Raw genomic sequence first — 55,838 nt, 5'->3', positions numbered from 1 at the left:
CGTCTACCTCGTGGCGATGCGCGAGCGCGCGCAGCTGGCGCGCAGCCGCGAGGCCAACCGCCGGCTCGAGGAGGGCAATGCGATCCGCACCGCGATCCTTCAGGCCGTCTCCCACGACCTGCGCACCCCGCTGGCCGGGATCAAGCTCAGCGTGAGCAGCCTGCGCCAGGCCGCCGTCGAGTTCACCCCGGAGGAGGAGGCCGAGCTCCTGGGCACCATCGAGGACTACACGGACCGCCTCTCCCACGTGGTCGGGAACCTGCTGGACATGTCGCGCATCTCCGCCGACACCGTCCGGCCGCTCCTGCGTCCCGTGTCGTGGCGCGAGGTGCTGCCCCGGGGCCTCGCCGGCCAGGACCGCGTGGCGGACCTCATCCCCGCCAACGCTCCGGCGGTCGACGCCGACCCGGTGCTGCTCGAGCGCGCCGTGGCCAACCTGGTCGAGAACGCCCTGCGGTACGCCCCGGGGGCCGCCGTCGAGCTCACCGCCCGCAGCGGCGCGCAGGACGAGCGGGGCCGGCCCTGCGGGGTGCTCCGGGTGGTGGACCACGGCGCCGGGATCCCTCCCGAGGACCTCCTGCTCGTGTTCCGGCCGTTCCAGCGCCTCGGCGACGTCGCGGCCCAGGGCGGGGTGGGGCTCGGTCTCGCCGTCGCCAAGGGCTTCGTCGAGGCGATGGGCGGGCGGATCGAGGCCGAGGAGACGCCCGGGGGAGGGCTCACCATGTCCGTGTCCCTCCCGCTCTCCCAGGGCGCGCCGGCGCTGGCGGCCCGGGAGGAGGCCGCATGAGCCAGGCAGCCCAGGCCCCGGTGCCCACCACGGTCCTCATTGTGGAGGACGAGGCGCGCTTCGCCCGGGCCCTGCAGATCAACCTGCGGGTCCACGGGTATGAGGCCGTCACCGCGCCCACCGGCGAGGACGCCCTCGAGATCGCCGCGGCGCGCAGCGTGGACATCGTGGTGCTCGACCTCGGCCTCCCCGGCATCGACGGGATCGAGGTGATCCGGCGGCTGCGGGCCTGGACCGACGTGCCCGTCATCGTCCTCTCCGCCCGGCACGGCTCCGAGGACAAGGTCGAGGCCCTCGATGCGGGGGCCGACGACTACGTGACCAAGCCGTTCGGACTCGAGGAGCTGCTCGCGCGGCTGCGCGCCGCGGCCCGGCGGGGGCCCAGGACGGGGGAGGCCCCCCGCCTGCAGGCCGGCGACCTCAGCGTCGACCTCGCCGCCCGGCGTGTGGCCGTCCGGGGCGCCGAGGTGCGCCTCACACCCACCGAGTGGAACATCCTCGCCCTCCTCGTGCGCCGCGCCGGCCAGCTCGTGACCCAGCGCGAGATCCTCACCCAGGTGTGGGGCCCGGCCTACGCCAAGGAGACCCAGTACCTTCGCGTGTACCTCGCCCAGCTCCGGCGCAAGCTCGAGGAGGACCCTGCCCGCCCGCGGCACCTCCACACCGAGGCCGGCATGGGCTACCGCTTCGACCCGTGAGGGGTCCCGCCGGTGGTGCCGCGGGTACGCTGGTGGCCATGAAGACCGCCCGCGTCGTCGCCGTCTGCCGCGTCCACCAGCTGCTCGCCGACGCCGGCACGGTGGGGGTGACCGCGATCGACAAGCGGCCCGTCGAGGGCCCCGTGCGGATCCGGCGCCTCGGCCTCCACGGCGACGTCCAGGCGGACCGCGCGAACCACGGCGGCGAGGACAAGGCGGTGTACGCCTACTCGGAGGACGACGCAGCCCTGTGGGCCCGCGAGCTCGGCCGCGAGATCCCGCCCGGGCTCTTCGGCGAGAACCTCCGCATCGACGGGATCACGGCGAGCAACGCCGTGATCGGCGAGCGGTGGCGCTTCTCTTCCGGCGCGGTGCTCGAAGTGACGATGCCGCGCATCCCGTGCGCGACCTTCGCCCGGCGCATGGGCGAGGACGGATGGGTCTCGTGGTTCACCCGGGCCGGGCTCTCCGGCGCCTACCTCCGCGTCATCACGCCGGGGGACATCGAGGCCGGCTCACAGTTCGGGATCGAGCACGTTCCCGACCACGGGGTGCGGGTGGGGGCGTGGCTTGCGGACCCGACGGCCGAGATGGCCGAGGCCCTCCTCGATGCCGAGGCCGACGACGGCCTCCGGCTGGCACCCGCCCTGCGGAAGTACGTCGTGGCAGCGGCCGGGCGCGGCCGGGAGTAGCCGCCGCCGGCCGCATGACTGTGCCTGACCTCACGGCCCCGGAACCGCCCGAGGGGAGGGGCGGCGTCGTGCGTCCTGTATGATGGATACATCCCCCACTTTCCGGAATTCCCTTCTCCTGCCCAATTCTTGAGGCAGGACTGGTGTGTGTTGGGGCCCGCGATGCGGGCAATCGCATAGGGGAGTCCGGCTGAAGCAAACGCTGTACGGGTGCATGTGGTGCCGAATGCAGCGTAGTAGCCCTGCCTGGGATTGAGAGAGCGCCGGGCCTGAGTAACTGACCGACGACGAGCCTCCCCCGGCTCCCCACCTGCGAGGACACACGCATGCCTGAAACCATCGAGAAGCCCGAGACCATCGAGAACTCCGAGGCCATCGAGACCCCCGAGACGACCACCCCCGCCGCCGAGGCCACCCCCGCTGACGCCGAGGTCACCCCCGCGGACGCTGCGGACGACGCCGCGCCCTCCACCGAGGACGACGGCACCCCCCGCTTCGCAGACCTCGGCATCGACGGCCGCGTCCTCGCGGCGCTCGCCGACGTCGGCTACGAGAAGCCGTCCCCCATCCAGGCGGCGACGATCCCGCTCCTGCTCGAGGGCCGCGACGTCGTGGGCCTGGCCCAGACCGGCACCGGCAAGACCGCCGCGTTCGCGGTCCCCGCACTCTCGCGCCTGGCCGAGCTCCACGACCTCAACGGCCCGTCCCGCGCCACCCAGGCGCTCGTGCTCGCCCCGACCCGCGAGCTCGCGCTCCAGGTGGCCGAGGCCTTCACCTCCTACGCCAAGCACCTCGACGACTTCACCGTCCTGCCGGTCTACGGCGGCTCCGCCTACGGCCCGCAGCTCGCCGGCCTCCGCCGCGGCGCCCAGGTCGTGGTCGGCACGCCCGGCCGCGTGATCGACCACATCGAGAAGGGGTCCCTGGACCTCTCCGAGCTGCAGTACCTCGTACTGGACGAGGCTGACGAGATGCTCCGGATGGGCTTCGCGGAGGACGTCGAGCGCATCTTCCAGGAGACCCCGGACGGCCGCCAGGTGGCGCTGTTCTCGGCGACCATGCCCTCGCAGATCCGCCGCCTGTCCAAGCAGTACCTCAACATGCCGGAAGAGGTCACGGTCAAGTCCCAGACCACGACCGGGAAGAACATCCGCCAGCGCTACCTCCAGGTCATGGGCGCGCACAAGCTGGATGCCCTCACCCGCATCCTCGAGGTCGAGGAGTTCGACGGCGTCATCGCGTTCGTGCGGACGAAGATGGCCACCGAGGACCTCGCCGAGAAGCTCAAGGCCCGGGGCTTCCAGGCCGCCGCAATCAACGGCGACATCGCCCAGGCCCAGCGTGAGCGCACCGTCGAGGCGCTGCGTGCCGGGAAGATCGACATCCTCGTCGCCACCGACGTCGCCGCCCGCGGCCTCGACGTCGAGCGCATCAGCCACGTCGTGAACTACGACATCCCGCACGACACCGAGGGCTACGTGCACCGGATCGGCCGCACGGGCCGCGCCGGCCGCAAGGGCGACGCGATCCTGTTCATGACCCCGCGCGAGAAGTACCTCCTGCGGGCGATCGAGAAGGCCACGCGCCAGCCGGTCGAGCAGATGCACCTGCCCACGGCCGAGACGGTCAACTCGCTGCGCATGAGCAAGTTCGCCGACCGGATCACCGAGACCCTCGAGTCCGAGGACGTCTCGATGTTCCGCGACCTCATCGCCTCCTACGAGAACGAGCACGAGGTGCCCGCGGCGGAGATCGCCGCGGCGCTCGCGGTCATGGTGCAGGGCGACACACCGCTCTTCGTCAAGGAGCTTCCCTCCACGCCGGAGTTCCAGAAGCGCGACCGCAACAAGGACGGCTTCGGCTCCCGCGGCCCGTCCCGGTCGGTGACCGAGGGCAACGCGACCTACCGCATCGCCGTGGGCCGTCGCCAGCGGGTCATGCCCGGCTCGATCGTGGGCGCGCTCGCGAACGAGGGCGGCTTCCACTCGAGCCAGATCGGCGGGATCGACATCCGCGCTGACCACTCCCTCGTGGAGCTGCCCGCGGAGCTGTCCTCCGACCAGTGGAAGGCCCTGTCCAAGACCCGGATCGGCGGCGAGCTGATCAAGCTCGAGCTCGACTCGGGCCGCCGCCCGAACCACGACGGCGAGCGCGGCGGCGAGCGTGGCGGTTTCCGCGGCCGCAGCGACCGCGGTGACCGTGGCGGCGACCGCGGGTTCGGCGGCCGTCCGGACCGCGGCGGCCGCAGCGGCGGACGCGACCGCGACGACCGCGGGTACGCCGGCGCCGGCCGGGGGAGCTTCGGCGACCGCAAGCCGCGCCACGGCAAGGACGGCGGCCGCAGCCGCGCCTGGTGATCCACAGCGCCTGACGGCGGGCCCGTCCCCGGAGATCCGGGGGCGGGCCCGCCGCGCTTTCCGGTCTGCGGTGCTGAGCGGCGGGCGCCCATTCGGCGGAGCCGGACGCGGCCCTGCCGATTTGGTGAGGCCGCCGCTCTTCCGGTAAAGTATCTGTCTGTTGCCCCCCTAGCTCAGTGGTAGAGCGCCATCTTGGTAAGATGGAGGTCACGGGATCGATTCCCGTGGGGGGCTCTCGCAAGGAGGGTCCGCGTCAACCGGTGTTGACCGGATGGCGCGGCCTTTTTCCTTGTTGTGGCGGTGTAGCTCAGCTGGTTAGAGCGCACGACTCATAATCGTGAGGTCCCGGGATCGAGTCCCGGCACCGCTACAGGCAGGACCCCCGGGAGACCGGGGGTCCTTTTCTGTGTCCGGGCCGTTCGCTTTCTGTGGCCCGGCCGCCCGGTCCCCGCACCCCGGTCTGATTCCTCCCGCGGCCCTCTGGGTAAGCTTGCTCAAAATGGTCCCAAGGCATCTCCGCTACACTCTCTCGGACCCGAACGAGAGGAAAGCATGACGGCAACAGCCACTGTCAGTCCAGCAGCGCCGACCCGGCCCCGCGCGGGGGGCCTGGGCCATGTCCCTGCGCTCGACGGCATTCGCGCCCTCGCCATCATCCTGGTCGTGGTCTACCACGCCGTCATGCCGGTTCACATCGGCGGCGCCGGCGGCGTGGACGTCTTCTTCGCCCTCTCCGGCTTCCTCATCACCACCCTGCTCCTGGAGGAGCACGACGCGCACGGAGGCATCTCGCTGCGCCGGTTCTACCTGCGGCGCGCCATCCGCCTGTACCCGCCGCTGCTGATCATGCTGGCCGTGGTGTTCGTGCCCATCGCCGTCCTCATGGGCACCGGCAACGCCACCTGGGGCTCACTCATGGCGCTCTTCTACCTCATGCCGGTCGGCGCCGAGACGGGCGCCGACAGCCTCTCCGCCTACGCCCACACGTGGACGCTCGGGCTCGAGGAATGGTTCTACTTCGTCTGGCCGATCGCGCTCGTGCTCCTCGTGAAGGGCGCCCGCACCGTCCAGGGGAGGCGCCGGCGGCGTGCCATCGCCGTCGCGGCGGCCGCGGCGGTCGGCCTCGGCGCCTGGGCCCTCGTGCTCGAGGCCACCACGGGCCACATGTCCTTCATCCTGCGCGCGAGCGGCCTGTTCGCCGGCTGCGCGCTGGCCCTGATCCTGCACGGCTCCCACCGCGCGGCGCGTCCTTGGCACGCCCTGCTCGGCGTGGCCCTCGTGGGCTTCTCCGTCGTGCACTCCTCGCTCGTTCCCCTCTCCACCGTCGATACCCTCGCGGCGGCGGCGGGCACGCTGCTGCTCATCGTCGCGATCGTGCGCGGCGGGGCCGGCCCCCTGCAGCGCGTCCTCTCGCTGCCGCCGCTGACCTACGTGGGCCGCATCAGCTACGAGATCTACCTCTGGCACTACCCGGTGCTGTGCCTGCTCGGCGTGCTGGCCCATTCGCAGTTCCTCGAGGTGGGGGCCATCGCCGGCCCGCTCTCGTTCGTGCTGGCTGCCGGCGCACACGCCGCGACCAAGCCCCTCGTCGCCTGGCTCAGGGCCCGGACGGCCACCTGGGCGCCCCGGGCCGCCGTTCCCGCCGCAGCGGCGGGCTGACGCCACCGGCCCCTTGCTGGCCCCTGGGGCGCCCCGCTAGGGCAGCTCGATTGCCAGGGCGCGGTCGGCCACGTCGTCGAGCGCCCGGCGCACCGCCCCGATGGCCACCGCGTCACCGCCCAGCGCGGACACCTCGACGCGGGGCGGGGTGTCCGTGAGGCGCGGGAGCTCCTGCCTGATCCCAGGCAGCAGCGCCGCTGCCGCGCCGGCCACGGCCCCGCCCAGGACCACGAGCTCCGGGTTGAGGAGCGTGCCCAGGACGGCGACGACGCGGCTCATGTGCTCCGCGAGGCGCGCGAGCACGCGCAGGGCGCCGGGATCGCCGTCGTGTGCGGCCCGGAAGACCGCCTCCGCGGTGACCTGGTTCGGCGCGAGGCCCGCGAGCCCGCCTTCGGCCGCCGCCTCGGCGCCCCAGGCGCGCGCGAGCTGGCCGATGCCGTGGGGGCCCGCGGCGCCTTCCACGAGGCGCAGGAAGGACAGTTCGCCCGCGCCGCCGTGGCGGCCGCGCAGGAGCCGTCCCGATTCGAGCAGCCCCGCGCCGAGGCGCTCGCCGGCGAGCACGACGGCGACGTCGTCCACCCCGCGCGCCGCTCCGCGCCACTGCTCGGCGAGGGCAGCGAGGTTGGCGTCGTTCTCGATGATCACGGGCCACCCGTGGCGCGCCCGCAGGCCCTCGGCGAGGCCCACGTCGAACTGCTCCCAGAAGTCCCGCGGGGTCGCGATGCGTCCGTCCCGGTCCACGGGCGCGGCCACGCCGGCCGCCACCGCGAGCACGCGCTCGGGCCTCGTGCCGGCCGCCGCGAGGGCCGCGAGGGCCGTCGCGCTCACCGTGTCGACGCGCCCGGCGGCGCCGGCCCCGGGGAAGGTGCCGGTGGCCGAGCCGAGCGGACGTCCGCGGAGGTCCGCCACGAGGGCGGTCGTCTTGCCGGCGCCCATGTCGAGGCCGAGGACCACCCCGGCGTCGGCGCGGAAGGCGAAGGTGCGCGGCGGCCGCCCGCGACCGGCCTCGGCCCGTTCGGGGTCCAGCCCGACCGCCCAGCCCCGGCGCACGAGGTCGTCGCCGACCGCGATCGCGGTCGCGCGGCTCAGGCCGGTGGCCTCCACGAGCTCGGTGGCGGTGAGCCCCGCGTCGGGGGCTTCCCGGAGCGTCCGCAGGACCGTCTCGGCGTTGGCGAGCCGCACCACATGCGGCCCCGCCGCAGGTCCTCTCCTCATTCGCTTGACCTCCCCCTCGCGCCGACCGAATAATGGACTCCGGCATTGATTTAGATTCTAAATATAAAGCGCGGGGACGTCATGCGCACCCGCGGCAGACCCACGGAACAGGAGGACCGGTGCCCACCACCGCCCACGAGCCCGACCGCACGAACCCGTCCGCCGACTGGTGGCGCCAGGCCGCCGTCTACCAGATCTACCCCCGCAGCTTCGCCGACTCCAACGCGGACGGCCTCGGGGACATCCCGGGCATCACCTCGCGCGTGCCCTATCTCGCGAAGCTCGGGATCGACGCCGTCTGGCTCAGCCCGTTCTACCCCTCGGCGCTCGCCGACGGCGGCTACGACGTGGACGACTACCGCAACGTGGACCCCCGCCTCGGCACCCTCGAGGACTTCGACGAGATGGTCTCCGCGCTGCACGGCGCCGGCATCAAGGTGATCGCGGACATCGTCCCCAACCACACCTCGGACCGCCATGCGTGGTTCCAGGAGGCGCTGGCCGCGGAGCCGGGTTCCCCGGCGCGCAACCGCTACATCTTCCGGGACGGCCGGGGCGAGCACGGCGAGCTGCCTCCGAACGAGTGGACGTCGATCTTCGGCGGAGGGGCGTGGGAGCGCGTCACCGAGCCGGACGGCACCCCGGGCCAGTGGTACTTCCACCTGTTCGCCAAGGAGCAGCCGGACCTCAACTGGGACAACCCCGAGGTGCACGAGGACTTCCTGACGACCCTTCGCTTCTGGTCCGACCGCGGCGTCGACGGCTTCCGCGTGGACGTGGCGCACGGCCTGAAGAAGGACATGGACGGCGCGCACGACGACCTCGCCACGATCCACCGCGCCGACCTCTTCGCCCTCGGGGAGCACCCGCTGTGGGACCGCGACGAGGTCCACTCGATCTACGCCGAATGGCGCAAGGTGTTCAACGAGTACAACCCCCCGCGCGCCGCCGTCGCCGAGGCCTGGGTCCATGCCGACCGCCGCGCCCGGTACGCCTCGCCCGAGGGTCTCGGACAGGCCTTCAACTTCGACCTCCTCCAGGCCGAATTCGACGCGGCCCAGTTCCGCGAGGTCATCACCAAGAACCTCGCCGAGGCCGCCGCCACCGGCGCCTCCTCGACGTGGGTGTTCTCGAACCACGACGTGGTGCGGCACGCGACCCGCTACGGCCTGCCCAAGGGCACCGGCCGCGGCGGCGCCGGCGCCGACGGCAAGGACTGGCTCCTCGACGGCGGCGATCCGGCCGAGGTCGACGCCGCGCTCGGGCTGCGCCGGGCCAAGGCCGCGACGCTGCTCATGCTCGCCCTGCCGGGGTCCGCCTACCTCTACCAGGGGGAGGAGCTCGGCCTGCAGGAGGTGGGCCGCATTCCGGAGAAGGACCGGCAGGACCCCACGTACTTCCGCAACCGCGGCGTGGAGATCGGCCGCGACGGCTGCCGCGTCCCGCTCCCGTGGGAGCCCACCGGCACCTCGTTCGGCTTCGGGGCCAACGGCTCGCACCTGCCGCAGCCGGCATGGTTCAGGGACTACGCGGTGAGTGTCGAGGAGGAGGATGCGGGCTCGACCCTGGCCTTCTACCGCCGCGCGCTGGCGCTGCGCCGCGAGCTCGCCGGCGAGGAGCGCCTCGAGTGGGCGGACGCCGCGGAGGAAGACGTGCTGCACTTCGCGCGCACCGCTCCCGACGGGGGCGCCTGGCACGTCGTGACGAATTTCGGCGCGGCCCCGACGGAACTGCCGGACGGTGAGCTCCTGCTCTCGAGCGTGGAGGTCGAAGGCGGCAAGCTGCCCGGCGACGCGACGGCCTGGGTGCGCACGCGGGCCTGAGGCAGCAGGGGGCGAAGGGCCCTTCCGCGCCTGCGCGCTCCATGGGAGCCTAGGGGAAGACCACCGACGGGGAGGGGCCATGGCCGACGTCAACGCGGACTTCCAGTACGGGCCGGGAGCCCGCCACGAGGACTACGAGCTGGACGCCGAGCAGTGCTGGTCACTGCTCGGCGCCTCAGGCGTGGGCCGGTTCGCGTTCGTCCATGAGGGCCGGGTTGCCGTCTACCCCGTCGGGTACCTCGTCTACGGCGGCGCCATCCACTTCCGCACCTCGCCGGACGGGAGCGTGGCCCACAGCCTGCCCCAGGACGGCGCCGCCCTGCAGGTGGACGCGATGCAGCCGGCCGTCCAGGCCGGATGGTCGGTGCTCGCGAGCGGCCGGGCCGAAATCGTCGAGGACGCGGGCGAGCTCACGGCCCTCTTCGGACAGATGGTGGACGAGCCGTGGGCTGGGGGAGTGCGGGACACCTTCGTCCGCGTGCGCCCCGACCGGCTCAGCGGCCGGCGCGTGTACCTCGCCCAGTAGCGGCAGGCGCCCGCTGTGGTCCGGAGGCCACGCCGAGCCTCGCCGTGCCATTAGTAAAGTCGCTTGACATATTGCCGCAGCAGGCGTGCACTTGATGCATCGAGGTTGGCTGGGGAGCCCGATTCTTCGACCGTTCGTCAGTCAGGAGAGTCCCATGGCCGAGCAGGAGACTGTCGCCAGCCCAACCCCCCACGAGGCGTCCCGTCCCGCCGAGAGGCGGCCCAAGGCGCCCGATCGCCGTCGCGCCGATTCCGTCCCCTCCTGCGTGCCCCGCCTCCCGGCGGGAATCCGCTGGTGGGAGGCCTGCGGCGGCTGGACGGCGGGCTACCAGCTGGGCGTCTTCTGAGCCGGTCCGGCCCTGCCCCTGAGGTGGGCCCTCCGATGTGCCAGCGGGGCCTCCGCGGCGCTACGGTGGACCCATGACCTCACCTGCTTCCGCCGATTCGACGCGCCCCGTGGACGCCTACCGCCCCGCCCGCCCCGCGCGCGACATCAGCCCGGAGATCGCCCGCTCCTGGCTGCTCGTCAACGCGATGCGCACGGAGCTGTTCGACGAGTCGGCAGGATCCCGGGCGGACGCCATCATCCTCGACATCGAGGACGCCGTGGACCCGTCGCACAAGGACGAGGCCCGCGAGAACGTCTCGCGCTGGCTGACCGCCGGCGGCCGCGCCTGGGTGCGCGTCAACGACGCCACGAGCCCGTTCTGGGCCGATGACCTCGCCGGGCTGCGCGGGACCCCCGGCCTGCTCGGCGTCATGCTCGCGAAGACCGAGTCTGCCGACCAGGTGACCGAGAGCTTCCACCGCATGGACGGGAAGACCCCGGTCATCCCGCTCGTGGAATCGGCGGTGGGCATCGAGGAGGCCAACCGCATCGCCAAGGCCCAGGGTGCCTTCCGCCTTGCCTTCGGATCGGGCGACTTCCGCCGCGACACCGGCATGGCCGCGACGCCCGAGGCCATGGCCTACCCGCGCGCGAAGCTCGTGGTCGCCTCCCGCGTGGGCAATCTCCCGGGCCCGATCGACGGACCCACGGTCGGCACGAACCACCCGATCCTGCGCGAGCAGAGCGCCATCACGGTGATGATGGGCATGACCGGGAAGCTGTGCCTCGCCATCGACCAGACCACCGTGATCAACGAGGTCATCTCCCCGACCCCGACCGACGTCGCGTGGGCCACCGACTTCATGCACGACTTCGAGGCCAACGGCCGCGTGATCCGCGACGGCTCCGACCTCCCGCGCCTGGGCCGCGCCGAGAAGATCATGAAGCTCGCCACGGCGTTCGGCGTCCAGCCGGCGGTCTAGGCGCCCAGGCCGCCGCGATGGAAGGCGGGCCCTGGCTCGTCCACGGCATCACCTGGGACGGCCCCGCCGAGCGGGGCGGGGCCCCGTCGCTCAGCGTGGCGGGCGCGGACGGGGCGCTGCGCGGCATCCCCCTCACGTCCGGGCTGCGCCTAGGCTGGCGGGTGCTGGACGCGCGCGTCCACTGCCTCGGCTTCACCACGGTGCACTCCGCCAGCGCACGCACCCGCGTCCCGTGCCCGGACCGGGCGCTAGCAGCCCACGGGGCCGCGTGCCCTGCCTGCGAGCAGCGCGACGACACCCGCCTGATCCATGCCTTCCACCGCAGCGGGAAGGTCCCCGAGGGGCTGCGGGACTACCTCATGCAGCCGCACTGGCTCTACCTCGCCGTGAGCGCCGCGGGGCAGCTCAAGGTCGGCACCGCGAGCTCGGCCCGCCGCTGGAACCGGCTCGCAGAGCAGGGCGCGGCCGCGGCCGTGTACGTCGCCGCAGCGGCCGACGGCCGCGTGGTCCGGGTCCTCGAGGACGCAGTGACCGCCGGCCTCGGCATCAGCCAGGCGATCAGCTCCGCGGCCAAGCTGGCCGCCTTCGCCCGCGCGCTCCCCGAACCTCGCCTCGCCCGGCTCCTCGACGCCCGGGCCGCCGAGGTGACCCGGCTGCTCGGAGAGGTGGGAGGCATCGGAGGGTTCGACGTCGTGCGCGAGAACTGGCAGCCGCCGGCCGCTGCGAGGGGGCTGCTGTCCGCGGCGCCGAGGAGCGCCTATCCCGCCGACCCCGGCGTGGGGGAGCACGCCCTCGCCCTCGCCTCGGTCCTCGGCCCGTTCGCCCTCGGCGCGGCGGGACCTGAGGCCGAGGCCTTCGTCGCCCACCTCGGCCGGCTGCGGGGCAGGAGGATCGAGCTAGGGCCGTTCGAGAGCACCCTCCCGGCCCGCCAGGCCCCGCTCTTCTGAACCGGCCGCCCGCCCGGCCGCTGCGTTCCACCGCGGGCTTTTCTGCCGCGGGCCACCGCGCGCCTAGACTGGACGCCGTGCCGAACGACTACTGGGAGACCGCCTCGCCGCTCTACAAGAAGGTCGTGTTCTCGGGCATGGCCTTCCTGGGGATCGGGATCGTGCTGAGCATCGTCGCGAACCTCGGCCACGTCACGTGGCTCCTGTACCCCTCGATCGCGGTCATCGGCGTCGGACTCGTCATCCACATGGTCGGGCTCGGGATCCGGGTCCGCGAGACGAAGCGGCGGCTCAGGAAGTAGCGCCGGCCAGCCGGGCCCGCCGCACGTGGCTCCGGGCGTGCTCGACGGCGTCGCCCAGCGAGTCGAACAGGTGCCGGTGGTGGCGCAGCTCCGCGATCACCCCGACCCGGCGCACCAGGTCGAGATGCTGGTCCTGGACCCCCTTGAGGAGCACGGTCACGCCGCGGGCCTCGAGCGTGCGGATCGCCTCGACGAGGGTCTGGGCCCCTGTCGCGTCGAGGTAGCGCAGCTGGGACAGGCGCAGGACGACGACCTCGATGCCGTCGGCCGATGAGGCGCGGGTGACCTCCTCGAGCACCCGCTCCGCCGCGCCGAAGAACATGAGGCCGTCGAGGCGGAAGACAGCGATGTGCTCGTCGCCGTCGTGCGCCGGCCCGGGGATCGGCTCGCGCCGGACGCTCCCGAGCTTCGCGAACTGGCGCAGCGTGAGCAGGGCCGCGGCGACGAGCCCGATCTGGATCGCGACGATCAGGTCGAAGGCGACGGTGATGACGGCGGTGAGCACGAACGCGACGGCGTCCTGCCGCGTCGAGCCGAGGATCCGGCGGGCGGTCCGCACAGAGACCATGCGCCCGGCCGTGACCATGAGGACGCCGGCGAGGGCCGCGAGCGGGATCTGGGCGACGAGCGGCGCCGCCAGATAGACGACGCCGAGCAGCACCAGGGCGTGGACGATCGCCGCGATCCGGGAGCGGCCGCCGGAGCGGACGTTCACTGCCGTCCGCGCGATCGCCCCGGTGGCGGGCAGGCCGCCGAAGAGCCCCGCAGCGAGCGAGGCCAGCCCCTGGCCCACGAGCTCGCGGTCCGGGTTGTACGGTCCGGTGGTCCGCCCGTCGGGCCCGGAGAGCCCGGAGGCGACCCGCGCCGAGAGGAGCGACTCGATCGCGGCCAGCGCTGCGACCGCCAGCGCCGGGCCGGCCAGCGAGGGCAGGTCCGAGAGCCCGAGGGCTGGCAGGGCCGGCGCCGGGAGCGAGGCCGGCAGCGCACCGATGCGCTCGACGTCGAGGCCCAGCAGCCCGGCCCCCAGGGACGCCACGACGACCGCGATGAGGCTGGCCGGCAGCGCCCGGTGGATCCGCGGCACCAGGAGGGTCACCGCGGCAACGAGCACGACCACGCAGACGCTCGCCGCCGCCCGGGGCCACGGCGCGGCGGCGACGGCCGCCGCCGCCGCGACCGCCGTGTTCTGGCCGGGGGCGACGTGCGCGGAGACGGCGAGGGGAACCTGCTGGAGGAAGATGATCACGCCGATCCCGAGCGTGAAGCCCTCCACGACCGGCCACGGGATGTAGGCGACCGCCCGCCCGAGCCGCGAGGCTCCCAGGGCCACAAGGACGGCCCCGGCCAGGACGGAGAGCAGTGCGACCGCGCCCGCCCCGTGCGAGGCCACGATCGGCGCGAGGACCACGACCATGGCGCCGGTGGGCCCGGAGACCTGCACGTGCGAGCCGCCGAAGACCGCGGCCACGAGGCCCGCCACGATCGCCGTCACCAGCCCGGCCTCGGCGCCGACCCCCGAGCTCACCCCGAACGCGAGCGCGAGGGGGAGGGCCACGATGCCGACCGTGAGGCCGGCGACGAGGTCGCCGCGCCAGGTGCGGCGCGTTCCCGCGTAGTCGGAGGCCTGGGGGAGGAGGGCCCGGAGCGCGCCGAGACTTCCGGGCTCCAGGCCCCGCCCCGCGGGCCGGGATCCGGCGGCGTTCATCGGGCCGCGCCGTGGTGCGCGGCGACCGCGGGCAGGGCCGAGGCGGCCTCGAGCTGCTCGCGGGTCTCGGAGAGCGTGTCGAGGAGGAAGGTGCGGGCGATCGCGAGGAGCTCGGCGACCGTGGGGTGCGCGAGCGAGTACGTCACCGAATTGGCCGTGCGGACACTCGTCACGACGCGGTGGCGGCGCAGCGTCGCCAGATGCTGCGAGAGGTGGGAGGCCTCGAGCCCCGTGCCCTCGAGCAGCTCGCTCACCGGGCAGGACTGGCCGGGCGAGGCCGCGAGGATCTCGAGGATGCGGATCCGGGCGGGGTGGGCGAGGCCCTTGAACAGGTTCGCCTTGATCTCGTAGAGCGGCGCCTCGCGGTCGCTGAACATGCTGCCTCCAGATGATGGCTTGATGAATCCATCATATCGGCATCCACGAGGGATGTCAGTGCCAGCGGCTAGGCTTTCCCCATGGCCATCAACCCCGACCTCGCCGGTCGCGTCTACCCGCCCGCCGAGGTGTACGACGTGGCCCGCGAGAAGATCCGCGAGTTCGCCCGCGCCGTCAAGGCGGGGCACCCCGCCCACTACGAGGTCGACGCCGCGCGCGCCCTCGGCCACGCCGACCTCGTGGCCCCGCCCACGTTCGCGATCATCGTGGCCCAGCGTGCCGACGCGCAGCTCATTGCGGACCCCGAGTCGGGCATCGACTTCTCCCGCGTGGTCCACGCCGAGCAGCGCTTCACGCACCACCGCCCGATCGTCGCCGGGGACCGGCTCACGGCCGAGCTCCACGTCGACACCGTGCGCGCCATGGGCGGCGGGGCCATGATCACCACCCGCGCCGAGATCCGCGCGCTGGGCTCCGGGGACGCCGAGGGCGAGAGCGTCGCCACGACCGTCTCGTCGATTCTCGTGAGGGGAGAGGGCCAGTGAGCACCGAGGACAGCGTCCAGCCCGCCAGCGCCGTGATGCCCGTGTTCGACCAGCTCGAGAAGGGCCTCGAGATCGGCCGCCGCGAGGTCGCCGTGACCCGCGCGGACCTCGTCCGGTACGCCGGGGCCTCGGGGGACTTCAACCCGATCCACTGGAACAACGACTTCGCCGTCGCCGTCGAGCTGCCGGGCGTGATCGCGCACGGCATGTTCACGATGGGCGCCGCCGTCCAGCTCGTCGTGGACTGGGCCGGGGACCCGGGCGCCGTGCTGGACTACCAGACGCGCTTCACCAAGCCCGTCCCCGTCCAGGACACGACCGGTACTGAGGAGCCCGGCGCGGTCCTCGAGGTCGTCGGAACCGTCGGGGCCCTGGACCCCGAGGCGCGCACGGCGCGGATCGACCTCGCCGTCACCAGCGCAGGCCAGCGGGTGCTGACCAAGGCGCAGGCGCTCGTCCGGCTGGCCTAGCGGGCCATGGCCTGGCTGTCAGCGCCGCGGACGCCAGCGGCGCCCGTGCCCGCCGAGGTCCGGCGCTGGCACCTCGCGGTCATCGTCGCCTACGGCGCGAGCGGCGTCGCCTTCTCGAGCTGGGTCTCCCGGGTCCCCGCGCTGCGCAGCGACCTCGGCCTGAGCCCGGGCGGCGTCGGCCTGCTCCTGCTGTGCATGACCCTGGCCTCCTTCGCCTCGGTCTCGGCGTCGGGGCTCGTGGTCATCCGGCTCGGCTCGGCCCGCACCATCCAGGCCGGCTCGATCCTGGTGGGCGCCGGCCTCCTGGCGCTCGGCCTCGGGGCGTCGGTGGCCCGCTCGCCGGTGGCCGCGGCCGTGGGGTTCGCGGTGATCGGCCTCGGGACCGCGAGCTGGAACACCGCGTCCAACGTCGAGGGAGCCGCCGTGGAGCGCGCCCTGCGCCGGTTCATCATGCCCAGGCTGCACGGCGCCTTCAGCCTCGGCACGGTCCTCGGCGCGGTGGTCGGCACCTGGGCCGCGGCCGCCGCCGTGCCCCTCGCGTGGCATCTTGGCGCCGCCGGGATTGTGGTCGCCGGGGCCGTCGCGGTCGCCGGGACCTTCCTGCGCGCCGACCGCGCTGCCGGCACCGCGCACGACGGCGCCGTCCCCGCCGCCGGGGAGCACCCGCCGTCGTCCGTGCTCGCCCCCCCGCGGCGAGGCCGAGGGTGCCGCCCCCACCGGAACCGTCTCCGAGGGCCCGGGCGGCCGGGCGCAGGTCGCGGCGGCCTGGCGTGACCGCCGCACCGTCCTGCTGGGCGTGATGGTCCTCGGGCTCGCGCTGGCCGAGGGCGCGGCGGGCGACTGGGTCGCGCTCGCGCTCGCGGACGGCTACGGAGTCTCCCAGGCCGTGGGCGCGGTGGGCTACAGCGTGTTCGTGTGCGCGATGGCCGCGGGCCGGTTCCTCGGCACGCCGGTGCTCAACCGGCATGGCCGCGTGACCGCGCTGCGGGCCTGCGGGGTGCTCGCGCTGCTCGGGCTCGCCGTGTTCGTGCTCGCGCCCGCGCTGTGGCTCGCGTTCGCCGGGCTCGTGGTCTGGGGGCTCGGGGCCTCGCTCGGCTTCCCGGTCGGGATGTCCGCCGCCGCGGACGATCCGCTCCATGCCGCCGCCCGCGTCTCGGTGGTCTCCACGATCGGCTACGGCGCGTTCCTGTGCGGGCCGCCGCTGCTGGGCTTCGTGGCCGAGTTCACCGGAGTGCGCTACTCGCTGCTGACCGTCCTGCTCTTCGTGGTGGTCAGCGTGGTGCTCGCCGGGCAGGCGGCCCGCCGGCCCGTGCCGGCCGTGTGACTAAGCTGGACGGGTGAGCCAGACCCTCCTGTCCTCCCTGACCACCTCTGCCGTGGGCGGCCCGGCCGCGCGCTTCGAGGAAGCCCACAGCGAGGCCGAGATCATCGACGCCGTGCGCACGGCCGACTCCGCGGGGGAGCCCCTGCTCATCATCGCCGGCGGCTCGAACCTCCTCGTCTCCGACGACGGCTACCCCGGGACCGTGCTGAAGATCGCCTCCGAGGGCCTCGAGGTCAACTCCGCGGACACGTGCGGGGGAGTGTCCGTCAGGGTCCAGGCGGGGCACTCGTGGGACGCGCTCGTGGACCACGCGGTGCACCAAGCGTGGAGCGGGATCGAGGCACTCTCCGGCATCCCGGGCTCCACCGGCGCCACTCCCGTGCAGAACGTGGGGGCGTACGGGCAGGACGTCTCGCAGACCGTCTGGCAGGTGCGCACGTGGGACCGCGAGGCGAGCGCCGTGAAGACCTTCGTCCCGTCGGAGCTGGCCTTCGGCTACCGCGACTCGGTCCTCAAGCGGACCACCGCCAATGGCTCGCCCCGGTACGTGGTCCTCACGGTCGAGTTCCAGCTGGCACTCGGACGCATGGGGGCACCCGTGCGGTACGCCGAGCTCGCCCGGGCCCTCGGCGTCGAGCCGGGACAGCGCGCCTACGCGACGGACGTCCGGCGCGAGGTCCTGCGCCTGCGCGGCTCCAAGGGCATGGTCCTGGACCCGGCGGACCGCGACACCTATTCGACCGGCTCCTTCTTCACCAACCCCGTGCTCGCCGAGGCGGAGGCCGCGTCCCTGCCCGAGGGCGCCCCGCGGTACCCGGCCGGCGCGGGACTCGTGAAGACGTCCGCGGCCTGGCTCATCGAGCACGCGGGCTTCCCCAAGGGCTACGGCCTGGACGCGGACAGCGTCACCGGCGGCCGGGCCTCGCTGTCGACAAAGCACACACTCGCCCTGACCAACCGTGGGGACGCGACCGCCAAGGACCTCCTGGCCCTCGCCCGCGAGGTGCGCGACGGGGTCCGGGCCCGCTTCGGGATCGAGCTGCACAACGAGCCCCTCCTCATCGGGCTCGAGCTGTGAGCGATGCAGCCGGCCGGCGCCTCGACGTCGCGGCGGCCGCCGTGCGGCTCTACGCCGAGCACGGCTACGAGGCCACGAGCGCGGACCAGATCGCCGCCGCCGCGGGCCTGTCCCGGAGCACGTTCTTCCGCCAGTTCCGCTCCAAGGAGGACGTGGTCTTCGCCGACCACGACACGCTCCTCGAGCAGGCCGAGGCCTTCCTCGCCGGGCCCCACCGCGACCCCTGGGAGGCCGTGTGCCGCGCCGCGGGGCTCGTGTTCGAGCACTTCGCGGCGCTCGGCGATCTGGCACAGCTGCGCTACCGGGTGGTCAACCGCGAGCCGGGCCTGCGCGACAAGGAGCTCGTGACCACGTTCCGCTACGAGCGGCTCTTCCAGCGCTACCTCCGCGGTGCCGTCCCGGGCATCGCGCCCCTCGACGCGGTCCGCTTCGCCTCGACCGTCATCGCCACCCACAACTACTGCCTGCGCCAGCTCATGCGCGGCGAGCCCGGATTCGACGCCGCGCGCCTGCGGACCGAGCTGGACGCCGTGCGCCGCCTCTACGGCGTCGCCCCGGCCGAGACCCGGGCGGGCGACGCGGGCCCCGCGCCCGCCGCCGGCCCGTCCGCCGGCCCTCCGTCCGCCGGCGCCCCGGACGACGTCGTGGTCGCCGTCTTCCCGCGCTCGGCGCCGCCCGCGGACGTCGCCCGGAGGATCCGCGAGGCCCTCGGGGGACCCCCGAACGCCTGACACTCGGTTTCAGTTGACCTGACACTGAGTTTCACGGTTTCATGGTGGTGTGTCCCACACCGCCGCCGCCTCCGCAGCCCCCGCAGGATCCGCTCGCCCCGCAGCATCCCCCGTCCCCCGCCCGGTGCGCTCGATCGGCGTGATCGGGGCGGGCCTCATGGCGAGCCAGCTCGCCACGCTGTTCGCGCAGCAGCTGCGCGTGCCCGTGACCATGAGCGACCTGTCCGCCGACCGCGTCGAGGCCGCCCGGGCCGGCATCCGCGCCCGCCTCGACCGCGCCGAGGCCAGGGGACGCCTCGCAGCCGGAGAGGCCGCCGAGATCGCCGCCCTCATCACCGGCACCACCGACCCCGCAGACTTCGCCGGCTGCGATGCGGTCATCGAGGCCGTGTTCGAGGAACTCGACGTCAAGCGCGCCGTGTTCTCCGCCGCCGAGTCCGCCCTCGCCCCGGACTCGCTCCTGCTCACCAACACCTCCTCGCTCTCGGTCGAGGCGATGGCCGAGGGCCTCGAGCATCCCGAGCGCGTCATCGGCTTCCACTTCTTCAACCCCGTCGCGGTCCTGCCCCTCCTCGAGCTCGTCCGCACCCCGGTCGCCTCCGATGCCGCGATGGCCGACGCCGCGCGCCTCGCGGCCGCCCTCGGCAAGACCGCCGTCCCGGTCGCGGACGCCCCGGGCTTCGTCGTCAACCGCCTCCTCACCCGGCTCTTCGGGGAGGTCCTGGCCGAGGCCGAGGCGGCGGCCGCCGCGGGAGGCGACCCGCTCGCCGTCGACCTCGCCCTCGCCCTCTGGGGCCTGCCGATGACCCCGCTCACGCTGATCGACTACATCGGCACGGCCGTCCAGCAGCACATCTGTGCCACCATGCACCGCGCCTACCCGGACCGGTTCCCGCTCTCGCCGTGGCTCGCCGCCGCGGCCGAGGCCGGCGTGCGACGCCTGCTCGCGGACGACGGCGGGCTCGCACCGGAGGCGGCCGCCCTCCTTCCGGCGCGGGCCGGCACCGGCACGGGGGAGCGCGTGGACCAGGCGCGCGTCCTCGAGCGTGTGCGCGCAGCCCTCGCCGAGGAGGTCGGCATCATGCTCGCCGAGGGCATCGTCGCCTCGGCCGAAGACCTCGACCGGTGCATGGTGCTCGGCGCCAACTACCCGGCCGGCGGCCTCACCCCGCTCCTCGCAGCCCAGTCCTGAACCCTCACTCCCTCGAAGGATCCCCATGCCCGACTACGACGTCTCCGCCGCCCTCGACACCGACTACTACGCGGCGTTCGAGGACCTGCCCGCCGAGGACCGCGCCCACTGGGACCGCGCCCGCGCGTTCAGCGACGAGGCCCTGCCCCGGATGAACGAGTACTGGGACCGCGCCGAGTACCCGCTGCACCTCGTCAAGCGGATGGGGGAGCTGAACCTCCTCGCCGACGGGATCGGGGTCCCCGGCCTCGAGCCCATGAGCCCCCTCGCCGCGGGCCTCGTGAACATGGAGATCTCCCGCTGCGACGGCTCCCTCGGCACCGTCGTGGCCGTGCAGGGCGGCCTCGCCCTCCGCTCCATCGCCTTCCACGGCTCCGAGGAGCAGAAGGAGCGCTGGCTCGGGCCGCTCGCCCGGGGAGAGGAGCTCGGCTCGTTCGCCCTCACGGAGCCGGACCACGGCTCGGACTCGGTCTCGCTCGAGACCACCGCACGCCGCGACGGGGACGAGTGGGTCCTCGACGGCGAGAAGAAGTGGATCGGCAACGGCGCCTCCGGCGGCATCACGGTGGTGTGGGCCCGCGACGAGGAGGGCAGCGTGCGCGGCTTCCTCGTCCCGCAGGACACTCCCGGCTACGAGGCCGAGGTGATCGAGGGCAAGGGCTCGCTCCGCGCGATCCACCAGGCCCGCATCCGCCTGCAGGGTGCGCGCATCCCGGCCGAGAACGTCCTCCCGGGGGCCAAGACGTTCAAGGACACCTCCAAGGTGCTCGTGGCGACCCGTCTCGGCGTGGCCTGGTCCGCGCTGGGGCACGCGACGGCCGCCTACGAGGCCGCCGTGACCTACGCCGGGCAGCGCGTCCAGTTCGGCAAGCCGCTCGCGAAGTTCCAGCTCGTCCAGGACCGCCTCTCCCAGATGCTCGCCGAGCTGACGAGCATGCAGCTGCACTGCGTCCACCTCGCACGCCTCGACGCCGAGGGCCGGATGCGGCCCACGCAGGCGTCCATGGCCAAGTACCACAACACCCGCAAGGCCCGCTTCATCGCATCGACAGCCCGCGACCTCCTCGGCGGCAACGGCATCCTCCTCGAGAACCACGTGGTGCGCCATATGATGGACATCGAGTCGATCCACACCTACGAGGGCACCGAGAGCGTCCAGGCCCTCCTGATCGGGCGCGACGTGACCGGCGTGGGCGCGTTCGCCTGAGCGGCGGAGGACACCCGATGCAGGCCAACTACTCGGCGCTGAGCCCCCTGCGGTTCCTCGAGCGCTCCGCAGCAGTCTTCCCCGGCAGGACCGCGATCGAGCACGGGCCCCGCCGCTACACCTACGCCGAGTTCGGCGCCGAGGCCCAGCGCCTCGCCAAGGCCCTCGCGGCCCGGATCCAGCCTGGCGACCGCGTCGCGTTCATTGCCCCGAACGTCCCCGAGCTGCTCATCGCGCACTTCGCCGTGCCGCTGGCCGGAGGGGTGCTCGTGGCCCTCAACACGCGCCTCGCGGCCCACGAGGTCAAGTACATCCTCGAGCACTCCGAGGCCGCCCTCCTCTTCGCGGACGCGGAACTGCTCGCGACGGTCGACGGGGTCGCGGACCTGGGCGGACCGGCCGCCCGGGTGCCGGTCGTCGTCGTCCCCGACAGCGAGGCCGGCGCCCCGGCGACGGGCCCCCGCGAGGAGGCGGCCGGCGTCGTGCGCGAGCTGTACGCGGACTTCCTCGCGGGCGCCCCGGACGGGCCGGACCTGCCGTGGGGCGTCGACGACGAGCAGGCGCCGATCACCCTCAACTACACCTCGGGCACCACGGGCAGGCCCAAGGGAGTGCTGTACTCCCACCGGGGCGCCTACCTCAACGCCCTGGGCGAGGCCCACCACCAGGGCTTCGACGGGGACACGCGGTACCTGTGGACCCTGCCGATGTTCCACTGCAACGGCTGGTGCACGCCGTGGGCCGTCACCGCCGCGGCCGGGACCCACGTGTGCCTGCGGGCGGTCCGGCCAGAGCCCGTCTGGGCCGCGCTCGACGACGGCATGACCCACCTGTGCGGGGCGCCCACCGTGTGCTCGATCATCGCCGACGCCGAGCAGGCGCACGCGCTCGCGGCCCGCGGCGCCGGCCCGCTGCGGATCACGACGGCGGGGGCGCCGCCCTCGCCCACGATCATCCGCCGGCTCTCGGATCTGGGCGTGCAGGTGGTGCACGTGTACGGGCTCACCGAGGTCTACGGGCCCTACACGATCTGCGAGTACCAGGAGGCGTGGGACGGCCTCCCCGCGGACGAGCGCGCCGCGAAGCTGTCCCGCCAGGGCGTGGGGATGGTCCAGGCCGAGACGGCCCGGGTCGTGGAGGTCGGCACGGCCGGCGGGCTCCGGGATGTCCCCGCCGACGGCGAGACCCTCGGCGAGATCGTGCTGCGCGGCAACAACGTCATGCTCGGCTACTACAAGGACCCCGAGGCGACCGAGCGCGCGTTCGCCGGCGGCTGGTTCCACACCGGCGACCTCGGTGTCATGCACCCCGACGGCTACATCCAGCTCAAGGACCGGGCGAAGGACATCGTCATCTCCGGCGGCGAGAACATCTCGACGATCGAGGTCGAGCAGGCCATCGTCTCGCACCCCGAGGTGCTCGACGTCGCCGTGATCGGCATGCCGGATCCCCGGTGGGGCGAGCGCCCCGTGGCGTTCGTGGTCCGCGCGGGCACGTCGCAGCTCACCGCGGACGCCCTGTCCGGGCACGTCCGGGGGGTCCTCGCCGGGTTCAAGGTCCCGCGCGAGATCCACTTCACCGACCAGCTGCCCAAGACCTCCACGGGCAAGACCCTCAAGCACGAACTGCGCGCCCTGGCGGCCGCGGAAGGAGCACGATGAGCACCCCCGAGACCCAGAATGCAGGCGCCGCCGCGCAGGGACATGACCCCTCAACGCAGGGACATGACCCCTCAACGGTGAGGGGTCATGTCCCTGCGCCGGGCGCCCCCGAGGACGTGGTGATCGTCGGCGCGGCCCGCACCCCGCAGGGCAAGCTGCTCGGCCGGCTCTCCTCGCTGTCCGCGGTGGAGCTCGGCGCGGCCGCCATCGCCGGGGCCCTGGGGCGCGCCGGGGTTGCGGCCGGCGACGTCGATGCCGTGGTGATGGGCCAGGTCCTGCAGGCCGGTGCGGGCCAGAACCCCGCCCGGCAGTCCGCGGCCGCGGCCGGGATCCCGCTCACCGCGCCCGCGGCCACCGTCAACAAGGTGTGCCTCTCCGGCCTGTCCGCCGTCATCGAGGCCGCGCGCATGCTGCGCCTCGGCGACGCGCGCATCGTCGTGGCCGGCGGCCAGGAGTCCATGAGCCAGGCGCCGCGCCTGCTGGCCGGGACGCGCGCCGGGACCGCCTACGGCCCGATGGAGCTCCTCGACGCCACCGCCCACGACGGCCTCACGGACGCGTTCGACCACGAGGCCATGGGGCTCGCCACCGACCGCGCCAACGCGGAACTCGGGCTCACGCGGGAGGAGGCGGACGCCGTCGCTGCGGCCTCCCACGTGCGCGCCGGCGCCGCGGCCGCCGCCGGGGTCTGGGCGGCCGAGATCGTCCCCGTCAAGGTCCCGCAGCGCAAGGGCGCCGTGCTCGAGGTCGCCGAGGACGAGGGCATCCGGCCCGACTCGACCCCCGAGACCCTGGCGAAGCTGCGGCCCGCCTTCTCCCCGGACGGGACCGTCACCGCGGGGAACGCCTCGCCCATCTCCGACGGGGCCTCGGCGCTCGTGCTGACGACCCGCGCGGAAGCCGAGCGGCGCGCGTTGGAGGTGCTCGCCGTCGTGCGCGCGCACGGCCAGATCGCCGGACCGGACACGACGCTCCCGGACAAGCCGGCCAAGGCCATCTCAGCGGCGCTCGGGCGCGAGGGCTGGTCTGCGGACGATCTGGACCTCGTCGAGGTCAACGAGGCCTTCGCGTCCGTGGCCGCGCATTCCGCGGCGCTGCTCGGCGTGCCGATGGACCGCGTGAACGTCAACGGCGGGGCGATCGCGATCGGGCACCCGATCGGCGCCTCCGGCGCGCGCGTGGTCGTCACGGCCGTGCACGAGCTGCTGCGCCGTGGCTCCGGACGCGCCGCCGTGGCGCTGTGCGGCGGCGGCGGGCAGGGCGATGCGCTGCTCCTCGAGCGCTGACCGCCCGCCCGACACCCAGCCCCCTGGGCGCGTCTGAAAGTCACCTTCTGAGAGTCAGCTTCTGCGGGTCACGTCCTGGGGGTCAGCTTCTGGGGGTCAGCTTCTGCGGGTCACCTGATGTGACTCCCAGAACCTGACTCTCAGACTTTCCCGGGCGGATCAGGACGAGTCCTGTCCGCATCCCGGGGCACCATGGACGCATGGAGTCTTCGGAGAGGCAGCGAGGGCTGCGCACGACGACGGTGGCGCGCCTCAGGCTCGCCGCGCAGGGGCTGCTTCCGGTCGCCCCCGCGGGGGACCAGGTGGGGCCTGCGCCTGACCCGGTCTCCGCGGTGCGCCGCATGGGAGCGCTGCAGAGCCAGGACCTCCAGTCGGGTCTCCTCGCGGTCGGACTCAGGACGCGGGCGGCCACCGCCTCCGGCGTGGCGGCTGCGCTGGCGCGCGGCGCGATCGTGCGCACGTGGACCATGCGGGGCACGCTGTTCACCGTGGCGGCCGAGGACGTGCGGATGTTCGTGGGGCTCGCGCACGAGCGGGTGATGCGCTCGGCCGCGGCTCGCCACCGGGACCTCGCGATCAGCGAGGAGGACGTCGCGGTGGTCCGCAAGGCCGCTGAGAGCAGGCTCTCGGGCGGGGCCGGGCTGACCCGCGCCGAACTCTTCGAGGCGTTCGAGGCCGCCGGGCAGCCCACTGCGGCCCAGCGCGGCATCCACCTGATCTCGATCCTGAGCCACCGCCTGGTGCTCGTGCAGGGGCCATTGCGGGGGCGGCAGCAGGAGTTCCGGCTCGCGGACGAGTGGCTGCCGGCCGCCGCCGGCCTCACAGGGGACGACGCCCTCGAGCACCTCGCCGAGCGGTACATCTCCTCACATGGGCCGGTCGACGAGCGGGACTTCGCCTGGTGGCTCGGCCAGCCGCTCGGCGCGGTGCGCGGACCCTTCGCAGCCGCGGCGGCGCGGGCCGAGCAGGTGGCCTGGCAGGGGCGCGTCCTCGCCTGTGCGCCCGAGATCGCCGCGCTCGCGGACTCGCGGGCCGGAGCCCGCGCGGTGGTCGCGGTGCCCGGCTTCGACGAGCTGGCCATCGGCTATCCGGACCGCTCCGTGGCGATCCCGGAGCCCTACCTCCAGAGGCTGATCCCCGGACTCAACGGGACGTTCAAGGCGATGGTCACCGTAGGCGGCCGTGCGGTGGGCACGTGGACCAAGGGCGGCCGGCCCGGTGGGCCGCGCGTGGAGCCGGAGCTCTTCGAGGACCTCGGCCCGGCCGCCTCGGCGGCGCTGGACAGAGCGGTAGCCCGGATCGAGTCCTACTGGGCGCGGTAGGGCCCGCGATTCCTCAGCCGGGGCACAATCGGTGCTGTCCCGTATGATCGGTGCTGCCCAGCACCGATCGTGGCCCGAGGACCGATCGTGGGCTCGAGGACCGCTTGGGCGCCCGGGAACGATTGCGGGACGTCGTGGCGCGGAGGCGGTCCGCGTGGAGGCGGGAGAACGCGCTGGCCGCGGCCGGCTGGGTTGTCGTCCGCGTCTGCTGGGCGGATCTCCGTACGCCGGGCACGATCGCGGCGAAGGTCCGTGCCGGGTTCGCCCGGGCTGCAGAGCTCGCCAGCTGATGCGCAGCACACACGAACGGCCCCCGACCGCACGACCGGTGCAGGTCAGCACCGTCCATGCGGTCGAGGGCCGTCTGTATCGCAGGACCTCAGCCGTCGGAGGGAGTCCTCAGAGCGTCCCGGTGGCGATCTTGAGCATGCGGCGCAGGGGCTCGGCCGCACCCCACAGGAGCTGGTCGCCCACGGTGAACGCCGAGATGTACTCCGGCCCCATTTCGAGCTTGCGGATGCGGCCCACGGGGATGTCGAGGGTGCCGGACGCGGCGACGGGGGTGAGCTGGTCCATCGAGGCCTGCTTCTCGTTGGGCACCACGTGGGCCCACTCGTTGTCGGCGTCGATGATCCGCTCGATCTCGTCCACCGAGAGGTCCTCGCGCAGCTTCAGCGTGAGGGCCTGCGAATGCGAGCGCATGGCCCCGATCCGCACGCAGAGGCCGTCCATGATCACCGGCTCGATCGGCGCGCCCGCGCCGGTTCCGAGGATCTTGTTGGTCTCGACGCCGGCCTTCCACTCCTCCTTGGACTGGCCGTTGCCGAGGTCGGCATCGATCCACGGGATGAGGGAGCCGGCGAGGGGGACGCCGAACTGGGTCGCGTCGACGCCGCCGCGCTGGGCCGCGAGCACCTTCCGGTCGATCTCGAGGATGGCCGACGCCGGGTCGGACAGTTCCGCGGCCACCGCGCCGTTGAGCGTGCCGAACTGGGTGAGGAGCTCGCGCATGTGCCGCGCGCCGCCGCCGGAGGCGGCCTGGTACGTCATGGACGTGCCCCATTCCACGAGGTTGTTGCGGAACAGCCCGCCGAGCCCCATCAGCATGCAGGAGACGGTGCAGTTGCCGCCCACGAAGTCCTTCACGCCGGAGGCGAGGGCCTCGTCGATGACCTTCCGGTTCACGGGGTCGAGGACGATGATCGAGTCCTCGTTCATGCGCAGCGTCGACGCCGCATCGATCCAGAGCCCGTCCCACCCGGCGGCGCGCAGCTGCGGGTGGACCTGCTTGGTGTAGTCGCCGCCCTGCGCGGTGACGATGATCGGCAGCTTCTTCAGCGCGTCGAGGTCGTACGCGTCCTGGAGGGCTCCGGCGCCCTCGGCGAACGCGGGGGCCGTGCCGCCCGCGTTGGACGTCGAGAAGAACACGGGATCGATCGAGGCGAAGTCGCCCTCATCCTGCATGCGCTCCATCAGGACGGAACCGACCATGCCACGCCAGCCGACGAAGCCTACCGAAGAAGTCATGCCCTCCATTCTACGGGGGCACCGGGAGGGCCGCCTGTGGGATGCATCTCACCCGTAGCTCGGTCCGCGGAGGACGCCGGCCGCCGCGGTCCGCGGTTGCGGAACCACCGGGCGGGGCGGGATCAGGAGCCTGGCCCGGCGGAGGGCACACGGCGAACAGGACTCCCGCGATGACCGCGAGCGCCACGCCCCCGCGGCGGGTGCGGACCATGGTGGCCGATCCGCCGCGGCGGGAGCCGAGCTCATCGCGCCCTAGGACGGGTCGCCCCTCACGCCCCGGAGGGTCACCAGCAGGTCGGCGTCGTCCGCGGGGTACTCGGTGGGTTCCCCGCTGCCGGGCACCTTCTGCCCCAGCAGCCACCCGCCGTCGTCCGAACGCCGGACGGTGAGGGCGACGCCCTGCCCTTCCACGTGGCGTTCGACGATCACCCGGCCAGCGGAGTGCTCGGCGAGGTGGCCGCGCACGAGGCTGAGCGTGGCCTCGGCTCCGGAGACGTCGGCGGGCTGGGGGAGCGCCCACCACGTCCCGTAGGCGCGGGGCCGGAGGAGGATCGAGACCTCCGGCGCTTCGAGCAGGACGATCCTGTCGGTCCACTCCGAGCCCTCGAGGGTGAGGAGCATGCGCCGCTCAGCCGCCCCCAGGGCGACGGCGATGCCGGCCACGACTCCCTCGACCGTCAGTTCGCCCCGCGCATCGACGAGGGCGTAGCTGCGCGCCACGAGAGACGAGGCCCCGGCGGCGATGAGGTCCTCGACGTTCGCGTAATGGTCGACGCCGAGGAGAGCAGCGGTGGCCGGCACGGAGTCGCCGCCGTGGAACGCGAGCAGGGTGAGGACCTCGGCGAACCCCAGGCCGATCTGCTCGGGCGCGGCAACCGATGAGGCTCCCGACAAGGGGCCGTCCGAAGAGGGGCGGTGGGTCGGCGTCGTCATGGCTCCAGCTAACTACATCGCGGGGGCACCGGCGCGGAAGGGCTCACTCGACGGGGCGAGGAAGCCCACGCCGCGCCCGGAGGCGTGCGGCCCGGAGTTCAGTCAGGAAGCTCGACCATGCAGCCCAGGCGACGAACGCGACGACCAGGTACACCCACCAGGACGCGGCGATCACGTTGGCTTGATCCGTGACGACCATGTAGACCGTGGCTACGACGGCGACGACAACGCCGATCGTGGCCAGCAGGGTCAGGAACGCGAGCCCGAGCACGGAGGTGATGGGGGCGATGAAGCCGCCGCCCGAGTCCTTCCGGACGCCGTACTCGGCGGGTGAGTAGTCGACGTAGGTGCCGTCTTCGGCGAGGCGCCTCAGGCGTCGTGGCTGATCAGCAGGCTCGGGGCCGCTCGTCTCCTCAGGCATGCATGCCCTCGATCCAGGCGACGAGATCCTCGAACCCCAGATCCTCGGACTGGGCGACGCGATCGTGCTCGAGGTCCGGGACGCCGACGGTCCAGCGTTCCCCGTCGGGGCGCACGAGGAGGCGGCGCTCGTCGCCGAGCGTCCTGATGGCGAGGGACGCCGATCCGCCCTCGGTCTCCACCGCATGCTCGCGCACGATCTCCGCCGTCACCCGGCCGGGCGACTTCGCCGGATCTTGGGCGAACACGAACCAGGTGGCCAGCAGGCGCGGCTGGAACAGGAGCCGCGTGGACGGGGACTCCACCTGGATCACGCTGTCCATGGATTCGCGGGTCATGAGCGTGATCTCGGTCCAGTGCGTGGCCTCGCCGAGGCAGGCCGCCACTGCGGCGGCTACCCCGGAGACGCCCAGATCCTCGCCCTCCAGCTCGGCGTACCCCCGGGCCAGCAGCGAGGAGGCCCCGGCGGAGAGCAGCGCCTGGTCCGACACCGCGTCCCCGGCCCGGAACACCTCGACGGACTTGTCGCTCGCAGGCCCGTTGAACACATTCAGCAGGTAGGCGAATTCGCCAGCCCCGAACCCGACCACATCAATGCCCAGACGAGGCTCGTCGATCTCTGCTCCTACGCTCATGAGTCCCCCTAGAACCCGAAGAAGTGTGCCACTGACTTCGCACCGTCGGCGATGGCGCCCCCGACCTTCTCGGCGCCGTCTGTGACGGCGCCGGCGACGGCCTCCGCGCCGTCCGCGACCGCGCCCGCCACCGCCTTGGTCCCGTTCCAGATGGCTTCGCGGTTCTCGTACAGCGCGATCCCGACCGAGGCCACCTGGCACACGGTACCAGCGGGGGGAGGCAGGAAGCAGCCCACGCCCAGGGCGGCCTTGCCCAAGCCGGCCATGCCCCCCATCGCGTCCCCATGGGCGAAGCCCTGGTACGCGTCGTACGCGCTGAACCCCACGCCGGCCCATCCCAGGGTCCGCCCGAGACCGGACTTCCCGAGCCATTCGAGCTTGGTGCCGGCCCCGATCCACGGCTTCTCGGCGAGGAACTTGGAGGCCCAGGTGCCCTCGAGGCCAGTGAGCTTGTCGAGGTTCTTCAGGGATGTGGCATCGGAGATCTTGGTCAGCGCGCCCGTGAGGCCGCCGGACTTGCCCGATTGGCTCAGGAGCTCGTCGAGGGGGCCATTGGCGCCGAACCTGCCGAGCCGGAGGCCTGGGCCGCCGACGCGGTGGAAGCCCTGCTGGAACGAGCGGATGAAAGCTGCGCGCTCGTTCTTCAGGACCCACCCGTACTGCGCGCCGTGCTTGAGGAGCGTGAACGGGGCCTTGACGAGCTTCTGCACGCCCAAGAAGCTGCGCAGGCCACCGAGGGCAAACGCTCCCGCCCCGAGCACCGCACTCGAGAGGTCGATCCCGGACGCGCTCCCGCCGCCGCCAGCGCCCCCGCGGGAGGCGCCGTCCAGCTCGGCGCTCGTGCGCTCCTGCGCGTCAGCGTTGGCCACGAGCGTCGTGGCGCCCCCGTTGAGCGTCGCGGCGAGCTGGGCGAACGCAGGCCGGTGGACCTGCGCCCACCGCCGCGCGAAATCCTCGGCGTCTCCGCCCGCCCAGACCTGCGGCAGGCGCGCTGTGAGCTGGTCGATTGAACGCTGGGCGTTCCTGATCGACGTCGACCGAAGGGCGAACTGCTTCCCGAGTGCCCGGAGCTCGTCCGGGTTCGCCCCCTGCTGGATCGCCACGTCTGCCTCCCCCTAGAAGTCTCTGCAGTTCACGCTATCCGGGACACGTCGCGCGGCGCGATGGGGACGACTCCCCATCGCGCCCTAGTGGTCCCGGTTCCGGCGGAACTCGACGATGCGGTAGGGGACGCCCGTGGCAGAGGTGAGCCATCCGCCGTCGTCCGGAAGGACCGAGCCGAGCTGCCAGCCGGCGCCCAGATCGGGTGCGAACGTGTCGCCGTCGACGTCCAGATCGAGGATGGTGACGACCGCGAGGTCGGCGAGGGGCAGGGCCTGCTCGAACAGCTCGCCGCCGCCGATCACCCACACGCGCTCGGCGCCCTCGGCCTCCCCGGCGGCGCGCAGCCCCTCCTCGAGCGAATGCACGACGACGGCCCCGCCCGCCTCCCAGCCCGGCTGGCGGGTGACCACGATGTTGGTGCGGCCGGAGAACGGCCGGAAGCGTTCGGGGATCGAGTCCCACGTGCGCCGGCCCATGACCACGGGATGGCCGGTGGTGGTCGCGGCGAAGTGCTTCATGTCCTCGGGGACGTGCCACGGCATGGTCCCGTCCCTGCCGATGACGCCGCCCTGCTGCGTCTGGGCCCAGATGAGCCCGATCCGGCCGCCGGCGTCGTGCTGCTGGGTGCTCATACGGCGATGGGGGCCTTGATCGTGGGATGGTGCCGGTAGCCGAGCACCTCGAAGTCCTCGTACTGGTAGTCGAAGATGCTCGCCGGAGTGCGCGTGATGGCCAGCCGGGGGGCCGGGTACGCCTCGCGGGTGAGCTGCTCGCGGACCTGGTCGAGGTGGTTGTCGTAGATGTGGCAGTCCCCGCCGGTCCAGACGAACTCGCCTACGCCCAGGCCGAGCTGGTCGGCCACGAGGTGGGTCAGGAGCGCGTAGGAGGCGATGTTGAACGGGACGCCCAGGAACAGGTCGGCGCTGCGCTGGTAGAGCTGGCATGAGAGCCGTCCCGGCGCGCCGTCCGCGCCGGGCTCGACGTAGAACTGGAACAGCGCGTGGCAGGGCGGCAGCGCCATCTGGTCCACCTCGGCGGGGTTCCAGGCGGTGACGATGTGCCGGCGCGAGTCCGGGTTGGTGCGCAGCGAGTCCATGACCTTGGCGATCTGGTCGATGTGGTCGCCGTCCGGCGTGGGCCACGAGCGCCACTGGACGCCGTAGACGGGACCGAGCTCGCCGGCGTCGTCCGCCCACTCGTCCCAGATGGTCACCCCGCGCTCCTGCAGCCAGCGCACGTTGGAGTCGCCGCGGAGGAACCACAGCAGTTCGAGCGCGACCGACTTGAAGTGCACCCGCTTGGTCGTCACGAGCGGGAACCCCTCGGCGAGGTCGAAGCGCATCTGCCGACCGAACACGCTGCGGGTGCCCGTCCCGGTGCGGTCGCCCTTGTGGGCGCCGTGGGCGAGCACGTCCCGCAAGAGGTCCTCATAGGGGGTGGGGATCATGCGTCCCAGCCTAGTCGCATCAGTCGGGTCCGATCAGTCGTCGTACGGCTTGACCTGCTCGACCGCCACGACGTCCCGCCGGCCGTCGGCCGGCACGTGGAACACGATCAGCTCGCCGGGGGTCAGGTAGGGGTCGGAGGTGGGCAGCTTCGCCGAGAGCGCGGGGTCCAGGTGGGCGCGGAACTCGTCCAGGAGGACCGGCAGGACCGGGCGGTGGGTGCACAGTACGGCCGGCTTGCCCTTGTCGAAGAGGCGTCCGACGGCGGCGGCGGCCTTCCGCGGCTTCCTCGACGCGCGGTGCTCGGTCAGGTCGTCCACGAGGCGCATCTTGACCTTGGTGGGGGAGGCGCGCACGTAGGGGAGCACGGTGTCGACGCAGCGGGTCCATGGGCTGGTCACCACGCGGACCGGCTTCCACACCGTCAGGAGCCGCCCCACGGCCTGGGCCTGGCGGAGTCCGCTGGCCGCGAGGGTCCGGTCTCCCTCGGCCTTGGTCCAGGAGCTGCGGGGCTTCGCCTTCGCGTGCCGCAGGAGGATGAGCGGGACCGTGGCGAGGGCGCCCTGCTCGTGGGCGCGGACGAGGGCCCGGAGCGGTTCGACGTCCGACTGGTTGCTCAGGAGCAGCTCGGCCTCCTCCGGGGTGCACCAGTGCACCTGGTCCACTTCGTCCCCGTCCGGGCGCACCGGCACGGACTTCTCGAGCCGAAGGGCCCAATAGTGGACGGACTTGAGGCCGGCCGCCACCCGGTAGTGGGCCGTGGGCAGGGGGATGCCGAGGCGCGCGTCGACGCCGATCTCCTCGCGGACCTCGCGGGCGGCGCACTCCGGCAGCGTCTCCCCGGCGTCGAGCTTGCCCTTGGGCCAGGACCAGTCGTCGTAGCGGGGCCGGTGGATCAGCAGGACCTTGAGTGCCTCGCCGTTGGCCCGCCAAGGGATGGCCCCGGCAGCCCGGACGGCGACCTGCTCGCCCGGGTGCTCGGCCTGGTCGATGACAGGGGCGTCGGACATCAGCGCAGGCTCACTGCCCGTGGACGGGTGCGCGAGGCGAGGAGCCAGGACTGGATGTCCTCGAGCGGGCGGCCGGTCTCGTCGACGTGGTGCCGGGTCCAGTGCCCCTCGCGGTCCAGGTGCCAGGAGGCGGTGGTGGGCGCCATGTAGCGGTCGAGCAGCGCGATGAGGTCCGCGATGTCCTCGCGGTTGCGCAGCTGGACGAGGGCCTCCACGCGGCGGTCCAGGTTCCGGTGCATCATGTCCGCCGAGCCGATGTAGACGACGGGGTTGCCGCCGTTGGCGAAGGCGAAGACCCGGGAGTGCTCGAGGAAGCGCCCCAGGATCGAGCGGACCGTGATGTTCTCGCTCAGTCCGGGCACGCCCGGCCGCAGCGCGCAGATGCCGCGGACAATGATGTCCACCCTCACGCCCGCCTGGGAGGCGCGGTAGAGCGCATCGATGATCGCCTCGTCGACCATCGAGTTGACCTTGATGACCACCCGCGCGCGCAGGCCGGCCCTGGCGTTGCGGATCTCGGTCTCGATGCGGTCGATCAGGCCCGAGCGGACCGAGCGGGGGGCCACGAGGAGGCGCTTGAACGTGGACTTCGGCGCGTAGCCGGAGAGCTGGTTGAAGAGCTTGGACAGGTCCTCGCCCACCTGCTCGTCGCACGTGAGGAGGCCGAGGTCCTCGTAGTACCGGGCGGTGCGGGGGTGGTAGTTGCCCGTGCCGATGTGGCAGTAGCGGCGCAGGCCGTCGTTCTCCTGGCGGACCACGAGGGAGAGCTTGCAGTGCGTCTTGAGGCCCACGATCCCGTACACCACGTGCACGCCCGCCTGCTCGAGCTTGCGCGCCCAGGAGATGTTGGCCTGCTCGTCGAAGCGTGCCTTGATCTCCACGAGGGCCAGGACCTGCTTGCCCGCCTCGGCGGCGTCGATGAGCGCGTCCACGATGGGGGAGTCGCCCGAGGTGCGGTACAGGGTCTGCTTGATCGCCTGGACCTTCGGGTCCGCCGCGGCCTGCTCGAGGAAGGCCTGCACGGAGGTGGAGAACGAGTCGTAGGGGTGGTGCAGGAGGATGTCGCGGCGGCGCATCGCCGCGAACACGTTCGCGGCCTTGGCGGTCTCGGACTCGTTCAGGAACCGGGACGTGTGGGCGAGCTGCTTCGGGTAGTGCAGCTCGGGCCGGTCGACCCGGGCGATCACCGAGAGCCCGCGCAGGTCGAGCGGCGCGGGGAGGGAGTAGACCTCCGGCTCCTCGACGCCGAGCTCGCGGACCAGGAGCGCGAGGACGTTCGGGCTGATGTCCGTGGTGACCTCGAGGCGCACGGGCGGGCCGAAGCGGCGCCGCAGGAGCTCCTTCTCGAGCGCCTGGAGGAGGTTCTCGGCGTCGTCCTCCTCCACCTCGAGGTCCTCGTTGCGGGTGACCCGGAACGTGTGGTGCTCGAGCACCTCCATGCCGGGGAAGAGCTGGTCGAGGTGGACGGCGATGAGCTCCTCGAGGGGGATGAAGCGGGCGCTGCGGCGGCTCCCGGCGCGCGGGCCGTCCACCGAGATGAGGCGGGGGAGCTGGTCGGGGACCTTGAGCCTGGCGAAGAGCTCCTTCTCGCTCACCGGGTTGCGCACGATCACCGCAAGGTTGAGGGACAGGCCGGAGATGTACGGGAAGGGGTGGGCGGGGTCCACGGCGAGCGGGGTCAGGATGGGGAAGACCTGCTCGGAGAACATCGCGCTGAGCTGCTCGTGCTCGGCCTCGCCGAGGTCGCCCCAGGACACCAGGCGGATGCCCGCCTCCTCGAGGGCCGGGCGGATCTGCTCGGCGAAGACGCGGGTGTGGCGCTCCTGGAGCACGTGCGCCGCCTCGGAGATCTGGTCGAGCACCTCGTGCGGGCTGAGCCCGGCCGGAGAGGGCACGGCGAGTCCGGTCGCGATGCGCCGCTTGAGCCCGGCCACGCGCACCATGAAGAACTCGTCGAGGTTGGAGGCGAAGATGGACAGGAAGTTGACCCGCTCGAGCAGGAACAGGTCGGGGTCCTCGGCGAGCTCGAGCACGCGGGCGTTGAACGCGAGCCAGCTCAGCTCGCGGTCGAGGAAGCGGTCCGGGCCGTGCTCGCCCTCGGGGACCAGGCTCGGCTCGGCCTCCGGAATGTAGATGCGGTCCTCGGTGGCCCGGGCCGCGGGCACCTCCGAGGAGCCGAAGACGGGGGTGGGGCGGGCCGCCGTCGTGCCCGCTGCGGGCGAGGGCGCGGCGGCGGGGCTGCTGCTCTGGGCGGCTTCAGTCATGGGTTCTCCCGGGAGCGCAAGGGGCGGTCTGGTGCTGATCCAACCCTACTAGGGCAGGGCCTAGTGGGCCGGTGTGGCGCGCGCTTCCCCCTCGGCCGGGGCGGTGCTGTAGAGGATGTCCCGGTCCCACACCGTGAACCCGAGGCGCCGGTACATGGCCACGGCGGGGATGTTGTCTGCGTCGGTGTAGAGCATGACGGTGGCGAGACCCAGCCCGTGGAGGTAGTCGATGCCCTGGAGGGTCAGGACGCGCCCGAGGCCGCGGCCCTGTGCCTCGGGGACCACGCCGACCGCGTACACCTCGCCCAGCGCGCGGTGCTCGCCGTGGGCGGGGTGCACCTTGGTCCAGTGGAATCCGAGGATGCGGTCCTCGCCGTCGACCGCGAGGAAGAAGCCCTGCGGGTCGAACCATTCCTCGGCCATCCGCGCCTCCAGGTCGCTGCGCCGCAGCTGGCCCTGCTCGGGGTGGTGCGCGAACGCCGCGCGGTTCGCCGCGAGCCAGGCGTCCTCGTCCAGGCCGGGCTCGAAGGCACGGATCTGGACGCCTTCCGGCAGGGGCGGCGTCGACTCGTGCGGCCGGCGGACCAGGACCATCTTCCACAGTTCCCGCTCGGGGACGAACCCGTAGGCGGTGGCCAGCTCCGCGGCGGCCTCGTGGTTGCCATGGGACCAGGCCTTGAGGCCCGCGAGCCCGGTGGCGCCGCGCAGCTCCTTGATGGCCTCCACGAGCCGGACGCCCACGCCCTGGTTGCGGTAGTTCGGGTGGACGGCCAGCTCGACCACGCCGACGCCGTCCGCGCCGAAGGCGATGCCGGCGATCCCCGCGAGGTCCTCGGGCGCCGAGGATCCCGAGGTGTCGTCCAAGGCGTGCACGGCGACGGTCAGGATCTCCTCCGACCGGGTCTCCGGCGACTTCATCAGCACGGTGGTCTGCTCCGAGAGGGAGGGGTTGCCGTCGGCATCCTCGGCGGCCTCCAGCAGGGCCCGGGCCTCGGCCCACAGTGCCTGGGGGATGCGGCCCTCGACCACGGTGACTGGCCAATCCTGCGGGTATGCGCTGGTCATGGGAGCAAGGCTAGCGAACGGGCGGGTGAATCCGTACGGTTTGCCGGGCCCCGGGGCGTGCGGTAGAGTCATCGTCTGCCGCCGGGAAGCCGACGGGCAGGGGGGATCCACCAGTGGGGTGGCTTCGATACGTTCGACCCGTATGTCCTCCACCATGACGAAGGCCCCGCACACCAGTGCGGGGCCTTCGCCGTGCCGGTGACCTGGGCGGGCGCCGGAGCGTCAGGCTTCGCTCAGCTCGTCCTCGGCCAGGCGGGTGAGCGTGAGCCGATAGCCGACGTTCCGCACGGTGCCGATCAGGCCCTCGTGGTCGGTGCCCAGCTTCGCCCGGAGCCGCCGCACATGCACATCCACCGTCCGGGTCCCGCCGTAGTAGTCGTAGCCCCACACCTCGGTGAGGAGCTGCTGGCGGGTGAAGACCCGGCCGGGGTGCTGGGCGAGGTACTTGAGGAGCTCGAACTCCTTGAACGTCAGGTTGAGCGCCTCGCCGTTCACCTTGGCGGTGTAGCTCGCCTCATCGATCACGACGCCGGCCGCCCGGATCTCCGTCTCGGGCTCCTCCACCGCTGTGGCGCGGGAGGTGGCGAGGCGGATCCTGGCCTCGACCTCGGCGGGGCCGGCGGAGTCGAGCACGATGTCGTCGACGCTCCATGCCGGGGAGACGGCGGCCATCCCGCCCTCGGTGAGGACGAGGATGAGCGGTGCGCTGAGGCCGGTGGCCCGGAGCAGCTGCGTCAGCGAACGGGAGCCCACGAGGTCCTTGCGCGCATCCAGGAAGATGACGTCCGAGGGGTCCGCGTCCAAGAGGGCCGTCGGCTCGGCCGGGAGGATGTGCACCCGGTGGTTGAGCAGCTCGAGGGCGGGGAGGATGTCGACTGACGAGCCGGTGGCGTTCGTCAGGAGCAGGATGTGCGACATGGTTCCTCCGTAAGGATCTGTCTGCACTGCGTCGGGCAGCGGCCTATCTCGCCGATGAGCCGATTATAGGGCGCGCGGCCGCACCACCCACTGAGCACGTGTCACATTCGCACCCGACGTGAGGCAGGATGGCAGGGTGACTAGCGCAGACCAGAGGGCGGCCCGATGAGGGCGTGGACCCGCTCCGCGGCGGGCGGTGCCGTCGCGATCGCCGGCATCGCGGTCGCCGTCGGCACGGGCCTCGGAGGCACCGCGGCACAGTTCGCGGGCGTCGCCGCCGTGTCCGTCGTCGTCGGCTTCGGCTGGCCCCACTTCCTGGGCATCCCGGCGAAGAAGACGAACGGCGCGGTCATCTCCCTGGCCGGTATGGCCTCGGCCGCCGCGACGGCGTTCGTGCCCGGGCCGCAGTACCTCGCGTGGACGCCTCTGGCGATCGCCGTGGGCGTCATGGCCGTGGTGGTGGTCCAGCTCCTCCGGGGGACAGGCCAGAGCCATCGCCTCGAGTCCGCGTTCGGGGCGAGCGCCGGGGTGCTGCTGTGCGGCCTGGGCGCGGGGTGGATCGCGACCGCCCGTCTCACCGGCGCCGGGTCGATGCTCCTCGTCGCGGCCATCAGCACCGTGGTCGCGCTGCTGCTGGGCATGATCCGCTGGCCGGACACCATCATCGCGCCGGCCACCGTGGTCTTCGCCGGCCTCGCCGCCCCGCTCGCCGGACTCGTCCTGACCGACGTCGCAGTCCTCCCGGCGACGATCGCGGGCGTGGTGATCGGCGCGGTGCTCGCGGCCTTCCGCGCCCTCAACAGCGCCCGCCCGGACCGCCTGGCCGCCGCGGGCTTCGTCGCGATGGGCCTCGCGCCGGCGTTCGCCGTGGGTGCGATCGCCTATTTCCTGGACCGGATGCTGGTGGTCTGAGCCGCCCGGGGGCCGCGGCCGCTGTGGCGCCTCTCACGCTCGGGGGCCCTCCGCGAGGCGCTACGATGGCAGCTATGAGCGTTGCTGCCTTCGAGATCTTCTTCCTCGTCCTCCTTGCCGTCGCGTCCGTCTCCATGGCCTGGTTCGCCGGCCTCGTCGTGTGGAAGCTGTTCAAGGGCCAGCGCTGAGCTAGAGCCCCCTCCGTCCGCGGACAAGGAGCCAGTACGTGCCCATTGAGATCCCGTCCGGCCTCACCCCCGAGCTCGTCCCGCTGTCGTGGCTCATCGGGGAGTGGGAGGGCCGCGGCCGGCTCGGTGCGGGCGAGGGGGACGACGAGCACTTCGTCCAGCACGTCGAGTTCGCCCACAGCGGTTTCCCCTATTTGAAGTACACCGCGGAGAGCTGGCTCGCGGACGAGGACGGCAAGCGCATCCGGCCCCTCGCCACCGAGGCGGGGTACTGGCAGCTGGACCGTCCGGTCCAGGACGCCGACGGCGGCCCTGGGCTCAGGCCGCCGGACATCGTCCCGGCCTACACCTCCGCGGACGAGGTCGAGTCCCTGCGCAACAGCAGCGACGGCTTCGACATCACCGTGACGATCGTGCACCCGGGGAGCATCGCCGAGCTGTACTACGGCCAGATCCGTGGCCCCCAGATCCAGCTGAGCACCGACGCCGTGCTGCGGGGTGCCCACGCCCGGGACTACAAGGCGGCCACGCGCATCTTCGGGCTCGTCAACTCGGACCTCTTCTGGCGTTGGGATGTCGCCGCGGGCGGCGAGCCCCTCGCGCCGCACGCCTCCGCGATCCTCCACCGCGTCTCCCGGCCCGAATCCGGCCGCGCCCCCGCCGAGTAGCCGTCCCCTGCGGACGGCGGACTGCCGCGGCGGGAGTGAAATCGCCCCCGATCTCGTTGGAACGGATATGACCCAGGCTTCCCCCCTTATGGCACGACCCGGCGCGGTGGCCGCGCATGGCCCCGACGAGGGCGTCGCCGCCCACTACGGAGACCCGGTGCGGGAGCAGCGCGAGCTCGCCGGCGGCCGCGCGGCCGTGGACCTCTCCTACCGCGGCGTCGTCACGGTGGCGGGCCCCGACCGGCTCTCCTGGCTGACCACCCTCTCCTCGCAGCAGGTCTCCGGCCTGCTGCCGGGCCAGTCCAGCGAGCTGCTCCTGCTCAGCGTCCAGGGCCGCATCGAGTTCGATGCGCGTGTGCTGGACGACGGCGAGCGGGCGTGGCTCCTCGTCGAGGCCGGCGAGGCGCAGGGCCTCGCGGCGTGGCTCGAGTCCATGAAGTTCATGCTCCGCGTCGAGGTCGAGGATGTCTCGGCGCGCTGGGGCGTGCTGGGCGCGACGCGCCGCCTCGAGCTGCTCGCGCCGTTCGCCCCCGGCGGTCGCGGCCTGACGTGGGAGGACCCGTGGCCGCACGTCGCGGCCGGCGGCTTCAGCTACACCACGGTCGACGAGGCCCACCACCCCGGGCTCGAGCGTCCCTGGTTCGAGCACGTGGTGGAGCGCGCGCGCCTCGCCGAGGCGGCCGCCGCACTCGAGTCCGACGGCGTGGGGCTCGCCGGCACCATGGCCTCCGAGGCGCTGCGCATCGCCGCCTGGCGTCCCCGCTGGGGCCTCGAGACCGACGAGCGGACCATCCCGCACGAGCTCGACCTCCTCCGGACCGCCGTGCACCTCGCGAAGGGCTGCTACAAGGGCCAGGAGACGGTGGCCCGCGTGCACAACCTCGGGCACCCGCCGCGGCGGCTCACCCTTTTGCAGCTCGACGGGTCCGCACACACCCTCCCGGCGCCTGGCAGCGCCGTCGTCCCCGCGGGCGCGGACACCGGGGCGCGGCCGGTCGGCACTGTGACCTCGGCGGCCCTCCACCACGAGATGGGCCCGATAGCGCTCGCTGTGCTCAAGCGTTCCGTGGACCCCGGCGCCGCCCTCGTGGTGCGCGGCGAGGCCGACGGAGAGGAGTACGCGGCCGCCCAGGAAGTCATCGTCGCCCCCGACGCCGGCCAGGTCGTCGGCAGGCCCACTGGACTGCTCAGGAGGAACGCATGAGCGAGGACGCGCAGATCCCGGAGGACGTCGTCGCCCTCGCCGGGAAGCTCTTCGACGCCGCCCGCGCCGGGGACGGCCCCGTGCTGCGCGCCTACCTCGAGGCCGGCGCCCCGGCGACCCTCGTCAACCAGGCGGGGGACACGCTCGTCATGCTCGCCGCCTACCACGGCCACGCCGAGACGGTCCGCCTCCTGGGCGCGCACGGGGCGGACGTCGGGATGGCCAACGACCGCGGCCAGACCCCCCTCGCGGGCGCCGTGTTCAAGGGATACGCCGACGTGGTGGACGCCCTCCTCGACCTCGGCGCGGACCCCGACGCGGGCAGCCCCACCGCCCGGCAGGCGGCCCACATGTTCGGCCGAACGGACCTCATCGACAGGTTCGGCACCGCCGGCTGATCCCGCGAGGTCGCCCCGCGGCAGCGCGAGGTCCCCCCGTGGGTGGCCTCAGGCCCCGGCATGGGGAGTTCTCCCCGCGCCCTCGGCAGCGCGGGCGGCCCTTTGGTAACCTCGGGGTGCCGCCTGCCCTCTCGGGGAGGGCTGCGGCATCTGAACCGCAGGGGACCGGGCCGCCGATGATGCTGCCCGCGGGTGCGGCGAATCGACGGGAGAAGGCCAGTGCGACGAGCCGGGGGGCTGCGCCATCGGGCGACAAGGCTCGTTGTATCCACATCGATGGCCGTGGCCGCGGCCCTGCTCGCCGCCGCGGCGATCCTGTACCCGGGGTTCACCTCGGTGTCCGCCGACCTGAATGACGGCGGAGTCTGGGTGACCAACGGCTCCGTGAACATGGTGGGCCACCTCAACTTCTCCTCGAAGGTCCTCGACGGCGGCGTGTCCGCCCGCTCGGGCAGCTTCGACGTTGTCCAGCAGGGCCGCTCAGTCGCCGTCCAGGACAAGGGCGTCGCGACGCTGAGCCCCGTCGACGTCGCCGAGGTGCGCCTGGCCGGCGACCTCCCGTTCGCCGGCACGGGCAGCTCCGCGTTCGGCACGACGACGGCCGCCCTCGCCGACCCCGGCACCGGCCGGGTCTGGGCCCTCCCGCTTGACCGGCTCAGCGGCTTCACCCCCCAGAACACCGAGCCGACCGTCCAGGACCTCCCCGGCGCCGTGGCCACCGTGTCCGCCGAGAACGAGGTGATCGCGGTCTCGGCGGCGCGCACCGAGATCGTCCGCGTGCCGGAGAACGGCGATCCCACCTTCACCAAGCTCGACGGGCTCGCCACCTCCGCCAAGGTGCAGGTCGCCGCGGTGGGCGGAGACGTCGTCGTGCTCGACACCGGTGCGGGCACCCTGTTCCTCCCCAACGGCCAGCGCGTCACCCGCGACGACTTCCGCAACGCCCAGCTGCAGGACACCGGCCCCGCCGCCGACGCGGTTGCCGTGAGCACCGCAAAGGCCCTCGTCACCGTCCCGCTCGGCGGCGGTGACCCGCGGGTGCTCGAGGCAGCCGGGGGCCGCGCGGGGCTCCCCGCCCGACCCGTCCAGCAGGGCGGCTGCATCCACTCCGCCTGGGCCGGAACCGGCATCTACCTGCGCCAGTGCGGCGGCGGCCAGCCGGACCTCAAGGACATCCCCTCGGCGCGCCCCGACTCCGAGCTCGTGTTCCGGACCAATCGGGACCTCGTGGTCCTGAACGACGTCCACGGCGGCAACGTCTGGCTCGTCACCGAGCAGATGCAGCTCGTCAACAACTGGCAGGAGATCGTCCCCCAGAAGACGGTCAAGAACGGGGACAAGGAGGACTCCGCCGAGATCATGCTCCAGAAGGAGCTGCCCAAGCGGGACGAGGAGAACAAGCCGCCCACCGCCATGCCGGACGACTTCGGCGTGCGGCCCGGTCGGACCGTGATCCTGCCCGTGCTCCTCAACGACTCCGATCCGGACGGCGACGTCCTCACCGTGCGGCCCACGGGCCCGGCGGCCCACATCGGCGCGGTCCAGCCGATCTTCAACGGCGCGGCCCTGCAGATCGTCGTCGCGGCCGACGCGAAGGGCAACGACGCCTTCGAGTACGAGGTCTCCGACGGCCGCGGCGGCACCGCCACGGCCAAGGTCACACTCTCGGTCCGGGACAACGCGACGAACACGCCACCCCGGCAGATGCGGGCGAACACGATCGCGGTCGAGCAGGGCACCTCGGTCTCACAGAACATCCTGGGCGACTTCGTGGACCCCGACGGCGACGAGATGTTCCTCGCGGGCGCCACCACGTCCGGCACCGGCGACTCGGTGCGCTTCCAGCCCGACGGGACCATCACCTTCACCGACGGCGGCACCTCGCTCGGCAAGAAGGAGATCACCCTCAAGGTCTCCGACGGGCGAGACGTCACGGAGGCGACGATCACGGCGGACGTCCGCTCGCGCGGCTCCCTGCCGCCGCAGACCACCCCGGACCATGTCCGCACGGGCGTGGACGAGCCCATCGTCGTCTCGCCCCTCGCCAACGACATCGACCCCTCGGGGACCGGGCTGCGCCTGCTCAAGGTCGAGCCCGTCCCGGGACTCGACGTCGTCATGAACTCCGAGGACGGGACGTTCTCCGCGAAGGCCGCCGAGCCGAAGGTGTACTACGCGGTGTACCTCGCCTCGAACGGGTCGGCCACCGCCCAGGGGCTCGTCCGGATCGACGTCGAGGCGAAGTCGGCCGACGACGGCGCCCCCGTCGCCGTGCGCGACGTTGCCCTCCTCCCGTCCGGCGGGAACGTCCTGGTGGACCCGCTCGCGAACGACACCGATCCGGGCGGCGGCGTGCTCGTCGTGCAGTCGATCTCGCTGCCGCAGGACGCCCCGGTCACCGTCTCCGTCATCGACCACGCGATCCTGCGGATCACGGACACGCGGGGACTCAAGGAGCCGCTCTCCTTCGGCTACGTGGTCTCCAACGGCGACAAGACGGCCAGCTCGACCGTGACCGTGACCCCGGTGCCGCCGCCTGCCAAGCTCGACCCACCGGTCGCGAAGCCGGACTCGGTGGTGGTCCGGGCAGGCGACACCGTGACGATCCCCGTGCTCGCCAACGACTCGCACCCCAACGGGGCGCCCATCACGCTCGACCCCAAGCTCGTCGAGGTCCCGGACCCGGCCTCGGGCCACCTCTTCGTCGACCAGGACAAGCTGCGCTTCTCGGCCGGGCCGAACCCCGGGACCGTGTACGGCATCTACCAGGTCGTCGATCCGGCCGGGCAGAAGGACTCCGCGAAGGTCACCATCACCATCCGGCCGGCGGACCCCGCCCAGAACGGCATGCCCGTCCCCAAGAACCTCACCGCCCGCGTGCTCGCCGGCCATGCCGCGAAGGTCCCCGTCCCGCTCGACGGCGTCGATCCCGACGGGGATTCCGTGACCATCACCGGCATCGAGAAGCCCCCGGCGCTGGGCACCGCGATCGTCAAGGACGGGTACATCGAGTACACGGCGGCCAATGACGCCAGTGGCAAGGACACCTTCACCTACGTGGTCGACGACCGGTATGGCGGCCGCGGAGTCGCGACCGTCCTCGTCGGCGTCGCCGCCGTCCCGAACACCAACCAGAAGCCCATCCCGGGCGACGACAAGGTCTCCGTGCGTCCCGGGCGCCCGGTCTCCGTCGACGCGCTCGCGAACGACACCGACCCCGACGGCGACACCGTTCGTCTCGTCGCCGACGGATTCGAGCTCCCGCAGGGGACCACCGCGAGGGTGGACGAGGGACGCGTCGTCGTCACGCCGCCGTCTGCCCCCGGCACCGTCACCGCCCGCTACACGGTCGACGACGGCCGCGGCGGCCGGGCCGTCGGCAACATCATCGTCACGGTGGATCCGAACGCCCCGCTCAAGGCCCCGGTCGCCCGCGACGACCGGGTCAACCCCATGGACGTGGCCGGCAAGAAGACCTTCGCCGTGGACGTCCTCAAGAACGACGAGGATCCCGACGGCGTCGCGAGCGACCTCAAGGTGGCCATCCCGCCGAGCGCCGCGGCTCCGGGCACCACCGTGGACGGCGGGAGGGTGAACGTCGCGCTCACCGAGGCTCCCCAGGCCATCCCCTACACCGTCACCGACATGGACGGCCTTCAGGCCACCGCGATCATCTGGGTGCCGGGCCTGCGCGACCAGCGGCCGGTGCTCAAGACCCTCGATCCCGCGCACGCCAAGGCCGGGCAGCCGCTCGAGCTCAGGCTCGCCGACTACGTCACCGTGCGTCCGGGCAGGAGCGCGCGGATCACGGGGGAGAACGCCGTCTCCGCGGTCGCCGCCGACGGTTCCGGCCTCGTCAAGGACGCCGGCACCCTCCGCTACACCCCGCGGAAGGACTACGGGGGCCGTGCCTCCATCACGTTCGAGGCCACGGACGGCTCCGGCCCGGACGACTCCGACGGGCTCAAGAGCATCCTGACCGTCCCGATCGACGTCGAGCCGACCGCAGACAAGCCCAACACCGCGCCCACCTTCGCCACCAGCATCCTCGAGGCGGCCCAGGGCGAGGACGCCGGGCAGCTTGACCTCCGCGCAGCCACGACCGACCCGGACCCTGGCGACATCGACCGCGCCTCCTACAGGATCACCGGGGCGGCGCCCGAAGGCGTGGACGTTTCCCTCGACGGCTCGGTGCTCAAGGCCAAGGTCACCTCCGCCCAGCGCGGTACCTCCGGAAGGGTCGGCATCCAGGTCGACGACGGGCGCGGCGGGAAGGCCGACGGCACCGTCGAGGTGCGGGTAGTACGCTCGACCCGGCCGCTCGCCGTCGCCAATCCCGACGCGGTACCCGACGCCCAGGCGGGCAAGCCCGTCGACATCCCGGTCCTGGCCAATGACGCCAACCCGTTCCCCGGCAAGCCGCTCACAGTGGTCCGCGCGGGCGTCGGCAGCGGCGGCGGCGATGCCGGAGTCGAAGGCGACCACGTCGTCGTGACCCCCGCGGCGGGATTCCACGGCCAGCTGACGGGCACCTACCGTGTCGGAGACGCGACCGCGGACACCGAGCGCGAGGTCGAGGGCACGTTCACCGTGACGGTCCGCGACAAGCCGGACGCGCCGAGCGCCCCTGTCGTCGACGGCATGTCGAGCCGACAAGTGGTGCTGCATTGGGCCCCGCCGTCGAACAACGGCGCAGAGATCAGTGCGTACCGGGTCAACTACGCGGGCGGCAGCCAGGCCTGCCCCACGACCACCTGCACCGTCACTGGGCTCACCAACGGCACCAACTACACCTTCACTGTCGTCGCGACGAACGCCGTCGGCGATTCCGCACCGAGCCCCGCCTCGGCCCCCATCACTCCCGACGCCAAGCCGTCCCAGCCCGGACCTCCCGTGCTGTCCCGTGGCGACAAGAGCATCTCGATGACCTGGACCGCGCCCGCCAACGAGGGCACCCCGATCCAGAGCTACACGATCGAGCTCTCCTCCGAAGAGGGCGTCCAGCGCCGCACGGTCGGAGCGGTCACCCAGCTGAGCTGGACCGGCCTCACCAACGGCGTCGAGTACCGGGCGCGGATCCAGGCCAAGAACGGCGCCAAGGACCCGTCCGACTGGTCCGCGCTCTCGCCTGCCGCCAAGCCGGCAGGCGCCCCGCTCGCGCCCGCGGCACCGACGGCGACCCGCTCGACGTCGGCCGTCAACGGCGGCGTCGTCGACGTGGTGTGGGCCTCGGAACCCCTCAAGGACAACGGAGAGCCGGTGACGTCCTACGACGTGCTCGTCTACCGCGGCGGATCCGTCGCGAAGACGGTGACCGGAGTGGCCGGAACGCGCCAGCAGGTCACGGGCCTCGACAACTCCTCGACCTACACGTTCGCGCTCGTGGCCCACAACAATGTGGGCGCCTCGCCGCAGGGTGCCCGCAGCAACCCGGTGACGCCGTACGGGCGTCCGGGCGCGGTCACCAACCTGAGTGCGACGCCGGCGAATACCACGGGCAGCGGCAACCAGGTCCAGCTCGCCTTCAGCCCCGCCGCATCCAACGGTGACCCGATCTCCGGCTACCAGTACTCGGTCGACGGAGGCAGCAGCTGGAGCGGGCTGGCCTCGAACAAGATCGTCGGCGGCCTGCAGAATGGCACGGGGTACTCGTTCCTGGTGCGCGCGGTGAACTCCGCCGGCCCCGGGCCCAACAGCAACGCCGCGTCCGCCAACCCGTACGGCCAGCCGAAGACCCCGGTGGCCAACGCCGCGACCAACGGCATCCACGTGGACATGACCTGGAACACCGGCGGGTACAACAACGGCCGGCCCAGCACCGTCACCGTGACGATCGACGGCAGCGCCGCGGCCAACGACGGCGCCGCCACCGTGGGCAACGGGCCCGACGAGGCGCACTCGATCACCGTCAGGGCCTGCGTCCAGGGCGAGCCGACGAACTGCTCGAGCACGTCAGACTCCGCGCGCACTGCCTCGCCGAGCGCGACCCTCGCGCAGGGCCCGCGTGCGAATGATCCGCAGTGCACGTCCAACGCGTGCTACTACTTCGACGTCACGGGCAGGAACTTCCACCCCAATACCCGGGTGAGCGTCCAGTGCTGGATCGACAACCCCACGCACGTGTTCGCGTCCTACACCCACGTCACCGACGCCAACGGGTATTTCCGGGACAACCAGCACTGCTTCCTCGGCAAGAACAACATCAATCCGTGGAGCAAGGGCTGGGCGACCCTCGACGACGGCAGGGGCGGAACAGCCACGACCAACGACGCCACCTGGTAGCAGTGATGCCCGCCGCACCGGCCTGCCCGCCGAGGTCGCCCCGCGGACAGGGTCAATCGTGCGGGAGCGAGACTGCCGCGTACCGGCCCTGTGCCTGGATCCCGAGGGAGTCGGCCAGGCGCAGGCCGGCGAGTGCGTGGGACGGGACGGCGGCCTGCACGATGAGGCCGTCCGCCAGTGCCTCGTGCGCCGCGACTGAGGCGGCAAGCAGCCCCAGGCCGCGGCCCCGCAGCGAGGGGGCGACGAGCACCCCGAGGTCGGCGAGCAGGCCGTCCTGCACGGAGTAGGCGGCGCAGGCGCCGGGTCCCTCCGGGAGCATGATCGTGAACCGGTGGTCGCGGTCGGTGAGGCCAGCGGACGTGACATCGTCGGGCGGGCAGCGCATCTCGAGCTCGATCGCCTCGGGCGCCCCGCGTGAGACCTGCGGCTCGGTGTCCGGCTGCTCGAGCGGCAGGTCGTCGGCGAAGCCGAGCACCGCGGTGCGCAGCCCGTGGGCGCGCGGGCCGGCGGCCCGCAGGAGCGCGCCACCTTCGAGGAGCTCCTCGGCGTCGAGTTCGGCCGCCGCCTCCACGAGCCCGGTGGGGCCCACCAGGGCGAGCTGGCCGAAAAGGACGACGGCGACCAGCTCGGAAGCGCCGTCGTGGCGCCCGAGGAGGGTGCCGCCGTCGTCCGCGAAGCTCAGGTCGGGGAGGCCGAGCCGGCGCGCCCAGGCCAGCCGGACGATGCCCCGGCTGCCGGCGTAGAACGTCTGAGACACCACAGTGCGTCCGTCCGTCAGCCGAACAGGACGGCGGCCTCGTCGTAGCGGTGCTGGGGCACGACCTTGAGCCGGCCGAGGGCCTCCTCGAAGCCCACGTGCGCGATCTCGGTGCCGTGCAGGGAGACCATGGTGCCCCAGCGGCCCTCCACGACGGAGTCGATGGCGGCCATGCCGAGGCGGGTGGCCAGGACGCGGTCGAACGCGGTGGGGACGCCGCCGCGCTGGATGTGGCCGAGGATCGTGGCACGGGTCTCGATGCCGGTGCGCGCCTCGATCTCCGGCGCGAGCTGCTCGGCGATGCCGCCCAGGCGCGGGCGGCCGAACGTGTCGAGGCCGCGCTCCGAGTGCGGGGCGTCCATGCCCTCGAGCACGAACCCCTCGGCGACGACGACGAGCGGGGCGCGGCCGCGGTCGCGGGCTAGCTTCACCCACGTGGCGATCTGGTCCATGGTGACCTTGTGCTCGGGGATGAGGATCGCGTGGGCGCCGGAGGCCATCCCGGAGTGCAGGGCGATCCAGCCGACGTGGCGGCCCATGACCTCGGCGATCATGCAGCGGTGGTGGGATTCGCCGGTGGTGCGGAGGCGGTCGATCGCTTCGGTGGCGATCTCCACGGCGGTGTCGAAGCCGAAGGTGTAGTCGGTGGCGTCGAGGTCGTTGTCGACGGTCTTGGGCACGCCGACGATCTTTAGGCCCGCGTCCGTGAGGCGCCGCGCGGCCGCGAGGGTGCCCTCGCCGCCGATCGCGATGATGGCGTCGATCCCGAGGCGCTCCATGTGGGCCTTGATGACGTCGGGGCCGCCGTTGTTCTCGAAGGGGTTGGTGCGCGAGGTCCCGAGGATGGTGCCGCCCTGCTTGGCGATGCCGCGGACCGAGGTGCGCGGCAGGTCGATGACGTCGCCCTCGACCACCCCGCGCCAGCCGTCCCGATAGCCCACGAACTCCTGGCCGTGCACGGCGATGCCCTTGAGCACCGCCCCGCGGATGACGGCGTTGAGGCCGGGGCAGTCGCCGCCGGAGGTGAGGATGCCGATCTTCATGCAGGGGCCTTCCCGTCGGGTGCGGCCGGGCCATGGGGCGGCGGGCCGTCGGTGGTGTGCTTGAGGCGCCCCGTTGAGCCCACGCCGATTGTAGCCGCGGCCTGTTGGTGATGCACGCCACAGAAAGCGGCGGCCGCTCCGTGACGGAGCGGCCGCCGCTGCGGGCCGGTTCACGCAGTCAGGTCATGCGGTCAGGTCACGCGGCCGGGCCGCCGGCACCGGGTCCCACTGGCCCGCCGCCGGGGCCGCCGGGGCCGACGCTCTTGGGCCGGAGCCACTCTTCGAGGATGATCCTGCCGCCCTGGTCGGGGATCACGATCCACGCCGCAAGGTAGACGAGCACCGCGGGCCCGGGGAGGAGGCAGAGGATCACGAAGACGATCCGCACGAAGGCGGGGTCCACGTTGAGCCTGTCGGCGATGCCGCCGAGCACGCCGCCGACGATGCGCCGCGGGCCGCGCCTGAGGCCCATCGAGCGGAGTGAGTCGAAGAACTTGTCCATGGTCTCTCCCTGGGGTGTGAAGGGTTGATGTGATGCTGCTCGGTCTTCAGTGGTGCAGGCGGTCATGCGGTCCTGTGTCCTCAGTCTGTCGGTCCCTGGCCTTCGCCGCGAGGGCCGAGGGTCTCATACGGGCTCGGGCCGGGTCCGGCCGCCGGCTGGGAGGTGCCCGCGTCGGACGGGGTGCCCGCCGCGTCGTCGTCCGGGAGGGCCCGGCGCCGCCGGGCGGCGAGCACGCCGCCGACCACGAGGCCGAGCCCGGCGAGGAGCAGGACGCCCGCCGCCGCGTACCCGGGGTCGATGGTCAGCCAGCCGAGGCGGTTGGCGAACATGAGCGCTCCCATGACGATCACCACTGCTCCCCACACGATGGTTCCGACGGCCGGACCGGAGACTTCTGGCCGGCTCTGCTGCTGGGTGCTCATGTCAGTGCTCCTCGTTGATGGTGACCGAGCTGAGGGTCGCGTCGAGTTCGACGACGAGCGCGGGCCCGGTCGTGCCGGAGTTGTACGTGGTGGTGTCGTGCCGGCTGATGCCGGTGAAGCTCTGGCCGTTGGCGGTGACGTCCGCGAGCGTCGTGGACGTGCGCACCTCGACGGGGACGTCCTTGGGGACGGTGATCGTCAGGTCGCTCATCGTCGCCTTGACCGGGACCACGGCCTGCGACGCGAGCGGGCGCGGGCTGTCGAGGGCGGAGAGGTCCAGACTGCCCCTCGACATGGCGATGTCGTAGCCCTTCGCGGCCTCCTGGAGGCTCGTGGGGGAGGAGGCGATCGGGCGGGAGTGCACGCTCGCGAGGCGGTCGGCCCCCTGCGAGACGGCGCTGCCCACGAGGGCGACGATGGCGAACACGGTCAGGATCCCGGCCCGGCGCCCGCGGAGGCCGGAGACGAGGATGCCGACGCCGAGGACCACCACGACGGCCGTCCAGACCGCCCCGGCCGAGAGCGGCAGCACGCCCGTGGCGATGAGGGCGCCGAGGGTGCCGGCCGCGAGCGCCGCCGCGCCGAGCACCACGAGCACGTACGGGGCGGAGGGACGGGGGCGCCGCGGCGGGCGCGCCACGGTCCGGACCGGAGCGTAGGGGCCGGCGTAGTAGGGGCCGCCGTAGTGGGGGCCACCGTAGGACGCTGCGCCGTAGTACGGCGGGGCGGGCTGCGCCGGGGCCGCCTGCGGTGCCCCGTAGTAGGGCACGCCGTCGGCGGCGGGGAAGCCGCCGGAAGTGTGGGCGTCGCCGTACGACGGCGGGGTCCCCGGCTTGGCATAGGCGGCGTCGCCGGCGCTCGGCACGCCCGCAGCGAAAAGGCCGTCCTGGCCGGCTTCGGCCGGCTGTGGCGACGGCGACGGCGACGGTGTGGGCGGCGTCGTCGGCGGAACCATGGCGCCGGGGCCGTGCGCCTCGGCCTCCCGGTATGCGGTGCGCCGCCGGCTCCCGCGCACGACGCTGAAGATCGCGAAGCCCACCACGGCGATCCAGAACAGGCCCCAGAAGGCTCCGCCGATCCCGCGGTCGCCGAACCAGAACCCCGCGCGGGCACCGCCGAGGCCGATGACCGTGACGATGATGCCGCCGGTCATGCCCGCCGTCCAGCGGCCGTGGCCGGCCTCCTGGGCGTGGATGCGGCCGTCGGGCTCGGGCAGGAGGAGCCAGAGGAGGCCGTAGGCGAGGACGCCCACGCCGAGGAAGATCGCGGCGACGATGAAGAGGCCGCGGACCAGGATGGGGTCGACGCCCCAGCGGTGGGCCAGGCCGCTCGCGACTCCGCCCATCCAGCGGTCGCTGCCGCGGACGATCCCGAGGCCGCGGATCCAGCCGAAGAAGTCGCCCCCGCGCGGCGGGAGCGGACGGGGTGCAGGGCCCTGGCCGCCCGTGGGGCGCGCCTCGGGGCCGGGCTGCGGAAGGGGGTCCGGCTGCTCGCCGGGGGACTGTTCGGTGCTCATGCCTCCATCCTTCCGCCGGGACCCGCGCGCACCCATGGGGGGAGACCCTGAACGAACCCTGAACGGACCCCGGGAACGCGGCCGCGGGCCCCCTGAGGGCAGGCAACAGTGCTTGGATGGAACCATGAACGCCGTGCCCGTCCGCCCTCCCCTCGTGCGGGGAGACGACCGCCTCATCGCAGGGGTCTGCTCAGGGCTCGCGCGGCACCTCGGGATGCGCACCGACGTGGTGCGCTGGATCATGGCCGGCGCCGCGTTCCTCGGCGGGGCCGGGATCGTCCTCTACGGCTGGCTGTGGGTCATGGTGCCGACGGCGGCCGAGGCACAGCGCCGTGCCGCCCGCCGGCCCGCGTCGCCCATCGCGCCTGCGGTGTCCGAGCCGGTCATCGCCCCGGCCGCGCCCAGGGCCCCGCACGTGCCGCGGTACGCGCGCGAGGTGCTGCTCGGCGTCGTCCTCCTCCTCGGTGCGGTGGCGCTGGGCGGGTCCCTCATCGGGGTGCAGGTGCCGCTGGACACGATCGTGCCGGTGGCCGCCATCCTCGGCGGGGCGGCGCTGGCGTGGATGCAGCTGGACGAGGCGCGGCGCGAGCGGCTCGTCCGCGGTGCCGGGGGCGAGCGCTGGACGGGCTGGCTGCGACTGGGGGCCGGGCTCGCGCTCGTCGTGGCCGGGGTGACCCTGGCGGTGTCGGGGAGCCAGTGGAACGTCCTGGGGATGGCACTGCTGGCCTCCTTCGCGGTGCTCGCCGGGGTCGCCCTCGTGCTGCTGCCCTGGGGCGTGAAGTTCTGGCGCGAGCTGGGCGTGGAGCGGGCAGCGCGCGTGCGGGAGGAGGAGCGCGCGGAGATCGCCGCCCACCTGCACGATTCGGTCCTGCAGACCCTGGCCCTCATCCAGCGCCGCGCCGGCAGCGAGGCGGACGTGACGCGGCTCGCCCGAGCCCAGGAGCGCGAGCTGCGCGAGTGGCTCTACCGGGATGCCCGCTCCGGCGAGGGCACCTTCGCGGACCGGATCGCCGCGCTCGCAGGCGAGGTCGAGGACCTGCACGGCGTCCCCATCGACGTGGTCACAGTCGGCGAGCCCGAGGCCACCCGGACCGGCGGCACGTCCGCGCGGGACCGCCAGGATGCCCTCCTCCAGGCCGCCCGCGAGGCCATGCTCAATGCGGTCCGCCACGGTGCCGGCCCCGTCTCGGTCTACGCGGAGACGGGCAAGGACGCCACCGAGGTCTTCGTGAAGGACCGTGGTGACGGCTTCGACCCCGACGCCGTGCCCGAGGACAGGCTTGGCGTGCGGGAGTCCATCGTCGGGCGCATGCGCCGACACGGGGGCGAGGCCGCGATCGTGAGCGGGCCGGACGGCACGGAGGTGCGGCTGCGGCTGCCCAGGACGGAGGAGACATGAGCACCGAACCGGGGCAGGAGGCCGTGGACGTCGTCATCGTGGACGACCACACCATCTTCCGCTCGGGCCTGAAGGCCGACCTCGACGAGCGCGTGCGCGTCGTCGGCGAGGCGGGGACCGTCGAGGGCGCGGTCGAGGCGATCGAGCAGCTCCGTCCGCGCGTCGTCCTGCTCGACGTGCACCTCCCGGGCGGCCTCGGCGGGGGAGGACGCGAGGTGCTCACGCGCTGCGCGCCGCTCCTGCAGACCGTGCGCTTCCTCGCGCTGAGCGTCTCGGACGCGGCCGAGGATGTCGTCTCCGTGATCCGCGCCGGCGCCCGGGGCTACGTCACCAAGACCGCCTCGGGCCGCGAGATCACCGACGCCGTGCTGCGCGTCGCGGAGGGCGACGCCGTCTTCTCGCCCCGACTCGCCGGCTTCGTCCTGGACGCGTTCGGCACCCAGTCCGTGGCCGACGACGAGCTCGACAAGCTCTCCGCCCGCGAGCTCGACGTCATGCGCCTGATCGCCCGCGGCTACTCCTACAAGGAGACCGCGAAGGAGCTGTTCATCTCGGTCAAGACGGTCGAGACCCACGTCTCGGCCGTGCTCCGCAAGCTCCAGCTGACCAATCGGCACGAGCTCTCCCGCTGGGCCGCCGACCGCCGCATCTGGTAGCCCCGCCCCCTTACGGGCGACGGCGAAGGCCGCCTCCCGGGGGAGGCGGGCCTTCGCCGTCGTGCGCTGCGGGAGCCCGGGCGCCCTACTTCGCGGTCGCGAGGAGCTCCTGGATGCGGCCCACGCCCTCAGCGAGGTCGTCGTCGCCGAGCGCATAGGAGAGGCGCACGAACCCGCTCGGGCCAAAGGCCTCGCCGGGGACGATCGCCACCTCGACCTTGTCGAGGATGAGGGCCGCGAGCTCGGCCGAGGTAGCCGGGCGGATCCCGGCGATCTCCCTGCCGAGGATCCCGCGCACATCCGGGTAGACGTAGAAGGCGCCCTTCGGCGTCGGGCAGTTCACGCCCTCGATCGCGGAGAGCATGCCCACCATCGTCTTGCGCCGGCGGTCGAACGCGGCCTTCATCTCCTCGACGGCGTCGAGCGGGCCCGACACGGCCGCGAGGGCCGCCATCTGCGAGACGTTGGCCACGTTGCTCGTCGCGTGCGACTGGAGGTTCGTGGCCGCCTTGATGACGTCGGCCGGGCCGATCATCCAGCCCACGCGCCAGCCGGTCATCGCGTAGGTCTTGGCGACGCCGTTGAGGATCACGACCTTGTCCCCGAGCTCCGGGGCCGCGGTCGCGATCGAGGTGAACGGCACGCCGTCGTAGGTGAGGTGCTCGTAGATCTCGTCGGTGACCACCCACAGGCCCTTCGACGCGGCCCACTGGCCGATCTCCTTGACCTGCTCGGGGGAGTACACGGCGCCGGTGGGGTTGGACGGCGAGACGAACAGCAGGATCTTGGTGCGCTCGGTGAGCGCGGCCTCCAGCTGGTCCACCGTGACGAGGTAGCCCTGCTCGGGCCCGGCGAAGACCTCGACCGGGACGCCGCCGGCGAGGCGGATGGCCTCGGGGTAGGTGGTCCAGTACGGGGTGGGCAGCAGCACCTCGTCGCCCGGGTCGAGCAGCGTGGCGAAGGTGTTGTAGACCGCCTGCTTGCCGCCGTTGGTGACCAGCACCTGGGACGCCTCGGCCTCATAGCCGGAGTCCCGCCTTGTCTTCGCGGCGATGGCGGACTTGAGCTCCGGCAGGCCGCCGGCCGGGGAGTACCGGTGGAACCGCGGCTGGCGGGCGGCCTCGATGGCGGCGTCCACGATGTACTGCGGGGTCGGGAAGTCCGGCTCGCCGGCGCCGAAGCCGATCACCGGGCGTCCGGCGGCCTTGAGGGCCTTCGCCTTCGCGTCGACGGCCAGGGTGGCGGATTCTGCGATGGATCCGATGCGCTGGGAGACGCGGGCGGAGGTCATGGGGCATTCCTTCTTCTCGGCGGGCTGGTGCTACCTACTCTAGGCGCTCGGGCCCGTGCGGGACCGGGCGCCCGCGTCCCGGTTCGACGCCGGCTGCGATTGTGCGTAGACTTGATCCTCGGCGCCGGAAACGGTGCGTGGTCTCCTCTGCCGGGACGCTGCTGGGCGCGGCCCCGCGGGATCCTTGGTAAGGTAGTCCACGGCGATTCCGCCGTCAGGTGGATTCCACCGAAGGGCAGTGGCGCAATTGGTAGCGCAGCGGTCTCCAAAACCGCAGGTTGCAGGTTCGAGTCCTGTCTGCCCTGCGCAGGAACGCAGCCCGGCTCCGTCCGGGCTGTTCCAGCACCCACAGAACGGATCCGGCGGGGAAGTCCTGCGGGCAGAGCGAGTGAGCGAGGAATCGGTTGACCGAAACAGCTTCAAGCAGTTCGGGCCGCCCCAAGCAGGCCAGGAAGCTTGGCTTCTTCGGCCGGATCGCGCTCTTCGTCCGGCAGGTGATCGGCGAGCTCCGCAAGGTCGTCACGCCGACCCGTCAGGAGCTGGTGAACTACACGCTCGTGGTGCTGGGGTTCGTCATAGTGATGATGGTGGTCGTGTTCGTCCTCGACTTCCTCTTCGGGACCGGCGTCGGCTGGGTCTTCGGCGGGACGTCCACCACCAACTAGGCCTGGGTCCGCAGACCGCTGGCCCGGAACCGGGAGACCGGGACGGGGCAGGGTGTGCGGATGAGCCATTTAAGTCGCAACGAGTAAGTCGCACGAGGAAAGCAGGAGACTAAGTGTCTGAGCACGAGCTCGAGGATCGCGGGACCGAGCACGAGGAGTCGGCCTTCGAGCCCGCCTTCTCCGACGCCGCTGCGCCCGTTGCCCCTGCCGCTTCCCCCGACGAGGCCGGCGACGACGAGGCCCTCTCCGAGACGGCCGAGGCCGAAGAGGCCCCGGCCGAGGAGGCCGAGGCTGAGGAAGCCGAGGAGGCTCCCGCTGAGGAGGCCGCCCCTGCTGGAGAGGCCGCGCACGACGACGCGGCCGTCTCGGGCGAGGACGTCGCCGAGGGCGCGGAGGCCACCGAGGAGATCGACCCGGCCGAGGCCGCCGCGAAGGCGGCCGAGGACTTCCGCGCCAAGCTGCGCCGCCAGCCGGGCGACTGGTACGTCATCCACTCCTACGCGGGCTACGAGAACCGCGTGAAGTCGAACCTCGAGACCCGCATCCAGACGCTGGACATGGAAGACTACATCTTCGAGATCCAGGTCCCGATGGAGGAAGTCGTCGAGATCAAGAACGCCCAGCGCAAGATCGTGAACCGGGTCCGCATCCCCGGCTACGTGCTGGTGCGCATGGACCTCACCGACGCCTCGTGGGGCGCCGTCCGCCACACTCCGGGCGTCACCGGCTTCGTGGGGAACGCCCACAACCCGGTCCCGCTGACCCTCGACGAGGTCTTCTCGATGCTCGCCCCGGTGTTCGAGCAGGAGCAGGCCGCCGAGGCGAAGGCCGCTGGCAAGGCGGGCCAGAAGGCCCAGGCCGCGCCGGTCGCCGTGGACTTCGAGGTCGGCGAGTCGGTCATCGTCAAGGAGGGCCCGTTCGAGACCCTCCCCGCGACCATCTCGGAGATCAAGCCCGAGTCGCAGACCCTCGTGGTCCTCGTCTCGATCTTCGAGCGCGAGACCCCCGTGACGCTCGCGTTCAACCAGGTCGCCAAGATCTAGGACGCCCCGAGCGGGGGACGCCGTACAATTGAAGACTTCGCCCCGGGACCGGATGCCTACCGGTGCCGGGGCGGTCGACTGCCTCGCCATGGCGGTCACCACCTGGGCGGCGCTCCTGCTGCTCCAGGAAGCGTCAGGAAGAAAAGGACCCTACATTGGCTCCCAAGAAGAAGGTCACCGGCCTCATCAAGCTGCAGATCCAGGCAGGCGCCGCCAACCCGGCCCCGCCGATCGGTCCTGCGCTCGGCCAGCACGGTGTCAACATCATGGAGTTCTGCAAGGCGTACAACGCCGCGACGGAATCCCAGCGCGGCAACGTCATCCCGGTGGAGATCACGGTCTACGAGGACCGCTCC

General features: G+C 72.8%; 52 protein-coding genes and 3 tRNA genes (2 of these 55 running past the window's edge). 35 read left to right on the top strand and 20 right to left on the bottom strand.

All coding sequences use genetic code 11. The annotated features are described in order from the left end of the window. From J2W20_RS03695 to J2W20_RS03665, 7 genes are all read left to right on the top strand, one after another. Nucleotides 1–787, top strand: partial view of a sensor histidine kinase gene (locus tag J2W20_RS03695; RefSeq protein ID WP_307004635.1) — the 3' portion only. Its footprint begins 743 nt before the window's first position; only the last 787 of its 1,530 coding nucleotides appear in the window; its start codon lies off the left edge, out of view; the stop codon is at nucleotides 785–787. Then, entirely contained in the window at nucleotides 784–1,485 is a 702-nt protein-coding gene (locus J2W20_RS03690; protein ID WP_307004633.1) for a response regulator, read from the top strand. Before J2W20_RS03695 ends, J2W20_RS03690 begins: the two co-directional genes overlap by 4 nt. A gap of 38 nt (nucleotides 1,486–1,523) precedes the next feature. Next, on the top strand, nucleotides 1,524–2,177 hold the full coding sequence (locus tag J2W20_RS03685) for an MOSC domain-containing protein (protein ID WP_307004631.1): 654 nt from the start codon (nucleotides 1,524–1,526) through the stop codon (nucleotides 2,175–2,177). A gap of 326 nt (nucleotides 2,178–2,503) precedes the next feature. Continuing rightward, nucleotides 2,504–4,534 carry a DEAD/DEAH box helicase gene (locus J2W20_RS03680; protein ID WP_307004629.1) on the top strand — a complete coding sequence of 677 codons (2,031 nt, stop codon included), beginning with the start codon at nucleotides 2,504–2,506 and terminating at the stop codon, nucleotides 4,532–4,534. A 162-nt stretch (nucleotides 4,535–4,696) separates the two neighbouring features. Further along, nucleotides 4,697–4,768: transfer RNA gene (locus tag J2W20_RS03675), tRNA-Thr, on the top strand. A 62-nt stretch (nucleotides 4,769–4,830) separates the two neighbouring features. Beyond that, nucleotides 4,831–4,904: transfer RNA gene (locus tag J2W20_RS03670), tRNA-Met, on the top strand. 182 nt (nucleotides 4,905–5,086) lie between these two features. Continuing rightward, nucleotides 5,087–6,193, top strand: a complete 1,107-nt coding sequence (locus J2W20_RS03665; protein ID WP_307004628.1) for an acyltransferase family protein — start codon at nucleotides 5,087–5,089, stop codon at nucleotides 6,191–6,193. Nucleotides 6,194–6,229: 36 nt separating this feature from the next. On the opposite strand, the gene J2W20_RS03660 is transcribed toward J2W20_RS03665, so the two are convergent. After that, complete coding sequence (locus J2W20_RS03660; RefSeq protein WP_307004626.1) at nucleotides 6,230–7,408, bottom strand: ROK family protein; 1,179 nt, start codon at nucleotides 7,406–7,408, stop codon at nucleotides 6,230–6,232. Nucleotides 7,409–7,527: 119 nt separating this feature from the next. On the opposite strand from J2W20_RS03660, the gene J2W20_RS03655 reads away from it, so the two are divergent. The 6 genes from J2W20_RS03655 to J2W20_RS03630 all read left to right on the top strand — a co-directional run bounded on the left by J2W20_RS03655 (nucleotide 7,528) and on the right by J2W20_RS03630 (nucleotide 12,316). Continuing rightward, complete coding sequence (locus tag J2W20_RS03655) at nucleotides 7,528–9,231, top strand: glycoside hydrolase family 13 protein (RefSeq protein ID WP_307004624.1); 1,704 nt, start codon at nucleotides 7,528–7,530, stop codon at nucleotides 9,229–9,231. Nucleotides 9,232–9,310: 79 nt separating this feature from the next. Beyond that, on the top strand, nucleotides 9,311–9,757 hold the full coding sequence (locus tag J2W20_RS03650; protein ID WP_307004622.1) for a pyridoxamine 5'-phosphate oxidase family protein: 447 nt from the start codon (nucleotides 9,311–9,313) through the stop codon (nucleotides 9,755–9,757). Nucleotides 9,758–9,911: 154 nt separating this feature from the next. After that, the gene (locus tag J2W20_RS03645) at nucleotides 9,912–10,103 is read left to right on the top strand and encodes a hypothetical protein (protein WP_307004620.1); all 192 of its coding nucleotides are present in this window, start codon (nucleotides 9,912–9,914) and stop codon (nucleotides 10,101–10,103) included. 73 nt (nucleotides 10,104–10,176) lie between these two features. After that, nucleotides 10,177–11,067, top strand: coding sequence for an HpcH/HpaI aldolase/citrate lyase family protein (locus tag J2W20_RS03640; RefSeq protein WP_307004618.1), 891 nt, complete (start codon nucleotides 10,177–10,179; stop codon nucleotides 11,065–11,067). 17 nt (nucleotides 11,068–11,084) lie between these two features. Beyond that, a complete protein-coding gene (locus J2W20_RS03635; protein WP_307004616.1) occupies nucleotides 11,085–12,014 on the top strand; it encodes a DUF2797 domain-containing protein in 930 nt (309 codons plus the stop codon). A gap of 77 nt (nucleotides 12,015–12,091) precedes the next feature. Continuing rightward, nucleotides 12,092–12,316 carry a DUF3188 domain-containing protein gene (locus J2W20_RS03630; protein ID WP_307004614.1) on the top strand — a complete coding sequence of 75 codons (225 nt, stop codon included), beginning with the start codon at nucleotides 12,092–12,094 and terminating at the stop codon, nucleotides 12,314–12,316. Here J2W20_RS03630 and J2W20_RS03625 read toward each other — a convergent pair. Both J2W20_RS03625 and J2W20_RS03620 read right to left on the bottom strand, forming a co-directional pair. Then, entirely contained in the window at nucleotides 12,306–14,021 is a 1,716-nt protein-coding gene (locus J2W20_RS03625) for a SulP family inorganic anion transporter (protein WP_307004613.1), read from the bottom strand. The two genes, J2W20_RS03630 and J2W20_RS03625, sit on opposite strands and share 11 nt — an antisense overlap. After that, nucleotides 14,018–14,398, bottom strand: a complete 381-nt coding sequence (locus J2W20_RS03620) for an ArsR/SmtB family transcription factor (protein ID WP_307004612.1) — start codon at nucleotides 14,396–14,398, stop codon at nucleotides 14,018–14,020. Before J2W20_RS03620 ends, J2W20_RS03625 begins: the two co-directional genes overlap by 4 nt. A gap of 81 nt (nucleotides 14,399–14,479) precedes the next feature. Between J2W20_RS03620 and J2W20_RS03615 the strand changes: the two genes are divergently transcribed. From J2W20_RS03615 to J2W20_RS03565, 11 genes are all read left to right on the top strand, one after another. Next, nucleotides 14,480–14,944, top strand: coding sequence for an FAS1-like dehydratase domain-containing protein (locus J2W20_RS03615; RefSeq protein WP_066499701.1), 465 nt, complete (start codon nucleotides 14,480–14,482; stop codon nucleotides 14,942–14,944). Nucleotides 14,945–14,979: 35 nt separating this feature from the next. Continuing rightward, nucleotides 14,980–15,414, top strand: coding sequence for a MaoC family dehydratase (locus J2W20_RS03610; RefSeq protein ID WP_307004731.1), 435 nt, complete (start codon nucleotides 14,980–14,982; stop codon nucleotides 15,412–15,414). 6 nt (nucleotides 15,415–15,420) lie between these two features. Continuing rightward, entirely contained in the window at nucleotides 15,421–16,188 is a 768-nt protein-coding gene (locus J2W20_RS03605) for an MFS transporter (RefSeq protein WP_307004610.1), read from the top strand. 25 nt (nucleotides 16,189–16,213) lie between these two features. Beyond that, entirely contained in the window at nucleotides 16,214–16,738 is a 525-nt protein-coding gene (locus J2W20_RS03600) for an MFS transporter (RefSeq protein ID WP_307004608.1), read from the top strand. A 13-nt stretch (nucleotides 16,739–16,751) separates the two neighbouring features. Beyond that, nucleotides 16,752–17,816, top strand: a complete 1,065-nt coding sequence (locus tag J2W20_RS03595; RefSeq protein WP_307004606.1) for a UDP-N-acetylmuramate dehydrogenase — start codon at nucleotides 16,752–16,754, stop codon at nucleotides 17,814–17,816. Continuing rightward, complete coding sequence (locus J2W20_RS03590) at nucleotides 17,813–18,547, top strand: TetR/AcrR family transcriptional regulator (protein ID WP_307004604.1); 735 nt, start codon at nucleotides 17,813–17,815, stop codon at nucleotides 18,545–18,547. The genes J2W20_RS03595 and J2W20_RS03590 overlap by 4 nt, the downstream gene beginning before the upstream one ends. 49 nt (nucleotides 18,548–18,596) lie before the next feature. Continuing rightward, a complete protein-coding gene (locus J2W20_RS03585; protein WP_307004602.1) occupies nucleotides 18,597–19,739 on the top strand; it encodes a 3-hydroxyacyl-CoA dehydrogenase family protein in 1,143 nt (380 codons plus the stop codon). A 25-nt stretch (nucleotides 19,740–19,764) separates the two neighbouring features. Continuing rightward, nucleotides 19,765–20,946 (top strand): acyl-CoA dehydrogenase family protein, encoded by a 1,182-nt coding sequence (locus tag J2W20_RS03580; RefSeq protein ID WP_307004600.1) that lies wholly within the window; start codon nucleotides 19,765–19,767, stop codon nucleotides 20,944–20,946. A 17-nt stretch (nucleotides 20,947–20,963) separates the two neighbouring features. Then, nucleotides 20,964–22,607: an AMP-binding protein gene (locus J2W20_RS03575; protein WP_307004598.1), complete on the top strand. Its 1,644-nt coding sequence runs from the start codon at nucleotides 20,964–20,966 to the stop codon at nucleotides 22,605–22,607. Further along, nucleotides 22,604–23,893, top strand: coding sequence for an acetyl-CoA C-acyltransferase (locus tag J2W20_RS03570; RefSeq protein ID WP_307004596.1), 1,290 nt, complete (start codon nucleotides 22,604–22,606; stop codon nucleotides 23,891–23,893). The genes J2W20_RS03575 and J2W20_RS03570 overlap by 4 nt, the downstream gene beginning before the upstream one ends. A gap of 200 nt (nucleotides 23,894–24,093) precedes the next feature. Next, entirely contained in the window at nucleotides 24,094–25,215 is a 1,122-nt protein-coding gene (locus J2W20_RS03565; RefSeq protein WP_307004594.1) for a winged helix DNA-binding domain-containing protein, read from the top strand. 399 nt (nucleotides 25,216–25,614) lie between these two features. On the opposite strand, the gene asd is transcribed toward J2W20_RS03565, so the two are convergent. From asd to J2W20_RS03510, 11 genes are all read right to left on the bottom strand, one after another. Then, a complete protein-coding gene (gene asd, locus J2W20_RS03560) occupies nucleotides 25,615–26,742 on the bottom strand; it encodes an aspartate-semialdehyde dehydrogenase (protein ID WP_307004592.1) in 1,128 nt (375 codons plus the stop codon). Nucleotides 26,743–26,994: 252 nt separating this feature from the next. Beyond that, nucleotides 26,995–27,675 (bottom strand): hypothetical protein, encoded by a 681-nt coding sequence (locus J2W20_RS03555; protein WP_307004590.1) that lies wholly within the window; start codon nucleotides 27,673–27,675, stop codon nucleotides 26,995–26,997. 43 nt (nucleotides 27,676–27,718) lie between these two features. Next, entirely contained in the window at nucleotides 27,719–28,096 is a 378-nt protein-coding gene (locus J2W20_RS03550; protein ID WP_307004588.1) for a hypothetical protein, read from the bottom strand. Next, complete coding sequence (locus tag J2W20_RS03545; RefSeq protein WP_307004586.1) at nucleotides 28,089–28,730, bottom strand: hypothetical protein; 642 nt, start codon at nucleotides 28,728–28,730, stop codon at nucleotides 28,089–28,091. The genes J2W20_RS03550 and J2W20_RS03545 overlap by 8 nt, the downstream gene beginning before the upstream one ends. Before the next feature lie 8 nt (nucleotides 28,731–28,738). Further along, nucleotides 28,739–29,833 carry a WXG100 family type VII secretion target gene (locus tag J2W20_RS03540; RefSeq protein WP_307004584.1) on the bottom strand — a complete coding sequence of 365 codons (1,095 nt, stop codon included), beginning with the start codon at nucleotides 29,831–29,833 and terminating at the stop codon, nucleotides 28,739–28,741. A gap of 84 nt (nucleotides 29,834–29,917) precedes the next feature. Beyond that, the gene (locus J2W20_RS03535; RefSeq protein ID WP_307004582.1) at nucleotides 29,918–30,466 is read right to left on the bottom strand and encodes a dihydrofolate reductase; all 549 of its coding nucleotides are present in this window, start codon (nucleotides 30,464–30,466) and stop codon (nucleotides 29,918–29,920) included. Next, nucleotides 30,463–31,281, bottom strand: a complete 819-nt coding sequence (locus tag J2W20_RS03530) for a thymidylate synthase (protein ID WP_307004580.1) — start codon at nucleotides 31,279–31,281, stop codon at nucleotides 30,463–30,465. Before J2W20_RS03530 ends, J2W20_RS03535 begins: the two co-directional genes overlap by 4 nt. A gap of 33 nt (nucleotides 31,282–31,314) precedes the next feature. Further along, nucleotides 31,315–32,292 (bottom strand): NUDIX hydrolase, encoded by a 978-nt coding sequence (locus tag J2W20_RS03525; RefSeq protein ID WP_307004729.1) that lies wholly within the window; start codon nucleotides 32,290–32,292, stop codon nucleotides 31,315–31,317. Continuing rightward, complete coding sequence (locus J2W20_RS03520) at nucleotides 32,289–34,553, bottom strand: RNA degradosome polyphosphate kinase (RefSeq protein WP_307004578.1); 2,265 nt, start codon at nucleotides 34,551–34,553, stop codon at nucleotides 32,289–32,291. Before J2W20_RS03520 ends, J2W20_RS03525 begins: the two co-directional genes overlap by 4 nt. Before the next feature lie 60 nt (nucleotides 34,554–34,613). After that, nucleotides 34,614–35,618, bottom strand: coding sequence for a mycothiol synthase (gene mshD / locus J2W20_RS03515; RefSeq protein ID WP_307004576.1), 1,005 nt, complete (start codon nucleotides 35,616–35,618; stop codon nucleotides 34,614–34,616). 222 nt (nucleotides 35,619–35,840) lie between these two features. Then, complete coding sequence (locus J2W20_RS03510; protein ID WP_307004574.1) at nucleotides 35,841–36,536, bottom strand: winged helix-turn-helix transcriptional regulator; 696 nt, start codon at nucleotides 36,534–36,536, stop codon at nucleotides 35,841–35,843. A gap of 165 nt (nucleotides 36,537–36,701) precedes the next feature. Here J2W20_RS03510 and J2W20_RS03505 point away from each other — a divergent pair, with 165 nt between their 5' ends. The 5 genes from J2W20_RS03505 to J2W20_RS03485 all read left to right on the top strand — a co-directional run bounded on the left by J2W20_RS03505 (nucleotide 36,702) and on the right by J2W20_RS03485 (nucleotide 46,188). After that, nucleotides 36,702–37,448: a permease gene (locus J2W20_RS03505; protein WP_307004572.1), complete on the top strand. Its 747-nt coding sequence runs from the start codon at nucleotides 36,702–36,704 to the stop codon at nucleotides 37,446–37,448. A gap of 226 nt (nucleotides 37,449–37,674) precedes the next feature. After that, entirely contained in the window at nucleotides 37,675–38,304 is a 630-nt protein-coding gene (locus tag J2W20_RS03500; RefSeq protein ID WP_307004571.1) for an FABP family protein, read from the top strand. A 67-nt stretch (nucleotides 38,305–38,371) separates the two neighbouring features. After that, complete coding sequence (ygfZ, locus tag J2W20_RS03495) at nucleotides 38,372–39,508, top strand: CAF17-like 4Fe-4S cluster assembly/insertion protein YgfZ (RefSeq protein ID WP_307004569.1); 1,137 nt, start codon at nucleotides 38,372–38,374, stop codon at nucleotides 39,506–39,508. Then, nucleotides 39,505–39,906 (top strand): ankyrin repeat domain-containing protein, encoded by a 402-nt coding sequence (locus J2W20_RS03490; RefSeq protein WP_307004567.1) that lies wholly within the window; start codon nucleotides 39,505–39,507, stop codon nucleotides 39,904–39,906. The genes ygfZ and J2W20_RS03490 overlap by 4 nt, the downstream gene beginning before the upstream one ends. Before the next feature lie 276 nt (nucleotides 39,907–40,182). Then, nucleotides 40,183–46,188 (top strand): Ig-like domain-containing protein, encoded by a 6,006-nt coding sequence (locus J2W20_RS03485; protein WP_307004565.1) that lies wholly within the window; start codon nucleotides 40,183–40,185, stop codon nucleotides 46,186–46,188. Between the two features lie 52 nt (nucleotides 46,189–46,240). On the opposite strand, the gene J2W20_RS03480 is transcribed toward J2W20_RS03485, so the two are convergent. The 5 genes from J2W20_RS03480 to J2W20_RS03460 form a co-directional block, all read right to left on the bottom strand. Continuing rightward, entirely contained in the window at nucleotides 46,241–46,948 is a 708-nt protein-coding gene (locus J2W20_RS03480) for a GNAT family N-acetyltransferase (protein WP_307004563.1), read from the bottom strand. A gap of 14 nt (nucleotides 46,949–46,962) precedes the next feature. Next, nucleotides 46,963–47,988: a 6-phosphofructokinase gene (locus tag J2W20_RS03475; RefSeq protein ID WP_307004562.1), complete on the bottom strand. Its 1,026-nt coding sequence runs from the start codon at nucleotides 47,986–47,988 to the stop codon at nucleotides 46,963–46,965. A 196-nt stretch (nucleotides 47,989–48,184) separates the two neighbouring features. After that, entirely contained in the window at nucleotides 48,185–48,490 is a 306-nt protein-coding gene (locus J2W20_RS03470) for a PspC domain-containing protein (RefSeq protein WP_307004560.1), read from the bottom strand. A gap of 80 nt (nucleotides 48,491–48,570) precedes the next feature. Continuing rightward, on the bottom strand, nucleotides 48,571–48,912 hold the full coding sequence (locus J2W20_RS03465; protein ID WP_307004558.1) for a hypothetical protein: 342 nt from the start codon (nucleotides 48,910–48,912) through the stop codon (nucleotides 48,571–48,573). Nucleotide 48,913: 1 nt separating this feature from the next. Then, nucleotides 48,914–50,428 (bottom strand): PspC domain-containing protein, encoded by a 1,515-nt coding sequence (locus J2W20_RS03460; protein WP_307004555.1) that lies wholly within the window; start codon nucleotides 50,426–50,428, stop codon nucleotides 48,914–48,916. 124 nt (nucleotides 50,429–50,552) lie between these two features. Here J2W20_RS03460 and J2W20_RS03455 point away from each other — a divergent pair, with 124 nt between their 5' ends. Beyond that, a complete protein-coding gene (locus tag J2W20_RS03455) occupies nucleotides 50,553–51,827 on the top strand; it encodes an ATP-binding protein (RefSeq protein ID WP_307004553.1) in 1,275 nt (424 codons plus the stop codon). After that, a complete protein-coding gene (locus tag J2W20_RS03450) occupies nucleotides 51,824–52,483 on the top strand; it encodes a LuxR C-terminal-related transcriptional regulator (protein ID WP_307004552.1) in 660 nt (219 codons plus the stop codon). The genes J2W20_RS03455 and J2W20_RS03450 overlap by 4 nt, the downstream gene beginning before the upstream one ends. A gap of 85 nt (nucleotides 52,484–52,568) precedes the next feature. On the opposite strand, the gene J2W20_RS03445 is transcribed toward J2W20_RS03450, so the two are convergent. After that, the gene (locus J2W20_RS03445; protein ID WP_307004550.1) at nucleotides 52,569–53,774 is read right to left on the bottom strand and encodes a pyridoxal phosphate-dependent aminotransferase; all 1,206 of its coding nucleotides are present in this window, start codon (nucleotides 53,772–53,774) and stop codon (nucleotides 52,569–52,571) included. A gap of 232 nt (nucleotides 53,775–54,006) precedes the next feature. Between J2W20_RS03445 and J2W20_RS03440 the strand changes: the two genes are divergently transcribed. From J2W20_RS03440 to rplK, 4 genes are all read left to right on the top strand, one after another. Next, a tRNA-Trp gene (locus J2W20_RS03440) sits at nucleotides 54,007–54,079 on the top strand. 99 nt (nucleotides 54,080–54,178) lie between these two features. Next, nucleotides 54,179–54,439 (top strand): preprotein translocase subunit SecE, encoded by a 261-nt coding sequence (secE, locus tag J2W20_RS03435; RefSeq protein WP_307004549.1) that lies wholly within the window; start codon nucleotides 54,179–54,181, stop codon nucleotides 54,437–54,439. A 113-nt stretch (nucleotides 54,440–54,552) separates the two neighbouring features. Continuing rightward, a complete protein-coding gene (gene nusG, locus J2W20_RS03430; protein WP_307004548.1) occupies nucleotides 54,553–55,482 on the top strand; it encodes a transcription termination/antitermination protein NusG in 930 nt (309 codons plus the stop codon). A gap of 155 nt (nucleotides 55,483–55,637) precedes the next feature. After that, on the top strand, nucleotides 55,638–55,838 hold the 5' end (the start) of the coding sequence (rplK, locus tag J2W20_RS03425) for a 50S ribosomal protein L11 (protein ID WP_066499596.1). It continues 231 nt past the right edge of the window; 201 of the gene's 432 nt are visible here — the first part of the coding sequence; it begins with the start codon at nucleotides 55,638–55,640; its stop codon lies beyond the right edge, outside the window.

The organism is Sinomonas atrocyanea (genome assembly GCF_030812675.1).
In the GTDB taxonomy this organism is placed as follows: domain Bacteria; phylum Actinomycetota; class Actinomycetes; order Actinomycetales; family Micrococcaceae; genus Sinomonas; species Sinomonas atrocyanea_B.
The sequence above is the reverse complement of the archived record's forward strand: the minus strand, read 5'-3'. Positions and strand labels throughout refer to the sequence as shown.

What these genes read in the sequence shown, in the direction of transcription:
- J2W20_RS03690 (WP_307004633.1), top strand. Translation starts at nt 784, where the DNA reads ATGAGCCAGGCAGCCCAGGCCCCGGTGCCCACCACGGTCCTCATTGTG.
- J2W20_RS03685 (WP_307004631.1), top strand. Translation starts at nt 1,524, where the DNA reads ATGAAGACCGCCCGCGTCGTCGCCGTCTGCCGCGTCCACCAGCTGCTC.
- J2W20_RS03680 (WP_307004629.1), top strand. Translation starts at nt 2,504, where the DNA reads ATGCCTGAAACCATCGAGAAGCCCGAGACCATCGAGAACTCCGAGGCC.
- J2W20_RS03665 (WP_307004628.1), top strand. Translation starts at nt 5,087, where the DNA reads ATGACGGCAACAGCCACTGTCAGTCCAGCAGCGCCGACCCGGCCCCGC.
- J2W20_RS03660 (WP_307004626.1), bottom strand. Translation starts at nt 7,408, where the DNA reads ATGAGGAGAGGACCTGCGGCGGGGCCGCATGTGGTGCGGCTCGCCAAC.
- J2W20_RS03650 (WP_307004622.1), top strand. Translation starts at nt 9,311, where the DNA reads ATGGCCGACGTCAACGCGGACTTCCAGTACGGGCCGGGAGCCCGCCAC.
- J2W20_RS03645 (WP_307004620.1), top strand. Translation starts at nt 9,912, where the DNA reads ATGGCCGAGCAGGAGACTGTCGCCAGCCCAACCCCCCACGAGGCGTCC.
- J2W20_RS03640 (WP_307004618.1), top strand. Translation starts at nt 10,177, where the DNA reads ATGACCTCACCTGCTTCCGCCGATTCGACGCGCCCCGTGGACGCCTAC.
- J2W20_RS03635 (WP_307004616.1), top strand. Translation starts at nt 11,085, where the DNA reads ATGGAAGGCGGGCCCTGGCTCGTCCACGGCATCACCTGGGACGGCCCC.
- J2W20_RS03625 (WP_307004613.1), bottom strand. Translation starts at nt 14,021, where the DNA reads ATGAACGCCGCCGGATCCCGGCCCGCGGGGCGGGGCCTGGAGCCCGGA.
- J2W20_RS03620 (WP_307004612.1), bottom strand. Translation starts at nt 14,398, where the DNA reads ATGTTCAGCGACCGCGAGGCGCCGCTCTACGAGATCAAGGCGAACCTG.
- J2W20_RS03615 (WP_066499701.1), top strand. Translation starts at nt 14,480, where the DNA reads ATGGCCATCAACCCCGACCTCGCCGGTCGCGTCTACCCGCCCGCCGAG.
- J2W20_RS03610 (WP_307004731.1), top strand. Translation starts at nt 14,980, where the DNA reads ATGCCCGTGTTCGACCAGCTCGAGAAGGGCCTCGAGATCGGCCGCCGC.
- J2W20_RS03605 (WP_307004610.1), top strand. Translation starts at nt 15,421, where the DNA reads ATGGCCTGGCTGTCAGCGCCGCGGACGCCAGCGGCGCCCGTGCCCGCC.
- J2W20_RS03600 (WP_307004608.1), top strand. Translation starts at nt 16,214, where the DNA reads ATGGTCCTCGGGCTCGCGCTGGCCGAGGGCGCGGCGGGCGACTGGGTC.
- J2W20_RS03580 (WP_307004600.1), top strand. Translation starts at nt 19,765, where the DNA reads ATGCCCGACTACGACGTCTCCGCCGCCCTCGACACCGACTACTACGCG.
- J2W20_RS03575 (WP_307004598.1), top strand. Translation starts at nt 20,964, where the DNA reads ATGCAGGCCAACTACTCGGCGCTGAGCCCCCTGCGGTTCCTCGAGCGC.
- J2W20_RS03570 (WP_307004596.1), top strand. Translation starts at nt 22,604, where the DNA reads ATGAGCACCCCCGAGACCCAGAATGCAGGCGCCGCCGCGCAGGGACAT.
- J2W20_RS03565 (WP_307004594.1), top strand. Translation starts at nt 24,094, where the DNA reads ATGGAGTCTTCGGAGAGGCAGCGAGGGCTGCGCACGACGACGGTGGCG.
- asd (WP_307004592.1), bottom strand. Translation starts at nt 26,742, where the DNA reads ATGACTTCTTCGGTAGGCTTCGTCGGCTGGCGTGGCATGGTCGGTTCC.
- J2W20_RS03555 (WP_307004590.1), bottom strand. Translation starts at nt 27,675, where the DNA reads ATGACGACGCCGACCCACCGCCCCTCTTCGGACGGCCCCTTGTCGGGA.
- J2W20_RS03550 (WP_307004588.1), bottom strand. Translation starts at nt 28,096, where the DNA reads ATGCCTGAGGAGACGAGCGGCCCCGAGCCTGCTGATCAGCCACGACGC.
- J2W20_RS03545 (WP_307004586.1), bottom strand. Translation starts at nt 28,730, where the DNA reads ATGAGCGTAGGAGCAGAGATCGACGAGCCTCGTCTGGGCATTGATGTG.
- J2W20_RS03535 (WP_307004582.1), bottom strand. Translation starts at nt 30,466, where the DNA reads ATGAGCACCCAGCAGCACGACGCCGGCGGCCGGATCGGGCTCATCTGG.
- J2W20_RS03530 (WP_307004580.1), bottom strand. Translation starts at nt 31,281, where the DNA reads ATGATCCCCACCCCCTATGAGGACCTCTTGCGGGACGTGCTCGCCCAC.
- J2W20_RS03520 (WP_307004578.1), bottom strand. Translation starts at nt 34,553, where the DNA reads ATGACTGAAGCCGCCCAGAGCAGCAGCCCCGCCGCCGCGCCCTCGCCC.
- mshD (WP_307004576.1), bottom strand. Translation starts at nt 35,618, where the DNA reads ATGACCAGCGCATACCCGCAGGATTGGCCAGTCACCGTGGTCGAGGGC.
- J2W20_RS03510 (WP_307004574.1), bottom strand. Translation starts at nt 36,536, where the DNA reads ATGTCGCACATCCTGCTCCTGACGAACGCCACCGGCTCGTCAGTCGAC.
- J2W20_RS03505 (WP_307004572.1), top strand. Translation starts at nt 36,702, where the DNA reads ATGAGGGCGTGGACCCGCTCCGCGGCGGGCGGTGCCGTCGCGATCGCC.
- ygfZ (WP_307004569.1), top strand. Translation starts at nt 38,372, where the DNA reads ATGACCCAGGCTTCCCCCCTTATGGCACGACCCGGCGCGGTGGCCGCG.
- J2W20_RS03490 (WP_307004567.1), top strand. Translation starts at nt 39,505, where the DNA reads ATGAGCGAGGACGCGCAGATCCCGGAGGACGTCGTCGCCCTCGCCGGG.
- J2W20_RS03485 (WP_307004565.1), top strand. Translation starts at nt 40,183, where the DNA reads ATGGCCGTGGCCGCGGCCCTGCTCGCCGCCGCGGCGATCCTGTACCCG.
- J2W20_RS03475 (WP_307004562.1), bottom strand. Translation starts at nt 47,988, where the DNA reads ATGAAGATCGGCATCCTCACCTCCGGCGGCGACTGCCCCGGCCTCAAC.
- J2W20_RS03470 (WP_307004560.1), bottom strand. Translation starts at nt 48,490, where the DNA reads ATGGACAAGTTCTTCGACTCACTCCGCTCGATGGGCCTCAGGCGCGGC.
- J2W20_RS03465 (WP_307004558.1), bottom strand. Translation starts at nt 48,912, where the DNA reads ATGAGCACCCAGCAGCAGAGCCGGCCAGAAGTCTCCGGTCCGGCCGTC.
- J2W20_RS03460 (WP_307004555.1), bottom strand. Translation starts at nt 50,428, where the DNA reads ATGAGCACCGAACAGTCCCCCGGCGAGCAGCCGGACCCCCTTCCGCAG.
- J2W20_RS03455 (WP_307004553.1), top strand. Translation starts at nt 50,553, where the DNA reads ATGAACGCCGTGCCCGTCCGCCCTCCCCTCGTGCGGGGAGACGACCGC.
- J2W20_RS03450 (WP_307004552.1), top strand. Translation starts at nt 51,824, where the DNA reads ATGAGCACCGAACCGGGGCAGGAGGCCGTGGACGTCGTCATCGTGGAC.
- J2W20_RS03445 (WP_307004550.1), bottom strand. Translation starts at nt 53,774, where the DNA reads ATGACCTCCGCCCGCGTCTCCCAGCGCATCGGATCCATCGCAGAATCC.